A 52,088-nucleotide genomic window follows, 5' to 3' on the forward strand; every position below is an offset into this window, starting at 1 on the left:
CAGCCGGATCCCCTTGCGGCGGGCTCCGATGTAGACGCCGAGGGCGCCGAGCGCGATCGCGCCCCAGATCCCGAGTCCCCCGCGCCAGACGTAGAGCGCCTCGATCGGGTGCTTGCCCTCGCCGAAGTAGAGGGCGTGGTCGGTGAGCACGTGGTAGATCCGGCCGCCGACCAGCCCGAACGGCACCGCCCAGACCGCGAGGTCGCTGACCTCGCCGGCCCGGCCGCCGCGGGCCACCCAGCGGCGCTCGCCGATCCAGATCGCGGCGACGATGCCGAGGATGATCGCGAGGGCGTAGCCGCGGATCGGCACCGGCCCGAGGTACCAGACGCCCTGGGACGGGCTGGGGATCGAGAGCAGCGTGAGCATCATCGGTCAGTCCCCCTGGGCGAGCAGCGTGTGGATGTCGGCGGCGAACTGCGCCGAGGAGGTGTCCTGGGACCAGTAGACGGGTGCCTGGTCCTGGGCGTCGATGGCGGTCACCGTGGTGCCGTGGGTGACGTCGTAGCCGCCGGAGGGCAGCTTCTCCCCCTGGCTGACGCCGACGCCGAGCGGCTTGCCGAGGGCGACGATGTCCTCCAGGTCCCCGGTGAGGCCGATGAAGTCCGGGTCCACGTGCTCGAGGTAGTCGTGGAGCACGGAGGTGGTGTCCCGGGCCGGGTCGGTGGTCACGTAGACCACGTCCACCTTCGCGCGGTCGGCGTCGCTGAGGCGCGTCATCGCCGAGGCGAGGTTGGCCATCACGACCCCGCAGATGTCGGGGCAGTGGGTGTAGCCGAAGTAGACCAGGGTGAGCGGCTTGTCGGTGCTCCGGGTCAGCGAGTAGTCGTCGCCCGAGGTGTCGGTCAGCGGGGTGCCGACGACGGTGAACGGCGGGTCGAGCCGGTGGCCGGTCAGTCCGCCGCCGGCCGACTCCGCGTCACCCCCGCAGCCGCTCAGCAGCACCAGGCCCGCCGCCAGCGCTCCCGCGAGTGCCCTACGCACGGCGCACGCCCGCGGCCAGGTCCTCGGTGAGCGCGGTGAGCACCCGTAGGCCGGCGGCACGGTCGTCGGGGTGGTCGAGCAGGGCGCGCACGAACGCCGAGCCCACGATCACGCCGTCGGCGTACGAGGCCACCTCGGCGGCCTGGTCGCCGTTGCTGACGCCGAGCCCGACGCCGATCGGGAGGTCGGTGTGCGCGCGGGTGCGGGCCACCAGCGGGCCGGCGAGGTCGCTGGTGGTGGCCCGGGCGCCGGTGACGCCCATGACGGCGGTGGCGTAGACGAAGCCGCGGCAGGCGGCGGTCGTCATGGCGATCCGCTCGTCGGTCGAGGAGGGCGCCACCAGGAAGATCTTGTCGAGGTCGTGCGCGTCGGCGGCGGCGATCCACTCACCGCCGCTGTCGGGGGTCAGGTCGGGGGTGATGAGGCCGGATCCCCCGGCGCTCGCGAGGTCCGCCGCGAACCGCTCCACGCCGTAGCGTTCGACGGGGTTCCAGTAGGTCATCACGACGGTGGGCGTGCCCGTGGCCGCCACCGCCTCGACGGTGCGCAGCACGTCGGTGGTGCGCACACCGCCGTCGAGAGCCTGCTGCGCGGCGGCCTGGATGGTGGGCCCGTCCATGACCGGGTCGCTGTAGGGCAGCCCGACCTCGATGACGTCGCAGCCGGCGGCGACCATGGCGCGCAGCGCCTCGATGCCACCGTCGACGTCCGGGAAGCCGGCCGGCAGGTAGCCGACGAGCGCGGCCCGGCCGTCGGCCTTCGCCTTCTCGAACGCGGTGCTGGTGCTCATTCGTGGTCCCCCACGGGCTCCTCGGTGACCTGGTCGGGGTCGCCGAGCCCGAAGTACTCGATGGCGGTGCCCATGTCCTTGTCGCCGCGCCCGGACAGGTTGATGATCACGGTCGCCTCGGCCCCCTTCTCGGCGGCCAGGCGCTCCGCGACCCGGAGCGCGCCCGCGACCGCGTGGGCCGACTCGATGGCCGGGATGATGCCCTCGGTGCGGCTGAGCAGGGCCATCGCCTCCATCGCCTCGTCGTCGGTCACGGGCAGGTACGTCGCGCGTCCGGTCGCCGCGAGGTGGGCGTGCTGGGGCCCCACCCCGGGGTAGTCGAGGCCGGCGGAGATGGAGTGGGACTCGATGGTCTGGCCGTCCTCGTCCTGGAGGACGTAGGTGCGCGCGCCGTGCAGCACCCCGCGGGCGCCGGCGTGGATCGTGGCCGCGTGCCGCGGGGTGTCGACGCCCTCGCCACCGGGCTCGAAGCCGTAGATGGCGACCTCCGGGTCGTCGAGGAAGGCCGTGAACAGCCCGATCGCGTTCGACCCGCCCCCGACGCACGCGGCGACGGCGTCCGGCAGCCGTCCGAAGCGGTCCAGGCACTGCTGGCGCGCCTCGTCGCCGATACCGCGGGTGAAGTCGCGGACCATGCTGGGGAACGGGTGCGGGCCGGCCGCCGTCCCGAAGAGGTACGCCGTGTGGTCGACGGTGGCGACCCAGTCCCGGAGCGCCTCGTTGATGGCGTCCTTGAGCGTGGCGCTCCCCGACTCGACCGGCACCACCTTGGCGCCGAGCAGGTGCATCCGGGCGACGTTGAGGGCCTGCCGACGGGTGTCGACCGCGCCCATGTAGACCGTGCAGTCGAGCCCGAAGTAGGCCGCCGCGGTGGCGCTCGCGACGCCGTGCTGGCCGGCGCCGGTCTCGGCGATCACCCGGGTCTTGCCCATCCGCCTGGTCAGCAGGGCCTGGCCGAGGACGTTGCGGATCTTGTGCGCACCGGTGTGGTTGAGGTCCTCGCGCTTGAGCAGGATCCGGGCGCCGACCTTCGTCGAGAGCCGCTCGGCGAGGTAGAGCGGGCTCGGCAGCCCGGCGTACTCACGCAGGATGGCGTCGAACTCGGCGACGAAGGCCGGGTCGGCCATCGCGTCGTGCCAGGCGACGGTCAGCTCGTCGAGGGCGGCCACCAGCGCCTCGGGCATGAAGCGCCCGCCCCAGCCGTTCTCGGGGCCGCCGAACCAGCCCTGGTCGTCGGCGTCGTACCCGGTGGGCCGCTCGACGTTCGTGGTCATGCCCGCACTCCTGTCATCCCTCGGACGGCCCGCTCGGGGTCCCCGTCCTTCACCAGCGCCTCGCCCACGAGCACCGCGCGGGCGCCCTGGGACACGAAGCGCAGCACGTCGTCGCGGCCGAAGATGCCGGACTCGGCCACCTTGACCCGGTCGTCCGGGATCAGCGGCGCGAGCCGGCCGAAGGTGTCGCCGTCGACCGCGAGGGTCTTGAGGTTGCGGGCGTTGACGCCGATCAGCTCGGCGCCCAGCGCGACCGCGCGCTCGGTCTCGGCCTCGTCGTGGACCTCGACCAGGACGGTCAGGCCCAGCCCGCGGGCCTCGTCGTACAGCTCCTTCAGCTGGTCGTCGGTGAGCGCGGCGACGATCAGCAGCGCGAGGTCGGCGCCGGCGGCGCGGGCCTCGACCAGCTGGTAGGGGGTGACGATGAAGTCCTTGCGCAGCAGCGGCGTGCCCACCGCGGCCCGCACCGCGCGCAGGTCGTCGAGGCTGCCGCCGAAGCGGCGCTGCTCGGTCAGCACGCTGATCGCGGCGGCGCCGCCGGCGGCGTACCGCCGGGCGAGGGCCGCCGGGTCGGTGATGTCGGCCAGGTCGCCCTTGCTCGGGCTGCGCCGCTTGACCTCGGCGATCACGCTGGATCCCGGGGCCCGGAAGTGCGGCATCGGGTCGCGCGGCGGGTCGACGTCGGCGAGCGCGGCGCGCAGGTCGGCCAGGCCGGTCACGGACTCGCGGGCGGCGAGGTCGGTCCGCACGCCGGCGACGATGTCGTCGAGCACGGACATGGGACCTCCGATGGATCGTGACGGGGTGGGTGCAGGCACAAGCCTCTCACCCGAGCGGTGACGTCACCGCAGGGGCTCAGGGAGCGAGCCAGGCTCCCCAGGGCAGGTTACGGGCGGCCGTGAAGACCACCAGCAGCACCACGAGTCCCAGCCAGAGCGGGCGCGGCACCGCCAGCGGCGCCATCGCGGCTCCGCCGCGCCAGCAGGCGGTGACCCGGCGGGCCCAGAACGCCACCACCAGCGGCGCGGCGACCACCAGGAGCAGGTTGCTCGACGCCGCCGCGGCCAGGTCGAGGTGGGTCAGGTCGTTGACCGCCCGCAGGCTGCCGCAGAACGGACAGCTGAAGCCGAGCAGCGCCGTCGGGCAGTAGCCCCAGGAGCCCGACGCGTGCGGGTCCCGGACGTGCAGCGCCACGGTCCCGAGCGCGGCCACCGCACCGGCCGCGAGCGGCAGGGCCAGCCGCTGGAGGCGGCCCGGCTGTGTGAGCGGCGGAGGTGGCGCGGTGACGGTCACGGCATGATTAGTGGCTGGAGGCGTTGAAGCCCATCTTGGCCATCACCCCGTAGACGACGAGCGCGGCGGCGCAGAGCGCGACGCCCACCCAGAAGATCGTGTAGTTCACCGGGTCGAGCATGAGTCCGACCCCACCCACGACGAAGCCGAGCAGCGCGACCGCGACAGCACTCCAGGCTGCGGGTGTGTTGCCGTGGTTGTCAGACATGCAGGGCTCCTCGGGGGGCGTGGGTACGTCGTGCGGTCGTGCGAGGCACAGTCTATTCAGCCGGTCCGGCGGTGGGGTCGCGACCCTCGTCCATGGCCTTCCACAGGTCGAGGCTGGACTGCTGGGCGGGGTCGGCCGGCTCCGGCTCGGCCCGCTCGCCGGCGGGAGCGTCGTACCTGCTGCCCATCTCGGGCCAGGCGGGCGCCCAGCGCACCGCGAGGACCGTGGCCACCAGGGAGAGCACGGCGCCCGCCGCCGCGGCCCAGAACCACGCGGTGTGGTCGAGGGCGATGTCCGGGACGCCCACGTCGGCGTAGTCCGAGCGCAGCGAGTCCACCACCGAGGACCAGCCGGTCACCACGGTGACCAGCAGGCCGGCGGAGGTGACCGCGCCCAGCACGGCGACCGCGCGGCGTACCCGGCCCCGGGTGACCAGCACCACGCCCCAGCAGGCGAGCACCACCAGCGCCAGCGCGCCGGCGGCCGGCATCTCGCCGGGGTCGGCGGTCAGCGGCACGGCCGCGAGCCGCTCGGACCCGGCGCCCCGACCCTCGGCCCACGGCTTGTTGCCGGCCACGGCGGCCAGCCCCGCGCTCGCGAGGCCGAGCAGGGCGACCGGCGCGAAGGTGCGGCGTCCGCGCGGCTCAGGCATGGCGGGGCGCCGGCAGCAGGTCGGCGTCGAAGCAGGTGCGGTCCCCGGTGTGGCAGGCCACCCCCTCCTGGTCGACCTTGACCAGCAGCGTGTCCCCGTCGCAGTCGAGGCGGACCTCCTTGACCCACTGCACGTGGCCGGAGGTCTCCCCCTTGATCCAGTACTCCTGGCGGCTCCGGCTCCAGTACGTCGCCCGGCCGGTCGTGAGCGTGCGGTTCAGGGCCTCGTCGTCCATCCAGCCCAGCATCAGCACCTCGCCGGTGTCGTGCTGCTGGACCACCGCAGGCACCAGCCCGTCCGCCGTCCGCTTCAGCCGGCCGGCGATGTCAGGGTCCAGGGAAGTGGTCACCGTTCGATTGTCCCTCACCAGATCTCGAGACGTGTCGCCCGCCCGTCGCTGCCGCTGCGGCCGGGCCGAGCCCTCCTCGATCTGCGGCCCTGATCGGTGACCGGGCTCGCTAGCTCGCCCCGTCCCCGGGGCCTTGCTGCGCCACCCACGACTCGTGCAGGCCCGCGTAGACCCCGTCCTGGTCCACCAGCTCGCGGTGCGGACCGCGCTGGACGATGCGGCCCTTGTCGACGACGACCACCTCGTCGGCGTTCTCCGCGGTGGACATGCGGTGGGCGATGGTGACCGACGTGCGGCCGCTCATCAGCCGCTCCAGCGCCCGGCCGATCCGCATCTCCAGCGCGGGGTCGACCGCGCTGGTGGCCTCGTCGAGGACCAGCAGGTCGGGGTCGGCCAGGTGCGCGCGGAGCAGCGCGACCAGCTGCCGCTCCCCCGCCGACAGCGACTCGCCGCGCTGGCCGACCCGGGTCGCGAGCCCGGCCGGCAGCCCGGCCAGCCAGTCCCCCAGGCCGAGCGCGTCGGCGCTGGCGCGGGCGTCGGCCTCCGAGGCGTCCAGCCGTCCGTAGCGGACGTTGGCGAGCAGGGTGTCGTCGAAGAGGAAGCCCTCCTGCGGCACCAGCACCACCCCGCGCCGCAGCGAGGCGTGCGCGATCGTGCTCACGTCGACGCCGTCGAGGAGCACCCGCCCCTCGGAGGGGTCCATCAGCCGGGTGAGCAGCTTGGCGAAGGTGGACTTGCCCGAGCCGGTCTCGCCCACGATCGCGACGCGGGTGCCGGCGGCGATGTCGAGCGTGACGTCACGCAGCACAGGAGGCCCGCCCGGGTAGGCGAACGTGACGTCCTCGAAGCGGACGTCGATCGGCCCCCGCGGCAGCGACGCCCCCTCCGGGCCGGGGTCGACCAGGTCGGCGGGGGTGTCCAGGATCCCGATCACGCGCCGCCAGCCCGCGATGGCGTTCTGGGCGTCGGTGAGGATCTGGGTGCCCATCTGCACCGGCCCGACGAACAGCGAGACCAGGAACGCGAAGGCGAGCACCTTGCCGGCGGTGATGTCGTCGGCGAAACCGAGCCAGATGCCGACGATCAGCACCCCGGCGTTGGCCAGCCCGGCCGAGACCCCGCCGAGCGAGAACGAAAACGCCGTGAAGCCCTGGGCGCGGGTGCTCGCCGCCTTGTGCGCGTCGATCGCGTCGTCGATCCGGCGCTGCGTGCGGTCCTCGACGGCGTACGAGCGGACCACCGCGGCGCCCACCACCGGCTCGGAGACGGCCGAGAGCAGGATGCCGACCTGGCGCCGGACGGTGCCGTAGGCGTCGGACAGCTTGCGCTGGAAGAAGCGCAGCGACAGGAACAGCGGCGCGAAGCAGACCCAGACGACGATCGCGAGCTGCCAGCTGTAGATCAGCATGATGATCGTCGCGACCAGCATCTGGCCGACGCTGACCACGAAGATCAGGCCGCCGAAGACGAGGAACTGGCTGACCTGGTCGACGTCGCTGGTGACCCGGGCCACCAGCGCACCGCGGCGCTCGGTGTTCTGGGTGAGCAGCGGCAGGTCGTGGACGTGGCGGAAGGCCTTGATCCGCAGCGTGGCCAGGCCCTTCTCCGAGGCGGTGAAGAGCCGGCTGGTCATGGCGTACGACGCCCAGCTGGTCACGCCGACGGCGACCGCGGCGGCCAGCCCCATCAGCACCGTGAAGCGCACGTCGGGACCGCCCGGGCCGTTCAGCCCGCGGTCGAGGGTCTGCTGCACGGCGATCGGCACGATCACCTGGCCGACCGAGGCCAGCACCGCCAGCACCAGCGTCCAGCCGATGCCCTCCTTGAGCTCCGGGGAGAAGCGGACCCCGCGCCGGATCGTCTCCAGCGCGGCGATCTCCTCGCCGGTGTCCATGCGGGTGCCGCTGGTGCGCTCCGCCGCCGTGGTGGTCACTGGGCCTCTCCCGCCAGCTCGCCGGACAGGTCGGAGGGATGGCCCTCGGCGTGCTCGTAGGCGTTCACGAGCCGGGAGTACGACGGGCTGCGTCCCAGCAGCTCCCGGTGGGTGCCCCGATCCGCGATCCGGCCGTCCTCGAGGTGGACCACCTCGTCGGCGAGGCCGATGGTGGCCTTGCGGTAGGCCACGACCACCAGGGTCGAGCCGGAGTCGCCCGAGCGGAGCGCCTCGAGGATGCGTGCCTCCACCTCGGGGTCGACCGCGGACGTGGCGTCGTCGAGGATCAGCAGCCGGGGCCGGCGCACCAGCGCCCGGGCCAGCGAGATCCGCTGTCGCTGGCCGCCGGAGAGCGAGGTGCCGCGCTCCCCCAGCCGGGTGTCGAGGCCGTGGGACAGGGCGGCCACGAAGCCGTCGGCCTGCGCGGCCCGCAGCGCGGCCCACACCTCCTCGTCGGAGACGTCGGCGCCGAGCGTGACGTTGCCGCGGACGGTGTCGTCGAAGAGGAACGCGATCTGCTGCACGATCGCGACGGAGCCGGCCAGCTCGCCGCGGGCCAGGTCGCGCAGGTCGGTGCCGTCGAGCAGGATCCGGCCGCCGTCGGGGTCGACCAGCCGGGTCATCAGCGTGGTGAGCGTGCTCTTGCCGGACGCGGTGGCCCCCACCACGGCGACGGTGCGGCCCGGCCCGACCTCGAAGCTGACGTCGTCGAGCAGCCGCTGCTCCGGGTCGTGGGAGTAGGACAGCCCGTCGACCACGAGGTGGGCGCCGCCGACGTCCCGCGACAGGAACCGGTCGCCGTACTGCATCTCCCCGGTCGCCTCGAGCACCGCGGTGACCCGGCGGAACCCGACCACGCTGCGCGGGAACTCACCGAGCAGCCAGCCGATCGAGCGGATCGGGAACGAGACGATCGTGAGCAGGTACGCCACGGTGACCACGTCGCCGGCGTCGGTCGCGCCGGAGAGCACCCGCGACACCCCGACCGCGAGGACGATGAGCACGCCGAGGCTCGGCAGCGCCGCCAGCACCGGGTCGAACGCCGCCCGCACCCGGCCCGCGCGGATGTTGACGTCGCGCAGCTCGTGGGCCGTCGCGGCGAACCGCCGCATCTCCTCCTCCTCGCGCCCGAGCGTCTTGACGACGAGCGCGCCGTCGAAGGACTCGTGCGCGATCTCGCTGACCTCGGCGCGCAGCTGCTGCGCGCGCGTCATCAGCGGCGACGCGAGCCGCTGGTAGGCGAGGTTGGCGGCGATCACGGCGGGGAAGACCAGCAGCCCGACCACGGCCAGGACCAGGTCGGCGAAGAACATCTGGGCGATCGCGATCACCATCATCGCGAGCGTGCCGACCGCCATCGGCAGCGGCGCGATCGGGCCCCAGGCGGCCTCCACGTCGGCGTTGGCGTTGGAGAGCAGCTGGCCGGTGGGGTGGCGCTGGTGCCACTCCATCGGCAGGGAGAGGTACTGCCGGGTCACGGCCCGGCGGGTGTGCGCCTGCATGCGGTACTGCATGACGCCCGCACCGAGACGTCGGGCCACGATGCCCACGGCGCGCAGGATCGCCACGCCGAGGAAGAGCGCGAGCACCGCCCACAGCAGCTTGCTGTCGATGGTGCCGTTGTCGAAGGCCGGGAGCACGACGTGGTCGGTCGACCAGCCGAGCACCCAGGCGTCGGCGACGGTCAGCGCACCGAAGAGCAGGCTGCCGATGGTGGAGACGGTGAAGATCCACGGCTCCCGCCGGATCGCGACCCCGAGGACGGCGAACCCCTCGCGCGTCGTCGATCTGCCCCTGCGCCCCCGGTCGCCCTTCACCGGCTCAGGGTATTCCGGGCGACGGACACCGGCCGAATCGCGCGGGTCACCGTGGCCGCGACACCTATGCTCGCGGCATGGGCAACCCCTCGCTCGCCCGGCGCGAGCGCCGTGACCTCTGCGACACCGCGCTGGCCCTCGGTGAGGACGCCCCCACCCTGTGCGGGGACTGGACCGCCAAGGACCTGGTGACCCACCTGCTGGTGCGGGAGAACCGCCCGCTCGGCGCCGCCGGGATCGCCGTCCCCGTGCTGTCCGGCCTGACCGAGCGCGACATGGCGCAGGTCGGCAGGCACGACTTCGGGGTGCTCGTCGAGAGGCTGCGCCGCCCGCGGTTCACGCCGTACGCCCTGCCGCCGGTGGACCGGCTGCTGAACACCCTGGAGTACTTCGTCCATCACGAGGACCTGCGTCGCGCGCAGCCGGACTGGGAGCCGCGCGCGCTCGACCAGCGGGACCAGTCGCGGCTCTGGTCGGCGATCAGGGTCGCCGGGCGTGGGCTGGTGCGTCCCGCCGGGGTGCCGGTGCAGATCCGGCGCAGCGACACGGGCGCCACGGCCGTGCTGCGCCGCGGTGACGACCCGGTCGTGGTGACCGGTCTCCCCTCCGAGCTGGTGATGTTCCTCTTCGGGCGTGACCGGTTCCGGAGTCTCGACTTCTCCGGTCCGGCCGACCGGATCGCCGCCCTCAAGCGGTCCGAGCTGGGGATCTGACGCGGGTCAGCGCACCGGGTGACCGGCCGCGGCCAGCGAGGCCTTCACGTCGGCGATCCGCAGCGTGCCGAAGTGGAACACCGTGGCCGCGAGCACCGCGTCCGCGCCGGCCTCCACCGCCGGCGGGAAGTGCTCCACGCGGCCGGCGCCGCCCGAGGCGATCACCGGGATGGTGACCTCACGTCGTACGGCGCGAATCAGGTCGAGGTCGAAGCCGTCCTGGGTGCCGTCGGCGTCCATGGCGTTGAGCAGGATCTCGCCGGCGCCGAGCCCGGTCGCCCGGGCCGCCCACTCGATCGCGTCGAGCCCGGCGGACTTCCGGCCACCGTGCGTCGTCACCTCGAAGCCCGACGGGGTGCCGGGCGCCCGGCGCGCGTCGACCGACAGGACCAGCACCTGGTTGCCGAAGCGGTCCGCGATCTCGGCGACCAGCTCGGGCCGCTTGATCGCCGCGGTGTTGACCGCCACCTTGTCGGCGCCCGCCCGCAGCAGCCGGTCGACGTCGTCGACGCTGGAGACTCCCCCACCGACGGTCAGCGGGATGAAGACCTGCTCGGCGGTCCGCGACACGATGTCCAACGTGGTCGCGCGGCCCTCGTGGGAGGCGGAGATGTCGAGGAAGGTCAGCTCGTCGGCGCCCTCGACGTCGTAGGTGCGGGCCAGCTCGACGGGGTCCCCGGCGTCACGGAGCTCCTTGAAGTTGATCCCCTTGACCACGCGCCCGGCGTCGACGTCGAGGCACGGGATGACCCGGACGGCCAGACTCATCGCTGCTCCGGCTTCGTCATCGCGAGGGCGTCCTCGAGGGTGAACCGGCCCTCGTAGAGCGCGGTGCCGATGATCGCGCCCTCGACCCCGTTGGCGACGAGGCCCTGGAGGGCCTCGAGGTCCGCGAGCTCGGTGATGCCGCCGGACGCGACGACCGGGCGGTCGGTGGCGGCGCAGACGTCCTCGAGGAGCTGCAGGTTCGGGCCCTGGAGCATCCCGTCCTTGTTGACGTCGGTGACGACGTAGCGGGCGCAGCCCTCGCCGTCGAGCCGGGCGAGCACCTCGTAGAGGTCGCCACCCTCGCGGGTCCAGCCGCGCGCGGCGAGGGTCCGGCCGCGGACGTCGAGGCCCACGGCGACCCGGTCGCCGTACTCCGCGATCGCCCGGGCGCACCACTCCGGCTGCTCGAGCGCCGCGGTGCCGATGTTCACGCGGCGGCAGCCGGTGGCCATCGCGGCCGCCAGCGACTCGTCGTCGCGGATGCCGCCGCTCATCTCGACCTGGATGTCCAGGGCGCCGACGATCTTCGCCTGCAGTTCGCGGTTGTGGCCGCGGCCGAAGGCGGCGTCGAGGTCGACGAGGTGGAGCCACTCGGCGCCCGCCTGCTGCCAGCGCAGCGCGGCCTCGATCGGGTCGCCGAACCGCTTCTCCGAGCCCGCGACGCCCTGGACCAGCTGGACGGCCTGTCCCCCGGCGATGTCGACGGCGGGCAGCAGCTCGAGATAGTCAGGCATGTCGCAAATCCTAGGTTCGAGGACGGGGACGGCCGGACCGGGTCTCACCGGCGGCGGAACAGCAGGGTGTGGATCACGGGCGCGACCAGCAGGCTGACCATCGCGGCCAGGATCCGCAGGCCCCACTCCGGGCGCACCACCCACACCAGCACGTTGAGCGCGAGCAGCAGGCAGACGGTGACGGTCAGCTCGCGACGCCGGCGCCGGGCCAGCAGCCCCGGCGTACGACGGGGCCGCGGCAGCCAGCCGGTCAGCGCCCGACGGCGCGCCAGGGCGCGTTGCCGGCGCTCCTCCTCACGGGCCCGGGCGGCGGCCCGGATCGCGGCCTCCCGCTCGCGCTCGGCGCGGCGGACCTGCCGTTCCTTGCTCACGCGACCGTCCGGACCCAGTTGCGCAGCAGCGCGGCGCCCGCGTCGCCGGACTTCTCCGGGTGGAACTGGGTGGCACTGAGCGGGCCGTTCTCGACCGCGGCCACGAACCGGTCACCACCGTGCTCGGCCCAGGTCACCAGCGGGGCGCGGGTGCGGTCGTTGGTCTCCAGCGTCCAGTCGCGCACGGCGTACGAGTGCACGAAGTAGAACCGCTCGTCCTCGATCCCCGAGAACAGCGTGGAGCCGGACTGCACCTCGACGGTGTTCCAGCCCATGTGCGGCACGACCGGTGCCTGGATCCGCTCCACGACGCCGGGCCACTCGTCACAGCCCGCGGTCTCGACACCGTGCTCGACACCGCGCTCGAAGAGCACCTGCATGCCCACGCAGATGCCCAGCACCGGCCGGCCACCCGCGAGGCGGCGGCCGATGATCCGGTCGCCCTTGATCGCGCGCAGGCCCGCCATGCAGGCCGCGAACGCGCCCACGCCGGGGACCACGAGCCCGTCGGCCCCCATCGCGGCGTCGAAGTCGCCGGTCAGCGTCACCTCCGCGCCGGCGCGCTCGACGGCGCGCACGGCGGAGCGGAGGTTTCCCGAGCCGTAGTCGAGGACGACGACCCGGGGGCTCAGAGCGTGCCCTTGGTGCTGGGCACCCCGGTCTCCCGCGGGTCCAGGGCCACCGCGTCGCGGAACGCCCGGGCGAACGCCTTGAACTGGGTCTCCACGAGGTGGTGCGGGTCGCGGCCGGCCAGCACCCGCACGTGCAGCGCGAGGTGGGCGTGGAACGCGATCGTCTCGAACACGTGGCGGGTCAGCGAGCCCTGGTACGCCGGGCCGGTGGCGCCGCCGATGGCGACGTAGGCCTGCGCGTCCGGCTCCCCGGTGTGCACGCAGTAGGGGCGGCCGGAGACGTCGACCACGGCCTGGACCAGCGCCTCGTCGAGCGGGACGGTCGCGTCACCGAAGCGGCGGATGCCCTTCTTGTCCCCGAGCGCCTCGCGCAGCGCCTGTCCGAGCACGATCGCGGTGTCCTCGACCGTGTGGTGGGCGTCGATGTGGGTGTCGCCCTCGGTCTGGACGGTCAGGTCGACCAGCGCGTGCCGCGCGAAGGCGGTGAGCATGTGGTCGTAGAAGCCGACGCCGGTCGAGATGTCGTGGCGCCCGGAGCCGTCGAGGTCGACCTCGACGAGCACCTTGGACTCGCTGGTCTGCCGCTCGATGCGGGCTGTCCTGCTCATGACTGACTCGCTTCCTGTGCCAGCACCTCGGTGAGTGCCTGCCTGAACGTTGCCATCTCCTCCGCGGTGCCGATCGACACGCGCAGCCACCCGTCGGGGCCGACCTCCCGGATCAGCACCCCCCGGTCGAGCAGCCGCTGCCAGACAGCATGCCGGTCGGCGAAGGTTCCGAACAGCGCGAAGTTGGCGTCGCTGTCGGCCACGGTCAGCCCCTGCCCGCGCAGCCAGGAGACCGTCGCGTCCCGCTCGGCGCGCAGCTCGTCGACCCGGCCGAGCAGCTCGGGCGCGTGGCGCAGGGCCGCGAGCGCGACCGCCTGGGTGACCGCGGAGAGGTGGTAGGGCAGGCGTACGACGCGGATCGCGTCGCAGATCTCCGGCGCGGCGGCGAGGTACCCGACCCGGGCCCCGGCCAGCGCGAAGGCCTTGCTCATGGTGCGGCTGACGACGAGGTTGCGGTGCTGCGGCAGCAGCTCGAGGGCGCTGGGCGTGCCGCTGCGCCGGAACTCGCCGTACGCCTCGTCGACGACGACGATGCCGCCCCGCTCGCTCTCGGCCGCGGTCTCGCAGAGCGTCGTGACCGCCTCCGGTGGCAGCGCGGTGCCGGTCGGGTTGTTCGGCGAGGGCAGCAGCACGACGCTCGGCTGCCGCTCCTTGATCAGGTCACGGGCGTGGTCGAGGTCGAGCGAGAAGTCGCCCTCGCGGTGCCCCTGGACCCACTCGGTCATCGTGTCGCGGGCGTACTCGGGATACATCGAGTACGTCGGTGCGAAGCTCAGCGCCACCCGGCCCGGCCCCCCGAAGGCCTGGAGCAGCTGGAGCATCACCTCGTTGGAGCCGTTGGCCGCCCACACCTGCGCGGCGTCGATGTCGTGGGGGGTGTCACGTGCGAGGTAGCCGGCCAGGGCGGCCCGGAGCTCGACGAACTCTCGGTCCGGGTACCGGTTCAGCGAGCCGGCCGCCTCGGCCACCGCCGTCGCGATGTCGGCCACGCACTCCGCCGAGGGCCCGTAGGGGTTCTCGTTGACGTTGAGCTGGACGGGGACGTCGAGCTGAGGGGCGCCGTACGGCTCGAGGCCCCGCAGCTCCTCGCGGAGCGGGGGCCACCCGGTGGGCGCGCTCGCGGCCTCGCTGGAGGTCATCGCCGGCCTCAGCTCTCGAACCGGACGCGCACGGCCGCGCCGTGGCCCGGCAGGTCCTCGGCCTCGGCGAGGGTGACGACGTGGCCGGCCACCTCGGCCAGCGCCTCGCGGGAGTAGTCGACGACGTGCACCGACTTGGTGAAGGCGCGCACCGACAGGCCCGAGGAGTGGCAGGCGCAGCCACCGGTGGGCAGGACGTGGTTGGAGCCGGCGCAGTAGTCGCCGAGCGAGACCGGCGCGTAGGAGCCCACGAAGATCGCCCCGGCGTTGCGCACCCGGGCGGCCCAGGCCGCGGCGTCCGCGGTCTGGATCTCGAGGTGCTCGGCGGCGTAGCCGTCGACGACCTCGAGACCCTGCTCGAGGTCGTCGACCAGCACGATGCCCGACTGACGGCCGGACAGGCTGGTACGGATCCGCTCGGTGTGCTTGGTGGCGTCGACCTGCCTGTCGAGCTCGGCCTCGACCTCGTCGGCCAGCCGCTCCGAGGGGGTGACCAGCACCGCCGCGGCGAGCGGGTCGTGCTCGGCCTGGCTCACCAGGTCGGCCGCGACGTGCGCCGGGTGCGCGGTGTCGTCGGCCAGGATCGCGATCTCGGTCGGGCCCGCCTCCGAGTCGATCCCGACCTGGCCCTTGAGCAGGCGCTTGGCCGTGACCGTGTAGATGTTGCCCGGCCCGGTGACCAGGTCCACCTTCCGGCAGGGCCCGACACCGAGGGCGAGCATGGCGATCGCCTGCGCGCCGCCCACGGCGTACACCTCGTCGATCCCGAGCAGCGCGCACGCCGCCAGGATCGTGGGGTGCGGCAGCCCGCCGAACTCCTTCTGCGGGGGGCTGGTCAGGGCGATCGAGGTGACGCCGGCGGTCTGCGCGGGGACGACGTTCATGACCACGCTCGACACCAGCGGCGCCAGCCCGCCCGGGACGTAGAGGCCGACCCGGTCGACCGGCACCTTGCGGTGGGTCACCACGGCGCCGGCGGCGAGCTCGGTGGTGACGTCGTGCTCCAGCTCGGCGGCGCAGGTGGCACGGAGCCGGCGCACCGACTCCTCCAGGCCCGCCCGGACGTCGGGGTCGAGCCGGTCGAGCGCGTCCCGGAGGGCGGCCTGCGGCACCCGGATGTCGTCGACGGCCACACCGTCGAAACGCTCGGAGAGCTCGCGGATCGCGTCCACGCCCCGGTCCCGCACGGCGTCGATGATCGGACGGACGGCATGCGTCGCGGCCTCGACGTCGAGCTCCGCGCGCGGCACGGCCGTGCGGTAGTTGACGGGAGCCGCGCCCTCGGCGGCGGCTCCACGCAGGTCGATCCGGCGAATCCGGAGGGTGGAACTTGTCGAGACCATGGGCCCGATTCTACGAGGGCGCCACGCCGCGGCCGAACCCGCGACGGTGGCTGGACCCTGCCCGCCGATGGCCTAGGTTGGCGGGTGTGAGCGCTCCCCTGCCGATGTTCCCGCTCAACGCGGTGCTCTTCCCCGGCGTGAGCGTGCCGCTGACGATCTTCGAGGACCGCTACCGGGCCCTGGTGCACCACCTGCTGCGCGTGACGGACCCGGCCGAGCGGCTGTTCGGGTCGGTGGGGATCCGCGAGGGCTACGAGGTCGGCGACCACGGGGCCCAGTCGCTCTACCGGGTCGGCTGCCGGGTCCAGCTCACCGAGGTCGAGCCGCACCCCGACGGCACGTTCGACATCGTGGCCGTGGGCCTCGAGAGGATCGAGCTGGAGCGGCTGGACACGACCGGCAACTTCCCCGTCGGCCACGTCGTCGACCGGCCCGAGCCCGCGGGGCTGGTGCCCGACGAGGTGCTCGAGCGTGCCCGCGCGACCTTCTCCGCCTACCGGATGGCCCTGACCGACATCCGCGACGATCCCTACACCGGCAGCCTGCCGAAGGACGCGTCGTACCTGTCCTGGACGCTGGCCGCGGTGGCCCCGCTGCCGATGCACGAGCGCCAGGCGCTGCTCGAGGCCCAGGACGCCACCGAGCGACTGGTCATGGTCACCGACCTGCTGCGCACCGAGCTCCGCGCGATGAACGTCATCCCCTCGCTCCCGGCCACCGAGGTCGCGCGCACCCGCTGGTCGCCGAACTGACCTCCCGATGGCGAAGAGGACTCCCGGCGGTACGCCGGCCACGGTCGCGCTGACCTGCGCCGGGATCGACTTCGCGCTGCACGCCTACGACCACGACCCCCGGGCCGACTCCTACGGCCTGGAGGCCGCCGATGCCCTCGGCCTGGACCCGGCCCGGGTGTTCAAGACGCTCATGGTCGAGGTCGACGGAGGGCTCGCGGTCGCCGTCGTCCCGGTTTCGGGCCAGCTCGACCTCAAGGCCCTGGCCCGCGCGCTGGGAGGCAGCAGGGCGGCCATGGCGGAGCGTGGCGCGGCCGAGCGGGTCACCGGGTACGTCGCCGGCGGCATCTCCCCGGTCGGCCAGAAGCGCCGTTCACCCACCGTCGTCGACGACTCCGCCGTGACCCACCCCACGATCTTCGTCTCGGCCGGCCGCCGCGGGCTGGACCTGGAGATCGCACCCGCCGACCTGGTCCGGATCACCGGGGCGGTCACCGCGCCGGTCGGACGCCGCTGACATCTCCTCAGGTCGTGCCGGCAGGCTCCAGCGCCCGGCGTCGGAGCCTGCGCCCCGGGCCACGACCTGGCCGGCTGGGGATCCTGGCGGTCGTGCGCCGGCCCGGCCGAGTTCCGAACGGAGGCAGTTGAACCCCGCGTCACGGGTGCCAGGCGGGGATCGGCGCGGGCTCGAGGTGAACTGCCCGGCGTTCGTGAACAAGACGTCGGGCGGGCCGGCCCCGGCTACTCACCTCAGGGCGTGCCGGCAGGCTCCAGCGCCCGGTGACCGGGTGGTGGAGCCTGCCGGACTCGGTGCTTGCTCAGTTGGGGTGGATCTCGAGGGTGCCGAGTGGGGTGACCAGGTAGCTGCGGCCGTGGGGGCCGTGCCATTCGTAGCTGCCGTCGGGTCTGCGTCGGTAGCGCCAGCGGCCGCTGGTCTTGCAGCGGTGATGTCGCCGGCACAGGCAGGCCAGGTTGTGCGGGTTGGTCTGCCCGGGTGGCCCGCCCTCGTCGATCGGGACGTAGGGCTCGATGTGGTCGAGGTCGGTGTGGCGGGCGTCGACGGCGCACCAGGGGAAGACGCAGTGGCCGTCGCGGAGGATGACGATCTCGCGGATCTCCTCGGTCGGGTCGTGCCCGTCCACGGCGGGGCAGCGATTCAGGTCGAGCACGGGCCGGATGACGACGTCCTCGGAACGGTTCAGCCAGTCGCGGATCTTGGCCAGGGTGGCGGGGCCGAGCTTCTCGACCCCGCCGACCGCGGCATCCCCCTCAGGAGAGCCGTTGAGGTGCAGCAGGTCGGTGAGGGAGGCGTGGACGTGGAGGATGGTCTGCCGCCGGCGCACCGGGACGACCGCCGGCGACCGGTCACTGTCGTCGCCGGTGAGCGAGCCGAGGTCGAGGGTGGCCTGCTGGGCGGCGATCACGCCGAGGGCTTTGGCCTTTCGGATCTCCAGGTCGTCGGTGTCGCCGAGGGCCTTGAGGGCGGCGGCCTGGTCGCAGACCAGGTCGTGGAACGCGGTCAGGTCCAGGGTGTCGCCGGCCACGTCGAGGTAGCTGGTGCCGTCGACGTCGCCGGGGGCGGGGTGGCGCAGCGTGACGTGCCAGCCCTTCTTGCCGGTCTTCTCGCGCTGCTCGAGCAGCTCGGGATGGTACTTGGCGATCGCCATCGCCACCGCGGTCTGGATCGCGGCGAACCCGCACGAGGCCAGCCTCGGGGCGAGCTGCTCGTCCACGTACCCGGCGGCGGCCTGGGAGAGGGGATGGGTGGCCTGGGCGACCTGGCGGGCCTTCCACGGATCCACCCTCAGGTCTTCGACGAGCCGCCAGATCCGCGGCAGCCGGTGCTGGAGGTCGAGGGCGTCGGCGATCAGCCTCATCCCGGTCATCGTGGAGACCCCGAGCGCGGCGGCGACCGGCTCGGGCGCGAACGCGGACACCGCGGGGGTGCCCTCCCCACCCAGGGACTCATCCTGATTGAGCACGCCCGGGAGGGAGTCGCCGGCCCAGGTGGCCACGCCGGTGTCGGTGGTGGCGGGGTGCCGCACGCACCACTGCGCGGCCAGCCGGAGCTTGGATCGCTCGGCGACCCGGGCGGCGTACTTGGCGTCGTCGAGCAGGGCGAGGAGCCAGTCGGGGTCGAGGTCCTCGACCATCACCGGCTGTCCCATCGCGTCCACCTCGAGCATGGATCAATCCAAGCATCGGGAACCGACAGTGCGGCCCCGAAAACCGCGTGGTTGAGCGGGTCTGGGGAAACCGGAAAGTAAAACTTCTCGGACCCGGGTGGTGGCGTGGTCTCGACAAGCTCGACCACCGGGGGGCCGACCGGGGTGGCGTGGTCTCGACAAGCCCGACCACCGAGCAATGCCCGACCACCGAGCAATGCTCGACCACCGGGGCCGAAATCCAGCAAGGCGGTGACCTCACGGTCACCGCCTTGCCAAGGCCCGATCGGGTCAGTTCGTGGTCAGCCGGACCACCGCGTGCGCGGCGTCGTCCTCCTGCCAGAGGCTGATGCCGAAGCCCTCGAGCGGCTCGAGGTTGTCGACGGCCTCCTGGTCGTCCTGCGCCAGGTTCGTGAGCCAGTCGCCGGCGTCGAAGTTGACGTAGACGAGCGCGCTCGACTTGTCGGCCTCCCGCACGACGTCCTGGAAGACGTTGGAGCCGCCGAGGTTGCCGTCATCGAGGACCTGGGAGCGGTAGCCGGGGTTGGGGCCGATCGCGAGCATGGCACCGTCGGAGTCGGTCTCGAGCGTGCTCGCGTCCTCCGTGCTCATGTCGGCGCGCAGCTTGTCGAGCACCCCCGTCATGGCGTCCGGGTCGCCCTTGAGCTTGCCGGCGATCGGGAAGCCGCTGGCGTCGCCGGAGTTGAAGAACGTCTCGATGTCGAAGTCGCTGCCGAGCGACAGCGCCATCGAGTCCCCCATCAGCGTCTCGGCGTCGTCCGGAAGGTCGAGACCCGACTCCTGGGCCATGTCGTCCATCAGCTGCGAGGCGCTCTGCTCCCCGTCGTACGACGCCACCTGCTCGACGAAGTCGGTGAACCAGCCGTCCTGGAAGCCGACGCCGATGGCGGCGGCGGTGTCCGCGGGCAGGGTCGCGACCACGTCGTCGCCCCCCTCGGTGCCGTAGAGCCCGGTCCGGCTGACACCCGGGTCACCGGCCATCTCGAGCTCCAGCGCACCGTCGTCGAAGCGGACGGTCGCGGCCGCGCCCTGGAACTCCTCGAGCGCGTCGACCATCTCACTCGGCATGGGGTTGTTGCTCTCGTAGGTCTCGGTGTCGCTGCAGAACGGGTCGGCCATGGTGCCGTCCGAGTTCGTTGCGCACGAGGCAGCCGAGCCGGACCCACCGAACATCCCGGTGAGGTCGGCGAGGTTCTTCGCGAGGTACTTGCCCGCTGCGGGCGCGGCGTACAGGTTGACGACGCCGGGGTCTCCGACCTCGTCGGTCCACTTCTGGAAGTCGTCGTCGTCACTGAGCGAGGACTCCGCGGCGTCGTCGGCCACCTGCTTGGCGATCGCGTCGGTCTCGGCGATCACCACCCAGTCGCCGTCGATCGCCCAGCCGCCGGTGGTGTCGCTGCCACCGTCGGTGGTGCCGGGCTCGCTCGCCTGACCGCAGTCGCGGAGCTTGGCCAGGCCGGCGTCGGCCTTGTCCTCGTCCTTGACCTGGACCACGACGACCGGGCTCGGCTGGTCCTCGCCCGTGTCGACGGCCGCCACGGCGGCCCTGTCGCCCAGCCACGGCTCGATGTCGTCGCCGTAGTCGAGGTCCGCGCAGTCGCCGCTCTTCTGGATCTCCTCGAAGAGGCGCTTGCGGATGTCGTCCTGGGCGTCGAGACCGATCTGGTCCTTGATCGCCGGGAACTTGTTCAGCATCCTCACGGCCTCGATCTTCTGAGCGCCGCTGGGGTCGAGGTCGATCGACATGTAACCGAGGGTCGAGTCGGGCAGGGCCTGCGCAGGCTGTGCCCCCGTGGAGAAGTACCAGGTGGCGGCCCACACGCCGCCGCCGACGACCAGGAGCCCGGCGATGACGCCGCTGGCGATCAGGGCCGGCTTGCGGCCGCCGGAGCGGCGGGGTTCGGAGGCCCGCGGGAGCGGCGCCCCGCCTCCCTGCTCGAGGTACTCGGGACCCTGCGAGCCGCCGGGCGGGAAGTTGCTGGACACGGATACCCCCTGTTGTACGACGGGCTGCTGCGCCCGCGCGGTGTGCCTACCGGCGGTGAGCCTACCGCCAGCGGGCCCCGCTCAGGGCCGAGTTGCGCGGTGTCGCGAGAGCCCCAGGAAGATCACGGTCAGCCCGATCAGGGCCCCGCCCGGGAAGGCTCGCAGCGTGCTGTCGCCGGAGACGACGAGCTTGCCGGGGATCTCGGTCAGGTCCTTCGCCGAGGCAGCCAGGGGGTGCGGGTCGGGCGGCCCGAGGGCCGTGCCGACGCGGTGCATCAGCCAGCCGGCCAGCAGCGACCCGCCCAGCACCGCGACCAGCGTGACGAGCTCGGACCGGCGCACGAGCAGGGCCACACCCGCGCCGACGACGAACCCGGCGACCACCGCGACGAGCACGTAGGTCCCGGTGCCGGAGAAGTTGGCGCGCAGCCCGCCCTCGTCCTGGATCCACTGGTGGTGGACGGCCAACCCCACGGGAGGCGTCCACAGCCACTCCCACACCACGCCCGCGAGGACCCCCGCGACGGCGAACACCGCCACGATGCCGGCCGCCTGGACGGCGTACGGCAGCAGCAGCCGCCACCCGCCACGCGGTTCCTCGGCGCGCGGGGAGGGCGCCGGTGGGGCGATCAGTTGCTCAGGCATCCAGGTCCCAGGAGGTGCTTCAGGTCGGCGAAGAGCGCGGAGCTCGGGGTGACCCGGAGCCTATCGTCGAGGCGCATGACGGTCGTCGAGGCGCGGGTCATCAGGCGCAGCTGGACCTCGGTCATGCCCGGGTGGGAGCCGAGCACGTCACGCAGCTGCTCCACCACCGGCGCCGTGCACCGGGTGGAGGGCAGGCTGATCACGACGGGCCCGGACGGTCCCTCGGAGAGGTCGGGCATGCTGACCTCCTGCCCCATGATCTCGGGCTGGTCCTTGCTGCGCGAGAGCCTGCCCTTGACGGTGAGGATCGCGTCCTCCGCCACCATGTGGCCCGAGAGCTGCCAGGCGCTCGGAAACAGCAGCACGTCGATGGCGCCGTCGAGGTCCTCGAGCGTCACCATCGCCCAGGCGTCGCCGCGCTTGGTCACCTTCCGCTGGACCGAGGTCACCAGGCCGCTGATCGTGATCGGCGAGCCGTCGGCGCGCTCCTCGTCGAGCATCAGCTGGCCGATGGTGCAGTCGGTGCCGGTGGAGAGCACGTGCTCGAGGCCGAGCAGCGGGTGGTCGGAGACGTAGAGCCCGAGCATCTCCCGCTCGTGGCCCAGCAGCGTCATCTTGTCCCACTCGTCGATCTCGGGGATCGTCACCGAGATGCCGAAGCCGCCGCCCGCGTCCTCGTCGAGGCCGCCGAACAGCGAGTCCTGACCGATTGCCTCGTTGCGCTTGATGTCGACGTACTGGTCGACCGCCGTCTCGTGGATCGCCACCAGGGCACGCCGCTTGTGCTTCATGTCGTCGAAGGCGCCGGCCTTGACCAGCGACTCGATGACCCGCTTGTTGCAGACGTGGGCGGGGACCTTCTCCATGAAGTCGTTGAAGTCGACGTAGCGGCCCTTCTCCTCGCGGGCGGCCACGATGCCGTCCACGACGTTGCCGCCGACGTTGCGGACCGCGGTGAGGCCGAAGCGGATGTCGTTGCCGACCGGGGTGAAGTTGGACGCCGACTCGTTGACGTCGGGCGGGAGCACCTGGATCTTCATCCGGCGGCACTCGTTGAGGTAGATCGCCATCTTGTCCTTGTCGTCCTTGACGGACGTCAGCAGCGCGGCCATGTACTCCGGCGCGTAGTGCTGCTTGAGGTAGGCGGTCCAGTAGGAGATGAGGCCGTACGCCGCGGTGTGCGCCTTGTTGAAGGCGTAGTCGGAGAACGGCACCAGGACGTCCCACAACGCCTGGACCGCCGCCGGCGAGTAGCCGTTGGCCTTCATGCCGTCGGAGAAGGGGACGTACTCGGCGTCGAGCACCTCCTTCTTCTTCTTGCCCATCGCGCGGCGCAGCAGGTCCGCCTGGCCCAGCGTGTAGCCGGCCAGCTTCTGCGCGACCGCCATCACCTGCTCCTGGTAGACGATCAGGCCGTACGTCGTGCCGAGGATCTCCTTGAGGGGCTCCTCGAGCTCGGGGTGGATCGGCGTGATCTCCTGCCGGCCGTTCTTGCGCAGCGCGTAGTTGGTGTGCGAGTCGACGCCCATCGGACCCGGCCGGTAGAGCGCCAGCACGGCCGAGATGTCCTCGAAGTTGTCGGGGCGCATCAGGCGCAGCAGGCCGCGCATCGGGCCGCCGTCGAGCTGGAAGACCCCGAGCGTGTTGCCGGTGCCGAGCAGGCGGTAGGAGTCCTGGTCGTCCAGCGTGAGGTCCTCGAGGACCAGGTCGAAGTCCCGGTTGGCCTTGATGTTCTTGACCGCGTCGTCGAGGACCGTGAGGTTGCGCAGCCCCAGGAAGTCCATCTTGATCAGGCCGAGGTTCTCGCAGGTCGGGTAGTCGAACTGCGTGATCATCGCGCCGTCGGAGGGCCGCTTCAGCAGCGGGATGACGTCGACCAGGGGCTCGCTCGACATGATGACGCCGGCCGCGTGCACGCCCCACTGGCGCTTGAGGCCCTCGATGCCGATCGCCGTGTCGACGACCCGCTTCACGTCGTTGTCGCCGTCGTAGAGCGACCGGAACTCGCCGCCCTCGCCGTACCGCTTGTGGTTGCTGTCGAAGATGTCCTGGAGCGGGACGTCCTTGCCCATCACCGCGGCCGGCATGGCCTTGGTGATCCGGTCCCCCATCGCGAACGGGTAGCCGAGGATCCGGCTGGAGTCCTTCACGGCCTGCTTGGCCTTGATGGTGCCGTAGGTGACGATGTAGGAGACCCGGTCGTCGCCGTACTTCTCGGTGACGTACTTGATGACCTCACCGCGCCGGCGCTCGTCGAAGTCGATGTCGAAGTCGGGCATCGAGACGCGGTCGGGGTTGAGGAAGCGCTCGAAGATCAGTCCGTGCTCGAGCGGGTCGAGGTCGGTGATCCGCATCGCGTAGGCGACCATCGAGCCCGCACCGGAGCCGCGGCCGGGTCCGACGCGGATGCCGTTGTCCTTGGCCCAGTTGATGAAGTCGGCGACCACGAGGAAGTAGCCCGGGAAGCCCATCTGGGTGATGACGCCGAGCTCGAACTCGGCCTGCTTGCGGACGTGGTCGGGGATGCCGCCGGGGTAGCGGAACTGCAGCCCCTTCTCGACCTCCTTGACCAGCCAGGAGTCCTCGTTCTCCCCCGCCGGGCAGGGGAACTTGGGCATGTACTTGCCGACGGCCTCGGAGAACTGGACGTCGCAGCGCTCGGCGATGAGCAGGGTGTTGTCGCAGGCCTCGCGCAGGTTGTACTTGTCCGCCCACAGCGCGCGCATCTCCTGCGCGGACTTGATGTAGTAGCCGTCACCGCTGAACGCGAAACGCTGCCCCGGCCCGTCGCCGGCGGGGATGTCCATGGTGCTGCCGGAGTTGATGCAGAGCAGGTGCTCCTGGGACTTGGCGTCCTCCCGGTTGACGTAGTGGGAGTCGTTGGTCGCCAGCAGCGGGATCTGGAGGTCCTGGGCGAGGCGGAGCAGGCCGTCGCGGACGCGGTTCTCGATGTCGAGCCCGTGGTCCATCAGCTCGAGGAAGTAGTTCTCCCGGCCGAGGATGTCCTGGAAGTCGCCGGCGGCCTTGCGGGCGGCGTCGTAGTTGCCGTAGCGCAGGTGGACCTGCACCTCGCCGGACGGGCACCCGGTGGTCCCGATGATGCCCTTGCTGTGCTGCGCGAGCAGCTCGCGGTCCATGCGCGGGTGCTTGAAGAAGCCGTCGCGCCAGGCGCCGGTCGAGAGCCGGAACAGGTTGTGCATGCCCTCGGTGCTCTCCGAGAGCAGGGTCATGTGCGTGTAGGCACCGCGCGCGGAGACGTCGTCGGAGCCGCCGTCGTAGAAGTTGACGCCCTTGCGCTCGAACCGGGAGATGTTGGGCGCGAAGTAGGCCTCGATCCCGATGATCGGCTTGACCCCGGCCGCCTTGGCCTTCTTGTAGAACTCATAGGCCCCGAACACGTTGCCGTGGTCGGTCATCGCCACCGCCGGCATCCCGAGCTCGGCGGCGCGCTCGGTCAGCGCTCCCAGCCGCGCCGCACCGTCGAGCATGGAGTACTCGGTGTGGACGTGGAGGTGGACGAAGGAGTCCTGTGAACCTGTCGCCATCGTCGCGGGGCGCTCCTCGAGATCAATCGTTCGGGCGTGCAGCATCGACCACGGCCTGTGGCATGGCGGCGATCCTGGGGGAAGGACGCCAGCCTACGCGAACCGTCGGACCCATGGTGGCAGGGCGCACCGACAGCCCCTCCGGTCAGGGAGCGGGAGCCGCCGGCAGCGCCGCGAGGGCCCTGGTCAGGGCGGCCCGGCGCGCCGTGAGGTCGGCCAGCTGGTCGTCGACGTCGGTCAGGAGACGGCCGAAGAACGCCTGCGGGTCGCACCCCGGCCAGGCCATCCGGATGTCGGGGGCGCGCTCCTCGTTGGCCGCACCGTCGGTGCGCTCGAGCTCCACGAGCCCGCGCCGGGCGTAGAAGCGCCGGGCCCCCGAGTTCGACTCGAAGACCCACAGCGAGAAGCCGTCGGGCCGCAGCGACTTCACGAGGTCGAGCAGCACCCCGCCGACGCCCTGGCCGGTCATGTCGGCACGCACGAAGAGGTGGTCGAGCCACACCGCGTCCATCAGGGCGTACCCGAGCAGCAGGCCGTCGCGCTCGGCCACCCAGGCCTCGTGGGTCGGGCGGGCCAGCCGGGTCGCGAACCAGGCGCGGTCCTCGGCGTTGGTGTGCAGGGCCGGCGGCATCATCGGGACCGCGGCGACCCGGGCCTGCGTGTAGAGGTCGGCCAGCGGGGTGGCGTCGTCGGGCTCCGCCCGGCGCAGGGACAGGTCGAGCCCGTCAGTGGGCGTCACGGATGACCTCGAGGGCGTGCGCGAGGTCGTCGGGGTAGGTCGACTCGTACTCGACGTGCTCCCCCGTGTCCGGGTGCTCGAAGCCCAGGCGTACGGCGTGCAGCCACTGGCGCTCCAGCCCCACGCGTCGCGCCAGCACCGGGTCCGCGCCGTAGGTCAGGTCGCCGACGCACGGGTGCTTCAGCGCGGCCATGTGTACCCGGATCTGGTGGGTCCGCCCGGTCTCGAGGTGGATCTCGAGGAGGCTCGCGAAGCGGTGCGCCTCGAGGGTCTCGTAGTGGGTCACGCTGTTGCGGCCGTCGGCCATCACCGCGAACTTGTAGTCGGCTCGCGGGTGCCGGCCGATCGGGGCGTCGACGGTGCCCTCCAGCGGGTCGGGGTGGCCCTGGACCAGCGCGTGGTAGGTCTTGTCGACCGTCCGCTGGCGGAAGGCGTTCTTCAGCAGCGAGTAGGCGTGCTCGGACTTGCAGATCACCATCACGCCCGAGGTGCCGACGTCGAGTCGTTGGACGATGCCCTGCCGCTCCGAGGCGCCGCTGGTGGCGATCCGGAAGCCGGCGCCGACGAGGTGGCCCACCACGGTCGGGCCCGACCACCCGGGCGACGGGTGCACGGCCACGCCCACGGGCTTGTCGATGACCACGATCGAGTCGTCGTCGTGGATGATCTTGATCCCCTCGACGATCCCGGGGACCACCGCGAGCGGGTCCCGCGTGACCGGGATCGTCACGTCGAGCATCGAGCCGGGCAGCACCCGGTCGCTCTTGCCCACGCCCGCCCCGTCGACGAGCACGTGGCCCTCGGCGATCAGCTCGGCGGCCCTCGTGCGGGACAGGCCGAACATGCGGGCCAGCGCCGCGTCCACCCGCTCCCCCGCCAGCCCATCCGGCACCGCCAGCAGACGGTGGTCGGCGGCGGCCGTCACGCGGACTCCTCGCGCCGGTCGGAGGTGGGCATCCCGTTGATCCGGATCCCGCGCGAGGCCTGGACCAGGATGATCACCGCCGCCGCGTTGATGCACATGTCGGCGACGTTGAAGACCGGCCAGTGCGGCAGCATCAGGAAGTCGATGACGTGACCACGGAACGGTCCCGGCTCGCGGAAGAGCCGGTCGGTCAGGTTGCCGGCGACCCCGGCCAGCAGCAGCCCGAGCGCGACCGCCCAGCCGACGCTGCCGAGCCGGCGGCTGAGGTGGACCACCACGACCACGGCCACGAGGGCGACGCAGGTCAGGGCCACGGTGTACTCCGTGCCGGTGCTGAACGCGGCCCCCGGGTTGCGGGTCAGGTGCAGCACCAGCAGCTCCCCGACGACGCTGACGTCGGGACGCCCGCTCAGCCGGGACACGGCGAGGAGCTTGGTGCCGAGGTCGACGGCGTACGCCGCGAGCGCGACGACCGCGAAGAGTGCGGTCAGTCGCGCTCGTCGAGAGCTCGTGGGGCCGGCCGGGTGGGAGTTGGTGGCGTCGCTCAGCGACGTTCCTCGCGCTGCTTGCATGTCATGCACAGTGTGGCACGCGGGAAGGCCATGAGCCTCATCTTGCCGATGGCGTTGCCGCAGGACTCGCACACCCCGTAGGTGCCGTCGTCGATCCGGCCCAGGGCGCGCTCGATCTGGGCCAGCTTGTCGCGCTCGTTGCTGAGCACGGTCAGCTCGTGGTCGCGCTCGAAGCTGGTGGCGCCCAGGTCGGCCTGGTCGTGCCCCGCGCCGTCGCCGGCGTCCCGCATCAACCCGGACAGCTCGATCTCCTGCTCGGCAACGATCCGGGCGCTGTGCTCACGCTGCTCGTGGAGCTCGGCGAGCACCTCGGCGAGCTCCGCCTTGGTCCACGCCTCCTCGCCCTCCTTCACCACCAGGGCGCTGGCGGGTGCCTTCTTCGTGGGGGTCGTCTTCTTCACCGCCTTCGCGGGTGTCGTCTTCTTCGCGTGAGCCGCCTTCTTGGCCGGCGGGGACTTCTTCGCTGCAGTGCTCCGGGTCGGCGCGGCCTTCTTGGCGGGCGCGGCCTTCTTCTCCGCCACCGCCTTCTTGGCCGGCGCCGCCTTCTTGACCGGCGCGGTCTTGGCGGTCGAAGCCGCCTTCTTGGCCGGCGTGGCCTTGCCGGCGGGTGCCTTCTTGGCCGGCGTGGTCTTCGCGGGGGACGCCTTCTTGGCCGCCTTCTTGGCGGGCGCGGACTTGGCCGCGGGCGCCGCGCTGCGAGCGCTGGCGGTCTTGGTGGCGGTCTTGGTGGCGGTGGCGGACGTCGCCACCTCGTCGGCCGACCGGGTCGAGCGTCGACCGACGACCTTCCGGGCGGCCGAGGCTGCCTGTCCAGCGAGCGACTTGCGAGTACTGCGAGCCATGAGCCGTGGCCTCCCTCGAGCCGGGGCACATGTGGCGGGAGCCACAGTGTTGACGGAGGGTAGCCGCTCCGCACAAACGTTCAAAGGCGGCACACCGAGAAATGGGTAACGGCCGGCCCCTCAGGGGGCCGGCCGTCGCCGCGGTACTCAGGTGGCGCCGGTCTCTCGGCGCCGGTGATCAGCCGTCGTCCTCGCCGAGGATCGAGCGCAGCCGCTTGGGCGCACGCTGCTCGTCGGAGGGCGCCGCGGTCTCGGAAGAGCCGTTGAGCGCCTCGAGCTGCTGGCTGAAGTAGCTCTTCAGGCGGGAGCGGTACTCGCGCTCGAAGGAGCGGAGGTTCTCCACCTCGCCGTTGAGCTTGTCGCGCTCCTTCTCCAGGTCGCCGAACATCTGCTGGCGGCGCTCGGCGGTCTCGGAGTCGAGCATCTGCGCACGGGTGCGCGCGTCGGCCTCGAGCCGGTCGGCCTTGCCCTTGGACTCCGACTCGAGACGCTCGGCCTTGGTGCGGGCCTCTCCGACGATGCGGTCGGCCTCGTTCTTGGCCTCCTCGACGAGCTCGTCAGCGTTGCGGGTCGCGATCTCGAGCAGGCGCGCGGCGGCGTTGGAGGCCTCGGGAACGGTCTCGACGCGGATCGTCTCGACCGGGCTCGCCGCCACCATCGGAGCGGGGGCAGGAGCAGGCGCGGGAGTCGGCTCGGGCGCCTTCTCCTCCACCTTGGGACGCTCGGGAGCCTTCTCGGCCACGGGTGCCCCCTGGGCCGAGGACAACTTCGACCGGAGGTCGTCGTTCTCCTTCGTGAGCCGCGCGAGCTCGGCCTCCACCTCGTCGAGGAACTGGTCGACCTCCCCCATGTCGTAGCCCTCGCGGAGCCGGACGGGAGTAAAGCGCTTGTTGCTCACGTCCTCAGGCGTCAGCGGCATGACCTCACCCATTCATTGATCGCAGTAAATAGAACTCTTCGTCGAACAATAGCGCTTGCGGGATCAGAAGAAGATCCCACGGTTGATGCGCAGTAATACGTAGGCACTGATCATCACGATCAGAAAACTCAGGTCCAGCGCAATACTTCCCAGTCGCAGCGGTGGGATGACCCGCCGCAGCGCCCGGATCGGCGGGTCGGTGATGGAGTAGACCACCTCCAGCAGCACCAGCAGCGGCCCGCGGGGGCTCCACGACCGGGCGAAGACCTGGACCCAGTCCACCACGAACCGGATCCAGAGCAGCGCGATGAAGAACCACAGCAGGCCCTCGATGACCTGTCCGGCAATGTGCACGTGGGGAAGACCTAGCTCTGGTTGAAGAAACCGCCCTCGGCGATCCGCTGCTTGTCCTCGGCGGCGACCGTGACGTTGGGCGGCGAGAGCAGGAAGACCTTGTTGGTCACCCGCTCGATCGTGCCACGGGTCGCAAACACCAGTCCGGCGGCGAAGTCGACGAGGCGCTTGGCGTCGTTGTCGTCCATCTCCGAGAGGTTCATGATCACCGGCGTGCCGTCGCGGAAGTTCTCACCGACGGTGCGCGCCTCGTTGTAGGTGCGCGGGTGCAGGGTGGTGATCCGGGACAGCTCGGCCACCACTCCGGTGGGTCCGGGCGCCGGCGGCCGCCGACGCTCGGCGAGGTCGGACACGGGGGCCGGGCGGGGCTCACGCGCCTTGGGGGCGCGGGCGGGTGCCACGGCCGGCTGGTCCTGGGTCTCGTACTCGCCGTCGTAGTCGTCGTACCGGCCGGTGTCCTCGACCAAGCCGAGGTACTCGCCGATCCTGCGCATCGCGCCGCTCATGACTGTTGTCCTCCGGTGATCACGAGCCCCCGGGTCCCGGGCGCTGTCTTGGTGGTTTTGACCCTACTTGACACGTGGCCTCGATCCGAGGATCGCACTGCCGACACGCACGTGTGTCGCTCCCGTGCGAACCGCCTGCTCGAGGTCCCCGCTCATCCCCGCCGAGAGCCAGCTCGCAGCGGGATGTCCGGTGAGGAAGTCCTGCCTGATCCGGCCCAGCCTGCCGAACGCCGCCACCGGGTCCTCGCCCAGCGGCGCCACGGCCATCAGGCCGCGCAGCCGCAGCGCCCCCGCCTCGGCGACCGCAGCCGCCAGCTCGTCGAGCTGCTCGGGGTCGGCGCCGGCCCGGCCTCGCGCCTGCGGTGGATCCAGGCTGACCTGGAGCAGGCAGTCCAGGGGCGTCGCGCGCTCCCGGGCCCCCCGCGCCAGCGGGGCGACGAGCTTGACCCGGTCCACGGCCTCCACGACCTGGGAGTACGACGCGACCGCGGCGGCCTTGTTGCTCTGGAGCGCACCGATGAAGTGCCAGGTCAGCGGCAGGTCGGCGCACTCGGCGACCTTGGCCTGCGCCTCCTGGTGCCGGTTCTCCCCCACGTCCGTGACGCCGAGGTCGGCGAGGAGCCGGACGTCGGAGACGGGGAAGAACTTGGTGACGACGACCAGGCGGACCTCGCCCGGGTCACGCCTCACGTCGGAGCAGGCACCCGCGATCCGGGAGCGCACCGTGGCGAGGTTGTCGGCGATCTCGTCGCGACGGCTCACTCGCCCTCCGCCCCGTCGTGCAGTCGGACCAGGCCGGCCAGTCTCCCTGCGGCCTGTCCGTCGCGGCGGTAGGAGTAGAGGTCCGGTGACTCCCGGGTGCACCGGGAGGCGTCGACGACCGCGACCCCGGCCCGCTCGAGCTGCGCGCGGACACCGGCGCCGATGTCGAGGGCCGGCGTGCCCCACGAGGTGGTGGCGGCGCTGGCCGGCTCGATCGCGGCGACCTCGGCGCGCATCGCCTCGGGCACCTCGTAGCAGGCTCCGCACACGTGGGGGCCCACCCACGCGGTGATGCGGGCCGCGCCGAGCTCGTGCATCCGCTCGACCGTGCGGACCACGACCCCGGCGGCCAGCCCGGGGCGGCCGGCGTGGGCGGCGCCGATGACCCCGGCCTCGGGGTCCGCGAGCAGCACCGGCACGCAGTCGGCGGCGCGCACCACCAGCACGACGTCGGGACGGTCGGTCACGATGCCGTCGGCCTCCGGCCGGGGGCCGGGGGCCTCCTCGACGACGTGGACGCTCGCCCCGTGCACCTGGTGGAGGTCGGCGACCGTCGCCCCCGGGGCGAAGTCGGCCAGCACCAGGCGGAGGTTCTCGGCGCGGGCAGCCGCGTCGTCCTCACCGGTGATGGCGAGGTTGAGGGAGTCGAAGGGCGCGCCACTGACCCCGTCGTACCTGTCCGTGAAGGCCAGGTCGACGGGGCCGAGGGCGTCGCGGTGGGAGTACACCCGTCACTTCAGGAAGTCGGGCACGTCCAGGTCGTCGTCGTCGAACTGGACCTGACGGGGCTGCTTCGCGGGCGCGGGCGTCGGCGCGGGGGCGGGCTGCGGCGCCTGCCGGGCCGGAGCCGGCGACTGCTCGAGCCGCTCGGCGGACGGGGCGGGGTCGGAGGACCGGAAGGTGACTCCCGCGGACACCTTCTCGTCGGGCCGCCGCGTGGCCACCTGGGCGGCCGCGGCGCGCGTCTCCTGCTGCGTCTGCTGGGGGCGGGACTCGCGTCGCAGCACCGTGCCCTCGTCGCGCTTCTTGGGCTGGCCACCGTCGAAGCCGGCGGCGATGACGGTCACCCGGACCTCGTCGCCGAGGGCGTCGTCGATCGTGGCACCGAAGATGATGTTGGCCTCGGCGTGGGCGGCCTGGGCGACCAGCGCCGCGGCCTCGTTGATCTCGAACAGGCCGAGGTCGGAGCCGCCGGCGATGGAGAGCAGCACGCCGTACGCACCGTCGATGGAGGCCTCGAGCAGCGGGCTGGAGACCGCCATCTCCGCGGCGGCGACCGCACGGTCCTCGCCTCGGGCCGAGCCGATGCCCATCAGCGCCGAGCCCGCGTCGGCCATGACCGACTTCACGTCCGCGAAGTCGAGGTTGATCAAGCCCGGCGTGGTGATCAGGTCGGTGATGCCGGAGACACCCTGCAGGAGCACCTGGTCGGCCTGCTTGAAGGCGTCGAGCACCGAGACGTTGCGGTCGCTGATCGACAGCAGCCGGTCGTTCGGGATGACGATGAGGGTGTCGACCTCCTCGCGGAGCCGCGAGATGCCCTCCTCGGCGGAGTTGGCGCGGCGGCGGCCCTCGAACGCGAAGGGCCGGGTCACGACGCCGATGGTCAGCGCGCCCAGGGAGCGGGCGATCCGGGCCACGACGGGGGCGCCGCCGGTTCCGGTGCCGCCACCCTCGCCGGCGGTCACGAAGACCATGTCGGCGCCCTTGATGACCTCTTCGATCTCGTCGGCGTGGTCCTCGGCGGCCCGGGCGCCCACGTCGGGGTTGGCGCCGGCACCGAGGCCGCGGGTCAGCTCGCGGCCGATGTCGAGCTTGACGTCGGCGTCGCTCATGAGGAGGGCCTGCGCGTCGGTGTTGATCGCGATGAACTCGACGCCCTTGAGGCCGACCTCGATCATCCGGTTGACGGCGTTGACCCCACCACCACCGATGCCCACGACCTTGATGATGGCCAGGTAGTTCTGCGCTGCTGCCACGGCGGATTCGCCTCTCGCTGATCGTGTCCGGTACCTCGGACGTACGGTTTCGTGCCCTGGTGGGGAATCGACTCGGTCGGGCAAACCCTGACCCTCAGGCTGAGGGTTATAGTTATGTCAACCTCGTCGTGGTGACGACAGTAGGCACGGATCGACAAGGAATCGCGCAGACACGCGGGGCGCGCGTCGATCCGCGCCGCCTTTCGTGCGGTGGGGCCGCCGATCAGCGGGTCGTGGGCTGCCCGGGCACGCTGACGTCGTACTCCTGGGCCCGCTTGGCGACCAGCAGCGCGGCGATGACCTCGGCCTTCTGGTCGGACTCCTCCGCGCTCCCCCACATGACCTTGCGGCCGTCACCCAGCACCAGCGAGATCTGGTCGACGCTCTCGACCTCGACGTGGTCGACGCGCTGGGCGAGGTCGGCGGGCAGCGCCGAGACCACCCGGGCCGCCTCCTGGAGAGCCTCGCTGCGGGTGTCGGTGGAGGTGAGCACGTGCGGCAGCCCGGGAGGGGCCTGCCGGTAGTCGCGGAACACCACGCCGTCGGCGTCCATGCCGCGCAGCCGTCCGCCGATCTCGACCACGGCGACGGCCTCGCGTTCCTCGACCCGGATCAGCACCTGGTCGGGCCACTGGCGGGTGACGTCGGCGGACCTGACGAGGGCGAGCGCCTCGACCCGGGCCCGGACCTGGTCGAGGTCGAGGGTGGCCAGCGGCTCCCCCGTCGGCACCGCCGCCGCCGACCGGACCCGGGCCGAGCCGACGGTGGTCGCCCCGGTCACCGCCACGCCCTGGACGGCGAGCAGCGAGGAGAAGTACACCGCCCAGACCCCCGCCGCCACGACGGCGACCAGCAGGAAGAGGGCGACGACGAACTTCCAGGCGAGCCAGCGGCGGGCCCACTGGCGCCGGGCGAACCGGCGCCGGCTCTGCAGGGCGGTCCGGTCGGCCGGGGGGTCGGCCCGGGTGGCGGAGCCCCGCAGCGGGCTAGGCATCGGCGGCCCCGCCCAGCAGGTCGAGCACCCGCGGGCCCAGCTCGGTGACGCTGCCGGCGCCCAGGGTCAGGACCAGGTCGCCCGGGCGGGCCCGGGACACGAGCTCGGCCGGGACGGCGTCGAGGTCGGGGACGAACACGACCCGCTCGGGCGGCAGCGGCACCGCGCCGGCCACGAGCGCGCCGGTCACCTCGGGGTCGGCGTCCTCGCGCGCGAGGTACACGTCGAGCACGACCACCTCGTCGGCCGCGCCGAGGGCCTCGCCCATCGCGGTGCCGAAGATGCGCGTGCGGGAGACGAGGTGCGGCTGGTAGGCGACGACGACGCGGCCCTCCCCCGCGACCGCGCGGGCGGCCTGGAGGTCGCCGGCGATCTCGACGGGGTGGTGGGCGTAGCTGTCGTAGACCCGGACCCCGCCGGCCTCCCCCTTGCGCTCCATGCGACGCCCCGTGCCGGTGAACTCGCCCAGGCCGCGGGCCAGGTCCTCGAACGCGAAGCCGAGCCGCAGGCCGAGGACGAGCGCCCCGGCCGCGTCCAGCGCGTAGTGGCGGCCGGGGACGCACAGGGTCACCCGGCCGAGGGTCCGACCGCCCTCCTCGACGTCGAAGGACGCCTCGGCGCCGGGGAGCTCCAACCCGGTCAGCCGGACGTCGCACGCGGCGGACTCGCCCACGGTGACGACCTCGAGGCCACGGGCACGGCCGACCTCGGCCAGTGCGGCCGCACCGGGGTCGTCGGCGCACAGCACGAGCAGGCCCTGGTCCTCGATCGTGCCGACGAAGTCGGTGAAGGCCCCGCGGTAGGCCTCCTCGCTCCCCCACACGTCGAGGTGGTCGGCGTCGACGTTGGTGACCAGGGCCGCGCGCGGCCCGTAGACCAGGAAGGCGCCGTCGCTCTCGTCCGCCTCGGCGACGAACAGGTCGCCGGTGCCGGCGTCGGCGTTGCGACCGGTGGCCGCCAGCACGCCGCCGATGGCGTACGTCGGGTCCGCGCCGGCCGCTCGCAGCGCCATCGTGAGCAGGGACGTGGTCGTGGTCTTGCCGTGCGTGCCGGCCACCGCGAGCACCCGGTGCCCCTCCATCACGGACTTCAGCCCGGCCGACCGCGGCAGGATCCGCAGGCCGCGCTCGAGGCCCGCGACCACCTCGGGGTTCGTCTCCCGTGCGGCCGTCGTCACGACGAGCGTCTCGGCGTCACCGAGGTGGTCGGCGGCGTAGGACCGGTGCAGCGGGACCCCGAGCTCGCGCAGCGAGGGCAGGAACGGCGTGTCGTGGTCGTCGCTACCGGTGACCGGCACACTCTGGCGGGCCATGATCCGGGCGATGCCGGACAGCGCGGCACCGCCCACCCCCACGAAGTGGACCCGGCCGAGCTGCGAGGCGGGCGGGATGACGTCAGGAACCGGGATCCTCATCGCGCGGCCTCCACCACGATCCGTGCGAGCTTGTCGTCGGCGTCGCGCGGGATCAGGCGCGAGGCAGCCGCACCCATCGCGGCGAGACGCTCGGGGTCGGTGGCCAGGCCGGGGACGGTGGCCGCGACCCACTCGGGAGTCATCGCGGCATCCGCGACGAGGAGGGCGCCGCCGGCGTCCACGACAGGACGCGCGTTGTGCTCCTGCTCGCCGTTTCCGATCGGCAGCGGCACGAAGATCGCCGGCAGGCCGGTCGCCGCGGCCTCGGTCACGCTGGAGGCGCCGGCCCGGCCGATGAACAGGTCGGCGGCGGCCAGCGCGAGGTCCATGCGGTCGACGAAGTGGAGCACGACGTAGGGCACCCCGGTCGTGGCGGGTGTCGCCTCGCCGTTCGGGCCGATGACGTGGAGGACCTGCACGCCCGCGTCCGCCAGGGCCGGCGCCGCCGCGGAGACCGACTGGTTGAGCCGGCGGGCGCCCTGCGACCCACCGGTCACCAGCAGCGTGGGCCGGTCCGGGTCGAGGCCGAAGGCCGCACGCGCCTCGGCACGCATCGCGGCCCGGTCGAGCCGGGAGATGAGCGGCCGGATCGGGAGCCCGACGTACTCGGCGTGCGGGAGCAACGTGTCGGGGAAGGACACCGCGACCCGCGCCGCGAGCCGGGCGCCGACCTTGTTGGCCAGTCCGGGCAGGGCGTTCTGCTCGTGGACCACCAGCGGCACCTTGCGGCGGCGGGCGGCGACGTACGCCGGCATCGACACGTAGCCGCCGTAGCCGACGACGACGTCGGGGCGGACCCGGTCGAGGATCGCCAGGGTCTCCTTCACCGCGCCGCGCAGCCGCGCCGGCACCTTGGCCAGGTCGGCACCAGGCCGCCGGGGCAGCGGCACCGGCGGGATCAGCTCGAGGGGGTAGCCGGCCTCGGGAACGACCCGGTTCTCCAGGCCCCGAGGGGTGCCCAGGCAGGTGATCTCGACGTCGGGGACCAGCCGGCGCAGGGCGTCCGCGGTCGCGAGCAGGGGCGAGGTGTGGCCGGCGGTGCCGCCGCCGGCGAGGAGTACGCGCATCGACGCAAACCTAGCCGTTCGGCTACAGGCCCCGCCGGGTGACCCGGCCGGCCGAGAGCCCGGCCGAACGGGCCCGCCGACGCTGGGCCAGGGCCCGGGCCGCGTCGGGCTCGCGGCGCGCGAAGCCGATCAGCAGGCCGAGGGCGACCAGGGTGGGCACGAGCGAGGAGCCGCCGTAGGAGACCAGCGGCAGCGGGATGCCGATGACCGGCAGCAGCGCCAGCACCATGCCGACGTTGATGATCATCTGGCCGAGCAGCCACACGATGACGCCGAAGGTCGTGTAGCGGACGAACGGGTCCTTGGTGTCACGGGCGACCCGGAGCGCGGCGAACGTGATGGTGAGGAAGAGCGCGATCACCAGGAGCGTGCCGACGAGCCCGAGCTCCTCTCCCAGCACCGCGAAGATGAAGTCGGTGTGGGCCTCGGGCAGATCGCCCCACTTCTGCTGGCTGGCCCCGATCCCCTGCCCGAACCACCGGCCGCTCGACAGGGCGTAGAGACCGTGCGCGGGCTGCCAGCCGGTGTCGTGGAAGTCCTTGAACGGGTCGGTGAAGTTGGTGATGCGCGCCAGCCGCTCGGGGCTGGTCGAGGCCAGGAAGATCGCCACCACGCTCACGACCGAGAGCGACAGGACGAAGAGCCGGGCCGGGGCGCCGACCACCCAGAGCATGCCGAGCATGATCGCGAAGAGGACCAGGGCCGTGCCGAGGTCGTGGCCGATCACGACCAGCCCGGTCGCCAGCAGCATGCCCGGCACCACCGGCATCAGGACCTGGTGCAGGTCGCCCAGACGGCGGTCCTTGTGGGCGTAGACGTGGGCCGCCCACAGGATCAGCGCCAGCTTCGCGATCTCCGCGGGCTGGATGACGATCGGGCCGAGGGGCAGCCAGTTCCGGTTGCCGTTGATCACCACACCGAACTTGGCGGTGAGGAGCAGCAGCGTCAGCGACACGCCGTAGCCCAGCCACACCATGCGGCGGATGAAGCGCTGGGACAGCCGGCTGGCGAGCCACGCGGCCGGCAGCCCGATCGCCACCCACATCAGCTGGCGCTTGACGATCGCGTAGGAGTCGCCGTCGTTCTGCTGGAAGGAGTAGACGCTCGAGGCGCTCAGCACCATGATCAGGCCGATGGTGAGGAGGAGGGCCGAGGCGCCGAGCAGCAGGTAGTAGGAGGTCAGCGGCCGGTCCAGCGCCTCGCGGAGCGCGGCGTACCAGCTGACCGGGCCGTACTGGCCACGACGGCGGGACTGCTCGGGGTTCACGGTGGTCATCGCGTCGCCTGCCCTCCCCCGGATCGCCGCCTACGGTTGCTGCCGCCTGCGCACCGCTTCGGCGAAGGCATCGCCGCGGGCGGCGTAGTTCGAGAACATGTCCATCGAGGCACATCCCGGAGCCAGCAGGACCGTGTCGCCGGGTCGGGCCAGCGCGGCTGCCGCCTCCACGACGCGCTCCATGGAGCCACGCTTCGCTTCAGCACTGTCGGGACCAGTCTCGTCGTCGCCGACGACGATGACCGGCACATCGGGCGCGTGTCGCGAAAGCGCCGCGGCGATGAGATCGCGGTCACGCCCGAGGAGCACGACGCCCCGCAGCCGGTTGCGCACCGCGAGCACCAGCTCGTCGAACCGGGCGCCCTTCGCCAGGCCCCCGGCGACCCAGACCACGGGCTCGTAGGCCTGGAGCGAGGACTGGGCGGCGTGCGGGTTGGTGGCCTTGGAGTCGTCGACCCAGGTGACCCCGTCGATCTCGGCCACGGTCGCGATCCGGTGCCCGTCGGGCCGGAACGACCGCAGCCCGTCGCGGACCGCGGACTGGGAGACCCCGTGGGCCCGGGCCAGCGCCGCCGCGGCGAGCGCGTTGGCGATGAAGTGCGGCGCCGGCGAGGCGAGGTCGGAGAGCGTGCACAGCTCGGCGGCGCTGGTGTCGCGCTGCTCGATGAAGGCGCGGTCGGCCAGGATGTCCTCGACCACGCCGAGCATCCCCACTCCGGGCATGCCGAGGGTGAACCCGATCGCCCGGGCGCCCTCGAGGACGTCGGCCTCCCGCACCAGCCGCTCGGTCTCCGGGTCGGCGACGTTGTAGACGCAGGCGCGCTGCACGCGCTCGTAGATGCGGCCCTTGTCGGCGGCGTACTCGGCCATCGAGGAGTACCAGTCGAGGTGGTCCTCGGCGACGTTCAGGACGGCGGCCGACTCCGCGCTCATGGAGTCGGTGTAGTGCAGCTGGAAGCTGGACAGCTCGACCGCGAACACGTCGTACGGCGCGGGGTCCATCACCGCCTCGACGATCGGCAGGCCGACGTTGCCGACCGCAACGCTGTGCAGGCCGGCGGCCCGCAGGATCGCGTCGAGCATCTGCACGGTGGTGGTCTTGCCGTTGGTGCCGGTCACGCAGAGCCAGGGGGCCTGGTGGTTCGGGTCGCGCAGCCGCCAGGCCAGCTCGACCTCGCCCCAGACCGGGATCCCGCGGGCGCGGGCCTGGGCGAGCAGCGGGGCGGACGGCTTCCAGCCGGGCGAGGTGACCACCAGGTCGACGTCGTCGGGCAGGGCCGCGGTCGCACCCTCACCCAGGCGGACGGTCGCGCCGAGCACCTCGAGGAGCTCGGCCTTCTCGCGCCGCTCGCTGTCGGGGCCGCCGTCGGACTCGTCGAGCGCGGTGACGCCGGCTCCGAGGTGGTTGAGGTTGTCGGCCGCGGCGAAGCCGGAGACACCGAACCCGGCGACGACGGCGCGGACGCCGTCCCAGGAGTCGTGGCGGCCGAGCGCCGAGACGTCGGGCCGGGTGCTCAACTGCCCGCCACCCACTCGGCGTAGAAGACGCCCAGGCCGGTCGCGACGCACAGGCCGGTGATGATCCAGAACCGGATCACGACCGTGATCTGCTCCCAGCCGAGCATCTCGAAGTGGTGGTGCAGCGGGGTCATCCGGAAGACCCGCTTGCCGGTCCCGGTCAGCCGTCGCGTGACCTTGAAGGTGGTCACCTGGATCATCACCGACAGCGTGACCGCGACGAACAGGCCGCCCAGGATGATCAGCAGCATCTCGGTACGGGTCAGGATCGCGAAGCCGGCCAGGGCCGCGCCCAGCGAGAGCGAGCCCGTGTCGCCCATGAAGATGGACGCCGGGGAGGCGTTCCACCACAGGAAGCCGAAGCAGGCGCCGGTGATCGCCGCCGCCACCACGGCGAGGTCGAGCGGGTCGCGCACCTCGTAGCAGCTCGGCCCGGGGCTGAGCTCGCAGGACTGGTTGTTCTGCCAGATGTTCACGAACGTGTAGGCGCCGAAGACCATCACGCTGGCCCCCGTGGCGAGCCCGTCGAGGCCGTCGGTGAGGTTCACCGCGTTGCTGGTGCCGGTGATGATCACCCAGAACAGCAGGATCGCCACGATCATGGGCAGGGCGAAGGCGCCGTAGTCGCGGATGAACGAGATGTGGTCCGACGCCGGTGTCTTGCCGCGGGAGTCCTCGAGCGCCGGCGAGAGCGCCAGGACGCCGAACACCACGCCGATGATGGTCTGGCCGACCATCTTCGCCTTGCTCCGCAGACCCAGGCTGCGCTGCTTGGAGATCTTGATGAAGTCGTCGAGGAACCCGACGAGACCCATGCCGACGAACAGGAACAGCAGCAGCAGGGCGGAGGCCGAGGGCATGCTCTGGGTGATCAGCTTGGCGGCGAAGTAGGCGATGACGGCGGCCAGGATGATGACCACCCCGCCCATGGTGGGCGTGCCGCGCTTGGTGTGGTGGCTGGTGGGTCCGTCGTCGCGGATCTCCTGGCCGTAGCCCCAGTTCGTGAACAGGTTGATCGCGACCCGGGTGCCCAGCAGGGAGATCAGGAGGGCCAGGCCGCCGCCCAACAGGATGGCTCTCATGGCTGCTGCACCTCGTTGTTCACCTCAGGGGTCACGGGCGTGGGTCCCTCTTCCTCGAGCAGTCCGTCGGCGATGACTTCGAGCGCGGCGCCCCGGGACGCCTTGACCAGGACCACGTCCTGGGCCGAGACATTCTCCCGCACCCACGACAGCGCCTCGGCACGCCCCGCCGTGTGGACGGCGACGCCCGACCATCCGGGCGTCACCTCGGCACCCTCGCCGATCCCCCGGGCCGGGTCGCCCACGGCGACGACCACGTCCACCCCGGCGGCGGCAGCGGCGCGGCCGACCGAGCGGTGGTCCTCGAGCGCCCCCGCCCCGAGCTCCTTCATCTCGCCCAGGACGGCGACGGTACGGCGACCACGGCGGCCACCGATGGCGACGAGCGCGTCGATGGCGGCGGTCATGGACGCCGGGTTGGCGTTGTAGGAGTCGTTGACGACGACCAGCCCGTCGGGCCGCTCGTGGATCTCCATCCGCCAGCGCGACAGGGGCTGCGCGGCGGTGAGCGCGTCGGCCACCGGGCGGAGCGACAGGCCGGCGGCGAGCGCCATCGCGGCGGCAGCAGCGGCGTTGAGGACCTGGTGGGCCCCGGACTGGGTCAGCCGGACCGGGCACCACTCGCCGGCGTACCCGAGCTCGAAGGACGGGCGGCCGAGGTCGTCGAGCTCGACGCCACGCCAGCTGACGTCACCGGCGACGCCGAACATGAGCGGGCGGGCCGCGGTCCTCCCGGCCATCGGGGCGGTGAGCTCGTCGTCTGCGTTGAGGACCGCGACGCCGTCGCCGGGCAGCGACTCCACGATCTCGCCCTTGGCGACCGCGATCGCCTCCCGGCTGCCGAACTCGCCCAGGTGGGCGGTGCCGACGTTGATCACCGCGGCCACCCGCGGCGGCGCGATCTGGCACAGGTAGGCGATGTGGCCCAGGCCCCGCGCCCCCATCTCGACGGCGAGGTACGCCGTGTCGCGGTCGGCCCGCAGCACGGTGAGCGGGACCCCGAGCTCGTTGTTGAAGTTGCCGGCGGTGGCCACGGTCGGACCCGCGGTGGCCAGCACCTGGGCGAGGTAGTCCTTGGTGCCGGTCTTGCCCTGCGACCCGGTCAGCGCCAGCACCGTCACGTCGAGGGCCTCCAGGACGTGCCGGGCCAGGCGCCCGAGGGCCGCGACCGGGTCGTCGGCCAGGACGGCCGGCACCCCGGTGGGCCGGGCGGCCAGCACGGCGGCCGCCCCGCCGTGGTGCGCACGCTCGGCGTAGTCGTGACCGTCGACCCGCTCCCCCGACACCGCGACGAAGAGGCCGCCCGGGACGGGGCTGCGGCTGTCGAGGAACGCCTCGCCGGTGACAGCGGTCGTCGGGTCCCCGTCCACGGAGCCACCGACGACGGCGGCGATCTCCTCCAGGGTCATGGCGATCATCGGGTGTCCAGCTCCTCGCGGATGCTCGTGGCGGCGACCTCGCGGTCGTCGAACGGGTGGACCACGCCGGCGACCTCCTGGCCGGCCTCGTGGCCCTTGCCGGCGACCAGCACGATGTCGCCGGGGCGAGCCCGGCGCACCGCCTCGCGGATCGCAGCCCGGCGGTCGCCGATCTCGAGGACCTCGGCGGACCCCGCGTCGGTGCCGGCGAGCACCGCCGCCCGGATCGCAGCCGGGTCCTCGGTGCGCGGGTTGTCGTCGGTGACCACGAGGACGTCGGCGAGCCGGGCCGCGATCTCCCCCATGATCGGACGCTTGCCCGGGTCCCGGTCGCCACCGGCGCCGAGCACCACGAGCACCCGACCGGACGTGAGCGGTCGCAGCGTGCGCAGCGCCGCCTCGACCGCGTCGGGCTTGTGCGCGTAGTCGACGACGACGGCGAAGTCCTGGCCGGCGTCCACCCGCTCGAAGCGGCCCGGGACGCCCCCGCCGCGGGCCAGGCCGGTCGCGACGCGGGCGGTGTCGAAGCCGACCTCCGCGCAGGCGGCCACCGCGGCCAGCGCGTTCGCCACGTTGAAGTCGCCGGGCAGCGGCACCGCGGCGTCGACGGCGAGGCCGTCGGGTCCGAGGATCGTGAAGCGCGACCCGGTGGCCTCGAGCTCCACGTCGACGGCCTGCCAGTGCGCCTCACGCCCGGTGGGCGAGAAGGTGCGGACCGGGACCGTGGCCTCCTCGACCAGCCGGCGGCCGTGCTCGTCGTCGACGTTCACGAGCCCGAGCCGGGCCCGCTCGGGGGTGAAGAGGGACGCCTTGGCGGCGAAGTAGTCCTCGACGTCGGCGTGGAAGTCGAGGTGGTCCCGTCCGAGGTTGGTGAAGACCGCGACGTCGAAGACGACCCCGTCGACCCGGCCCATCACCAGCGCGTGGCTGGAGACCTCCATCGCGCAGGCGGCCACGTGCCGCTCCCGCATCATCGCGAACAGGCCGTGCAGGTCCGGCGCCTCGGGGGTCGTGAGCGCGGTCTTCAGGTCGCTCCCCGCGACGCGGGTGCCCACGGTGCCGATCACCGCGGCCGGCACGCCGGCCTGCAGCAGGCCACCCTCGGCCAGCCGGGTGGTGGTGGTCTTGCCCTGGGTGCCGGTCACGCCGATCATCCGCAGGCCGGTCGCGGGGTCGCCGTACACACGTGCGGCCAGCCGGCCGAGCACGGCGCGGGGCTGGTCGACGACCAGGAGGGGTACGCCGCAGCGCGCGGCGTCGCTCTCGGCGCCGGCGGGGTCGGTGAGCACCGCCACCGCACCGGCGGCCACCGCCGCTGCGGCGAACTCGATGCCGTGGACGCGGGCGCCCGGCAGCGCGGCGTACAGGTCTCCGGGGCGGATCCGCTGCGAGCTCAGCGAGACGCCGGTGACCTCCGTCGACCCGAGGTCGCCGCGGGTCCGGGTCGCCGCCCCGGCCTCCAGCCAGGCGGCGAGATCGGCGAGTGGGGTCTGCAGGGGATGCTGCGGGCGCGTCGCCGCCACCAGGTCGTCGCTCAGCACGACGCGAGGTTACCGTCCGGGCGCCGACCACCTGCGAGCCCCTGCGGGCTCGTGGTGACCGTCACCACTCGACGGGCAGCCGGGACGGGTGGGTGCCGGTCGGCGGCACCGCGTAGCGGCGCAGCGCGTAGCTCATGATCTTCGAGAACGCCGGCCCCGCGACCGAGCCGCCGCCGCCGCCGTTGCCGGGGTTCTGGACCACCACGTAGACGGTGAAGCGCGGGTCGTCGGCCGGCGCGAAGCCGGCGAACGACACCGTGAACGTGCCGTCGTAGCAGCCGCACTCCTCGCCGACGCGCTGCGCGGTACCCGTCTTGCCGGCGACCCGGTATCCGGGCACGGCGGCCGCGGGGGCGACACCGACGTCGGGATCGACCACGCGCTCCATCATGTGCGCGGTGTCGCGGGCGGCCTTCTCGCTCACCACGCGGCGGGTGGTGGTGTGGTCGCTGCCGACCACGGTGCCGTCGTCGGTGATCGCCGATCCCTGGATCAGGCTGGGCGAGACCCGGACCCCGCCGTTGGCGATGGTGTTGACGGCGGCCGCCATCTGCACGGCGTTGACCGAGAGCGACTGGCCGAAGGCGATGCGGTCCTGCACCTGGTGGGTCCACTGGCTGGGGCCGGGCAGGATGCCCTTGGTCTCGCCGCGCACCCCGATGTCGGTGCGCTGGCCCAGGCCGAACCTCGTGAGGTACGAGCGGAGCTCGCCACTGTCGAACTTGTCGGCGGCCAGGACGGTGCCGATGTTGGAGGACTTGGCGATCACGCCGGCCAGGGTCAGGTGGATCAGGCCGTGCGGGAACCAGTCGTGGATCGGGCGGTCCTCGCGGTCCAGCTCGCCCGGCACCTCCAGCCGGGTACGCGGAGTGACCTTGCCGGCGTCGATGAGGGCACTCAGCGTGAGCACCTTCTCCACCGAGCCCGGTTCGTAGACGCCGCTCATCGAGCGGGCGCCGCGGTCCTCGTCGGGCGACTCCAGCGGGTGGTTCGCGTCGAACGTCGGGTCGTCGGCCTCCGCGAGGATCTCGCCGGTGCGGGTGTCCATCACGACGGCGAAGCCCGACTCGGCGCGGGAGTCCTGCACGGTCTGGGCCAGGACCCGCTGGGTGTACCACTGCAGGTCGAGGTCGATCGTGGTGCGCAGGTCGCGGCCGTCGACCGCCCTCTCGATGGTGCTCTCGCCCAGCGGGATCCGGTTGCCGCCGCCGACCTCGTAGCGCGCCGACCCGTCCTTGCCGGCCAGCTGCGCGTCGAAGGTGCGCTCCAGGCCGCCCAGGGCCTCGTCGGTGCCCATGAAACCGACGAGGTTGGCGGCCACGTCGGCCGCCGGGTAGTCGCGGATCGGGTCCGGCCGGGTGGCGATGCCCTCGAAGCCGGCCTCCTCGGCCGCGTTGACCACGTCGGTGGCCACGGTCGAGGGCACCCGGCGGGCGAGGTACTCGAAGCGGCTGTCGGTCTCACGCAGCTTCTTCAGGGTCGCGAAGTAGTCGATGTCGAGCCGGCTGGACAGGAACTTCGCCAGCTCCGGCGCATCGTCGGAGGTCATGTAGGGGTCGGCGACCACCATCTCCCCGTCGACGGAGTCGGCGAGGGGCTTGCCGTTGCGGTCCAGGATGTCGCCGCGCTCGGCCTTGAGGGCCACCTGCACCATGCCCTCGGCGGCCGCCATCGCGGCGTACGAGTTGGGGTCGATGCCCTGCAGCTGCACGAGCCGGCCCGCGAAGACCGACAGCACCATCGCGATGACCAGGAAGCCCAGCCTCAGCCGCACGTGCGCAGCGCCGCGCAGGCTGCCGCGGGGGCGGCGCAGGCCGGCGCGCTGCGGGCGGGTGGGGGGCACGGGACTCTCCGGTCTCAGCGGTGCTGGGGCAGGTGGGGCTGGTTGTTCTGGTGCTTGTGGTTCTGGTGGTTCTCGTGTGACGCTGTGTTATTTCTACCGCTCCCGTGGCCGCGGGACGCCGAGGACGCGCCGTGACCGTGGCCGTGGCCGTTTCCGAGGCCCTGGTCCGGGGCGTCGACGAACGTCGGTGCGGGGTTGAGCACGGCGGGCATCGGCGGGGCCGGCGGGAGGATCCGGACGTTCTGCGCCGGGTCCGGCGGCGTCGCGTCGCCGAGGACCTTGCCGTCGGCGAGGCTGAGGAAGGCGGGGCTGCCTGCGGTGACCATGCCCATCTTCCGGGCCTGCTCGGCCACGTGCTGGGGGTTGCGGAGCACGTCGAGCTCCATCCGCAGCGTCTGCTCCCGGGCCGAGAGCGTGCTGGCCTGGCTCTCCAGCGAGGTGGCCGCGAACGAGGCCTGTTGCATGGAGGTGTTGAACAGCAGCAGGCCGATCACCCCGCCGAGCAGGACGAGCGACACCAGGCTCACGAACGGCACCCGGGCCGCCCTGACCCGACGGCGCGGGACGACCGTGAGGCGCGCCCGCTCGACCGCCGCCTCGGCGATGCGCGGCATGCGTGAGCGGAACTGGACGGCAGGGCTGCTCATGATGCGGCTCCTCGGCTGGTGGGTGCGACTCGTTCGACGGCGCGCAGGCGGACCGACGCGGCGCGGGGGTTCTCGGCGATCTCCTCGGGCGAGGCCTTCTCCGACCCGCGGGTGACGAGCCGGAACGCCGGCTCGGAGCCCTCGGGGATGAACGGCAGGTCCTCGGGGACCTCGCTGCGGGTGGCGGCGGTGAAGGCCTGCTTGACCAGGCGGTCCTCCAGCGAGTGGTAGGACTCGACGACCACCCGGCCGCCGGTGCCGATCGCGTCGATGGCCGCGGGAAGTGCCCGGCGCAGCACCGCGAGCTCGTCGTTGACCTCCATCCGCAGCGCCTGGAAGGTGCGCTTGGCGGGGTGCCCGCCGGTACGACGCGCGGGCGCCGGGATCTCGGCGTACAGCAGCTCCACGAGGCGGGCCGAGTCGGTGAACGGCTCGACCTCGCGCTCCCGGACGATCGCGGCGGCGATCTTGCGGGCGAACTTCTCCTCGCCGTACTCCCTGAGGATCCGGGTGAGATCGGCGGCGGAGTAGGTGTTGAGGACGTCGGCGGCGGTTCGGCCGGTGGTCTTGTCCATCCGCATGTCCAGGGGCGCGTCCTCGGCGTAGGCGAACCCGCGCTCGCGGACGTCGAGCTGCATCGAGGAGACACCCAGGTCGAAGAGCACGGCGTCGACGTGCTCGAGCCCGAGCTCGGCGAGGACCTCGGGCAGCTCGTCGTAGACCGCGTGGACGCCGGTGAACCGGTCACCGAAGGGCTCCAGCCGGCGACCCGCCAGCTCGAGCGCGGCCGGGTCGCGGTCGATGCCGATGACGCGGGTCCGGGGGCTGCGGGTGAGAACCGCCTCGGAGTGGCCGCCCAGGCCGAGCGTGGCGTCGACCATGACGGCGCCCTCGTGCTCGATCGCGGGAGCCAGAAGAGCGACGACCCGGTCGAGGAGGACCGGGACGTGGCGCGGGGTGCTCATGGTCGGGGCCTACCGACCCAGGCTCGTGACGAGGAGGAGGGCGATGGCCAGGCCGACCGACGTGGCGGCCGAGAACGCCATCACGGCGGCCGCCTCCCGAGCCTGGTGACGCACCCGGCGAACCGGTGCCACTGGTGCGATGCTCATGATCTCGACCCCCCTCAAGGCAAGACGTGGTGCTCTGGTGTTCCGGCGCCCAGGAGGGCGCCGAACCGGCGATCCGCAGGACCAGGTCCCTGCCCGCTCCCCGATGGGAAGTCGTCCTCTGGAACCGGGGAAGGTGCCCCAGATGACGAAGGAAGAAGGGAGCGGGCCCGAGACCTCGCCCTGCGGATCGCCCTGTGAAGTTGTGCTCGGTGCTGGATTCGGTGGCGCTGCTGGTGCCGGCCGGGGTCAGACCCCGGGGAAGACCTCTTCACTGAGCTCGGAGAACTTCTCCTCCTGCTCCGCGGAGTACTGCTGCCAGCGCGCCGGGTCCCAGATCTCGATCCGGTTCATCACGCCGATGACCACCACGTCCCGGTCGAGCGAGGCGTACTCGCGCAACATCGGGGTGATCGTGATCCGGCCCTGCTTGTCGGGGGTCTCCTCCGAGGCACCGGCGAACAGGAAGCGCGTGTAGTCGCGCGCCCCCTTCACCGTGACCGGCGCCTCCTGGGCCCGACGGGTGAGCTCGACGAAGTCGGCCATCGGCCACACCGTCAGACAGCGCTCCTGCCCTCGAGTCACCACGAGCCCCTCCGCGAGCTGGTCCCTGAACTTGGCCGGGAGGAACAGCCGCCCCTTGTCGTCGAGCTTGGGGGTGTAGGTGCCCATGAAGAACATCGAGCACCTCCACTCCCCGTCCTTCTGTGGGCGGTCCCTCCACTTCGCACCACTTTACTCCACTTCCCCCCACGGTCAACCATGACTCGCGTGTTTCGCCGCCTGAATCCCGCGGTTCCGGGCGGGGCCTCTCCCCCGCCGGCAGCCCGTCGTACGGCGTCGGGGTTGCGGCATCTGCGCAGGTCAGCGGCGTGCGCGGCGCCGGAGCCGGTCGAAGTGGAGCGCCGGTGGGGAGAAGGGGCGCCCGTGGTGGGGGGAAGTGGAGCGGGTGGTGGAGGACGTGGGGCGCCGCGACCCGCACGAGCCTCGGGCGTCGATCTGCAACCGAACCGGGAGGCGCGTCGTCCGAACCATCAAAGAACGCGACGCGTATCTTTCCCGGACGCCCTACGGTTGGGCTTGGGGACGTCGCCGCCTGGGCGCGACGCGCAGGAACAGGGAAGGACCGCACGTGGGAACTCCGAGCACGGGAGGAGCCGACCTCGAGACCCTGGCACGGGTCGTCGGTCGGGTGCGCGCGAACATCGAGCGGGTCATCGAGGGCAAGCCGGACGTGGTGTCCTCGACCCTGGTGGTCCTGCTGGCCGAGGGGCACCTGCTGATCGAGGACGTGCCCGGCGTCGGCAAGACGATGCTGAGCAAGGCGCTGGCCCGGAGCATCGACTGCTCGGTACGGCGCATCCAGTTCACGCCGGACCTGCTGCCCTCCGACGTCACCGGCGTCTCGGTGTTCAACCAGAACACCCGCGAGTTCGAGTTCCGGCCCGGCGGGGTGTTCGCGAACATCGTCGTCGGCGACGAGATCAACCGCGCCTCGCCGAAGACGCAGTCCGCGCTCCTGGAGTGCATGGAGGAGCGGCAGGTCACCGTCGACAACACGACGTACGGGCTCGAGTCGCCGTTCATGGTGATCGCGACCCAGAACCCGATCGAGATGGAGGGCACCTACGCCCTGCCCGAGGCGCAGCGCGACCGCTTCATGGCCCGGGTCTCGGTCGGCTACCCGGTGGAGGCCGCCGAGCTCGCGATGCTCGACTCGCACACCGGGAGCAACCCGCTCGACGACCTCGAGCCCGTGACCGACGCCGCCGAGGTCCAGAAGCTGACCGGCATCGTGGGCCAGGTCTACGTCTCCGAGGCCGTGCAGCGCTACACCGTCGCCCTCACCGCGGCCACCCGGCGTTCGGAGGAGCTCACCCTGGGCGCCTCGCCCCGGGCGACGCTGCACCTGGTGCGCGCGGCGAAGGCGATGGCCGCCATCCACGGCCGCGACTACGTGCTCCCCGACGACGTGCACACCCTGGCCCGCCCGGTGCTGGCCCACCGGCTGCTGCCGAGCGTCGAGGCGGCGATGAGCGGACGGTCGACCAGTGCCATCCTGGACGGCGTCGTCGCGAGCGTGCCGGTTCCCGAGGGGAACCGTGCGTGAGGCGCTCGCCGGCCTGACCGTCCGCGGACGGGCGTTCCTGGCCGCGGGTGTCACCGCGATCGTCTGCGCGATCCTCCTCGGCCAGCCCGGGCTGACCCGGGTCGGCGTGCTCGTCCTGGCGCTGCCGCTCGTGACCGCGGCGCTGCTCGCCCGCGGCCGCTACCGGCTGGCGCTGGTCCGCACCGTCAACCCGCAGCTCGTGGCGGCCGGGCAGCCGGCGCGGGTCAGCCTGACCCTGACCAACGAGGGCCGCACCCCCAGCGGCGTGCTGCTGCTGGAGGACCACGTCCCCTACGTGCTCGGCACCCGCCCCCGCTTCGTGCTGGAGGGGATCGGCCAGGGCTGGCGCCGGCACGTGACCTACCAGGTGCGCTCCGACGTCCGCGGCCGCTTCGAGATCGGCCCGATGACCGTGCGGGTCAGCGACCCGTTCGGCCTGATCGAGCTCGGCCGCTCGTTCCGCACCACGGTCCCGCTCACCGTCACCCCCCGCACCGTCCCACTGCCCGGCATCCCGCTCGGCGGCGCCTGGACCGGCTCGGGCGACAACCGGCCGCGCGCCTTCGCGACCGGCAGCGCCGAGGACGTCACGGTGCGCGAGTACCGCCGGGGCGACGACCTGCGCCGCGTGCACTGGCGCAGCTCGGCCCGGGTCGGCGAGCTGATGGTGCGCCGCGAGGAGCAGCCCTGGCAGTCCCGGGCGACGCTCTTCCTCGACAACCGGCTGCGCGCGCACCGCGGCCAGGGCATCGCCTCCTCGCTGGAGGCGGCGGTCGCCGCCGCCGCGTCGGTGGCGGTGCACCTGAGCCACCGCGGGTTCACGGTGCGGCTGGTGACCGCCACCGGCGAGGACCCCAACAGCTCCTGGCACTACCGCGACGCGGACCTCAACACCGGCCCCCTGCTCGAGGCGCTGGCGGTCGTCCAGGCCGTGCACCACCCGCACCTCGACACCAGCTGGCTCACCGAGGGCGGGCACGGCGGGCTCACCGTGGCCGTCTTCGGCAGCATCGAGGCCATGGACGTCCCCGTGCTGCGACGGATGCAGCTGCACGCCGGCTCGGCACTGGCGATCGCGCTCGACGTCGATGCCTGGGTCTCCCCCGCGTCCGGCGCCGGCGGCTCCACCCCGGTGCTGACCCAGCAGGGCTGGCGCGCGGTGCCGCTGCGTCCCCGGGACCGGCTCGACAACGTCTGGCAGGAGCTGGGCCGCAGCGGCGCCCAGCTGTCCCGGTCCGGCGGACCGGCAGGACCCCGGGTGGTCCGGTGAGCAGCCGCCGCCGCAGCGGCCCCGGCGCGGAGGTCGTCCTCGCCGGCACCGCCGCCGCCACCACCTGGGTGGCGATGTGGTCGTGGAGCGGCTTCACGACGGTGCCGGGCCGGTTCCTCGGGCCCCTGTTCGCGCTCGGCCTCGTCGTCGCCGTCACCGGTGTGCTGGCCCGCTGGTGGCGGGTGCCGGGCCCGGCCGTGGTCGGCCTCCAGGTCGTCGTCTCCGGGCTGGTCTGCAGCACGATGCTCAGCGGCTCCCCCCTCCCTGTGGGACCCGCCTGGTCGCGCCTCGCCACGTCGTACGCCGACGCGATGGACACGGCGAGCCGGTACGCCGCGCCGGTGCCCGCCCACGTCCCCGGCGTCCACCCGCTGCTGATCCCCGGCGGCCTGGTCTGCCTGCTGCTGGTCGACGTGCTCGCCTGCACGGCGCGCCGGGTGCCGCTGGCGGGCCTGCCGCTGCTGACCATCTACAGCGTCCCGGTCAGCCTCGTGGGCGGCGGGGTCTCCTGGTGGGTCTTCGTGCTCACCGCCGCCGGCTTCATGGCCATGCTCTTCCTCCAGGAGAGCGAGCAGGTCACCCGGTGGGGACGGCCTCTTGGCCAGGATCCCGCCGAGGCCGACCCGTCGGCGTTCGGGGTGTCGACCGGCGCGGTGCGCACCAGCGCAGGGGCCATCGGCTCCGTGGCCACCGTCATCGCGCTCTTCGTGCCGCTGCTGATCCCCACCCTCGAGCTCCACCTGCTCGACGGGGGCCGGGGACCCGGCGGCGGCTCCGACATCACCATCAAGAACCCGATGGCGGACCTGCGCCGCGACCTCACCCAGGGCGAGGACATCCCGCTGCTGCGCGTCACCACCGACGACCCGAGCCCGGACTACCTGCGGATCTCGGTCCTCAACATGTTCAACGACAACGAGTGGACCTCCGGGGACCGCGACGTACCGACGAACAACCTGGCGGACGGCCCGATGCCCGGTCTCGTGGGGGTCGCCTCGACGGTGAAGCGCACCGAGTACCACTACGACGTGTCCGTGTCGTCCGACTTCTCCTCGACGTGGCTGCCCACCCAGGCGCCGATCAGCCAGATCGCGGCCGACGGCGACTGGCGCTACGACACCTCCACGATGGACTTCCTCGCCGGTGACCGGGACCTGTCCACGTCGGGGATCAGCTACTCCATGACCGGGGTGAGCCTGGACTACTCGGCCGCCGACATGGCCCGGGCGCCGTCGTCGGCCGGAATGGTGGGCAAGGACTACGTCCAGCTGCCTCCCGGCCTGCCGACGATCGTGCGGACCCTCGCCAACGACGTGACCCGGGACGCCCCCAGCCGCTACGAGAAGGCCGTCGCCCTCCAGAACTGGTTCAGCACGACCGGCGGGTTCACCTACGACCTGCACTCCTCGCCGGGCAACGGCGTCGACGACCTGGTCGCGTTCCTGACCGACGGCGACGGCGGCCGGACGGGCTACTGCGAGCAGTTCGCCGCCGCCATGACCGTGATGGCCCGGATCCTCGGCATCCCGTCCCGGGTGGCGGTCGGCTTCCTCGAGCCGCAGCAGGTCGGGCCCCACACCTTTGAGTACAGCTCGCACGACCTGCACGCGTGGCCCGAGCTGTTCTTCCCCGGATCCGGGTGGGTGCGTTTCGAGCCGACCCCGGCCGGCGCCGGCACCAGCATCCCGGACTACACCAAGCAGGACGTGCCGGTGGGCAACCCGACCCTGCGACCCGAGCAGCCGCAGCCCAGCGACGAGCTGCCGGACCGCGGGGCCAGCGAGAGCGCCAGCCCGAGCGAGTCCCCGGCAGCCGGGTCGCACTCCGACTCCGGATCCGGCTTCCCGTGGCTCCCGGTCGGCGGCGGCCTCGCCGTCGTCGCGCTGCTGGGGGTCGTGGCCCTGCTGCCGCGGGCGGTACGGCGTACCCGACGGGAGCGCCGGCTGTCTGGCGGGCCCGAGGACGCGTGGGCCGAGCTGCGCGCCACGGCGCTGGACCTCGGCGTGCCCTGGCCGGAGGGGCGCTCGCCGCGCGAGACCCGCCGACGCCTGGTGCGCTTCTTCGGCGCGCCGGTCGACGACCGGACCGCCGAGCGACCCCGGCACGGCGCCGACGTGGCACCGGAGGCCGTGGCGGCGCTGGAGCGGATCGTCCGGACCCTCGAGCTCTCGCGCTACGCGCGTGACCCGGCCACGCCCGGGCCGCTGCGTCCCGACGTCGAGACCTGCCTCGCCGCGCTGCACGGTGGCGCGTCCCGCGGGGCGCGCCGGAGGGCGGAGTGGTGGCCGCGGTCGGTGGTGGTCCGCCCCGGTCGCCCCCGTCGGGCCGCGGCCGAGGTCCCGGTCCAGGCGAGGTACGGCGGCGTCGTCGACCACGTCGGCTGATATGTAGGGATCTCCTGTCAAGGGGCAGGGTGAGGCGCCGTCGCGACTGGTTGTCGTGGCGGCGCCTCTGTTCTGGCGTGGGGTCGGTGCGGGTTCAGCGTGTCTGCGACGCGCGG

General features: G+C 72.6%; 51 protein-coding genes (1 of these 51 only partly in view). 6 read left to right on the plus strand and 45 right to left on the minus strand.

Going from position 1 to position 52,088, the window contains the following annotated elements:
* The 11 genes from lgt to ABD268_RS18750 all read right to left on the minus strand — a co-directional run.
* Window positions 1-372, minus strand: partial view of a prolipoprotein diacylglyceryl transferase gene (gene lgt / locus ABD268_RS18700; RefSeq protein WP_344155888.1) — the beginning only. Its footprint begins 537 nt before the window's first position; only the first 372 of its 909 coding nucleotides appear in the window; the start codon lies at window positions 370-372; its stop codon lies beyond the left edge, outside the window.
* 3 nt (window positions 373-375) lie between these two features.
* Window positions 376-984, minus strand: coding sequence for an SCO family protein (locus ABD268_RS18705; protein ID WP_344155891.1), 609 nt, complete (start codon window positions 982-984; stop codon window positions 376-378).
* On the minus strand, window positions 977-1,774 hold the full coding sequence (trpA, locus tag ABD268_RS18710) for a tryptophan synthase subunit alpha (RefSeq protein ID WP_344155894.1): 798 nt from the start codon (window positions 1,772-1,774) through the stop codon (window positions 977-979). Before trpA ends, ABD268_RS18705 begins: the two co-directional genes overlap by 8 nt.
* Window positions 1,771-3,048, minus strand: coding sequence for a tryptophan synthase subunit beta (gene trpB / locus ABD268_RS18715; RefSeq protein ID WP_344155897.1), 1,278 nt, complete (start codon window positions 3,046-3,048; stop codon window positions 1,771-1,773). The genes trpA and trpB overlap by 4 nt, the downstream gene beginning before the upstream one ends.
* The gene (trpC, locus tag ABD268_RS18720; protein ID WP_344155901.1) at window positions 3,045-3,827 is read right to left on the minus strand and encodes an indole-3-glycerol phosphate synthase TrpC; all 783 of its coding nucleotides are present in this window, start codon (window positions 3,825-3,827) and stop codon (window positions 3,045-3,047) included. The genes trpB and trpC overlap by 4 nt, the downstream gene beginning before the upstream one ends.
* 76 nt (window positions 3,828-3,903) lie before the next feature.
* Complete coding sequence (locus ABD268_RS18725; protein WP_344155904.1) at window positions 3,904-4,341, minus strand: DUF2752 domain-containing protein; 438 nt, start codon at window positions 4,339-4,341, stop codon at window positions 3,904-3,906.
* 7 nt (window positions 4,342-4,348) lie between these two features.
* The gene (locus ABD268_RS18730) at window positions 4,349-4,549 is read right to left on the minus strand and encodes an HGxxPAAW family protein (RefSeq protein ID WP_344155907.1); all 201 of its coding nucleotides are present in this window, start codon (window positions 4,547-4,549) and stop codon (window positions 4,349-4,351) included.
* A 52-nt stretch (window positions 4,550-4,601) separates the two neighbouring features.
* Entirely contained in the window at window positions 4,602-5,201 is a 600-nt protein-coding gene (locus ABD268_RS18735) for a Trp biosynthesis-associated membrane protein (protein WP_344155910.1), read from the minus strand.
* Window positions 5,194-5,550, minus strand: coding sequence for a phosphoribosyl-AMP cyclohydrolase (gene hisI / locus ABD268_RS18740; RefSeq protein WP_344155913.1), 357 nt, complete (start codon window positions 5,548-5,550; stop codon window positions 5,194-5,196). The genes ABD268_RS18735 and hisI overlap by 8 nt, the downstream gene beginning before the upstream one ends.
* 109 nt (window positions 5,551-5,659) lie before the next feature.
* Window positions 5,660-7,483, minus strand: a complete 1,824-nt coding sequence (locus ABD268_RS18745) for an ABC transporter ATP-binding protein (RefSeq protein ID WP_344155916.1) — start codon at window positions 7,481-7,483, stop codon at window positions 5,660-5,662.
* Complete coding sequence (locus ABD268_RS18750; RefSeq protein ID WP_344155919.1) at window positions 7,480-9,300, minus strand: ABC transporter ATP-binding protein; 1,821 nt, start codon at window positions 9,298-9,300, stop codon at window positions 7,480-7,482. The genes ABD268_RS18745 and ABD268_RS18750 overlap by 4 nt, the downstream gene beginning before the upstream one ends.
* A gap of 77 nt (window positions 9,301-9,377) precedes the next feature.
* Here ABD268_RS18750 and ABD268_RS18755 point away from each other — a divergent pair, with 77 nt between their 5' ends.
* Window positions 9,378-10,013 carry a TIGR03085 family metal-binding protein gene (locus tag ABD268_RS18755; RefSeq protein WP_344155922.1) on the plus strand — a complete coding sequence of 212 codons (636 nt, stop codon included), beginning with the start codon at window positions 9,378-9,380 and terminating at the stop codon, window positions 10,011-10,013.
* A gap of 6 nt (window positions 10,014-10,019) precedes the next feature.
* On the opposite strand, the gene hisF is transcribed toward ABD268_RS18755, so the two are convergent.
* Genes hisF through hisD form a run of 7 tightly spaced genes read right to left on the minus strand, consistent with a single transcriptional unit; the run spans window position 10,020 to window position 15,608 of the window.
* Window positions 10,020-10,781: an imidazole glycerol phosphate synthase subunit HisF gene (gene hisF / locus ABD268_RS18760; protein WP_344155925.1), complete on the minus strand. Its 762-nt coding sequence runs from the start codon at window positions 10,779-10,781 to the stop codon at window positions 10,020-10,022.
* Complete coding sequence (priA, locus tag ABD268_RS18765) at window positions 10,778-11,515, minus strand: bifunctional 1-(5-phosphoribosyl)-5-((5-phosphoribosylamino)methylideneamino)imidazole-4-carboxamide isomerase/phosphoribosylanthranilate isomerase PriA (protein WP_344155928.1); 738 nt, start codon at window positions 11,513-11,515, stop codon at window positions 10,778-10,780. Before priA ends, hisF begins: the two co-directional genes overlap by 4 nt.
* A 44-nt stretch (window positions 11,516-11,559) precedes the next feature.
* Complete coding sequence (locus ABD268_RS18770; protein WP_344155931.1) at window positions 11,560-11,886, minus strand: hypothetical protein; 327 nt, start codon at window positions 11,884-11,886, stop codon at window positions 11,560-11,562.
* Window positions 11,883-12,518, minus strand: a complete 636-nt coding sequence (hisH, locus tag ABD268_RS18775) for an imidazole glycerol phosphate synthase subunit HisH (protein ID WP_344156042.1) — start codon at window positions 12,516-12,518, stop codon at window positions 11,883-11,885. Before hisH ends, ABD268_RS18770 begins: the two co-directional genes overlap by 4 nt.
* Window positions 12,515-13,126 carry an imidazoleglycerol-phosphate dehydratase HisB gene (gene hisB / locus ABD268_RS18780; RefSeq protein ID WP_344155934.1) on the minus strand — a complete coding sequence of 204 codons (612 nt, stop codon included), beginning with the start codon at window positions 13,124-13,126 and terminating at the stop codon, window positions 12,515-12,517. Before hisB ends, hisH begins: the two co-directional genes overlap by 4 nt.
* Window positions 13,123-14,265: a histidinol-phosphate transaminase gene (locus tag ABD268_RS18785; RefSeq protein ID WP_344155937.1), complete on the minus strand. Its 1,143-nt coding sequence runs from the start codon at window positions 14,263-14,265 to the stop codon at window positions 13,123-13,125. Before ABD268_RS18785 ends, hisB begins: the two co-directional genes overlap by 4 nt.
* An 8-nt stretch (window positions 14,266-14,273) precedes the next feature.
* Complete coding sequence (gene hisD / locus ABD268_RS18790; protein ID WP_344155940.1) at window positions 14,274-15,608, minus strand: histidinol dehydrogenase; 1,335 nt, start codon at window positions 15,606-15,608, stop codon at window positions 14,274-14,276.
* Window positions 15,609-15,694: 86 nt separating this feature from the next.
* On the opposite strand from hisD, the gene ABD268_RS18795 reads away from it, so the two are divergent.
* Entirely contained in the window at window positions 15,695-16,360 is a 666-nt protein-coding gene (locus ABD268_RS18795) for an LON peptidase substrate-binding domain-containing protein (protein WP_344155942.1), read from the plus strand.
* Window positions 16,361-16,367: 7 nt separating this feature from the next.
* Window positions 16,368-16,856 (plus strand): Cys-tRNA(Pro) deacylase, encoded by a 489-nt coding sequence (gene ybaK, locus ABD268_RS18800; protein WP_344155945.1) that lies wholly within the window; start codon window positions 16,368-16,370, stop codon window positions 16,854-16,856.
* 301 nt (window positions 16,857-17,157) lie between these two features.
* On the opposite strand, the gene ABD268_RS18805 is transcribed toward ybaK, so the two are convergent.
* The 27 genes from ABD268_RS18805 to mraZ all read right to left on the minus strand — a co-directional run bounded on the left by ABD268_RS18805 (window position 17,158) and on the right by mraZ (window position 46,889).
* Entirely contained in the window at window positions 17,158-18,525 is a 1,368-nt protein-coding gene (locus tag ABD268_RS18805; protein ID WP_344155948.1) for an HNH endonuclease signature motif containing protein, read from the minus strand.
* A 270-nt stretch (window positions 18,526-18,795) separates the two neighbouring features.
* A complete protein-coding gene (locus ABD268_RS18810; protein ID WP_344155951.1) occupies window positions 18,796-20,511 on the minus strand; it encodes a DUF3352 domain-containing protein in 1,716 nt (571 codons plus the stop codon).
* 81 nt (window positions 20,512-20,592) lie between these two features.
* Complete coding sequence (locus ABD268_RS18815; RefSeq protein ID WP_344155954.1) at window positions 20,593-21,156, minus strand: hypothetical protein; 564 nt, start codon at window positions 21,154-21,156, stop codon at window positions 20,593-20,595.
* Window positions 21,141-24,701: a DNA polymerase III subunit alpha gene (gene dnaE / locus ABD268_RS18820; protein ID WP_344155957.1), complete on the minus strand. Its 3,561-nt coding sequence runs from the start codon at window positions 24,699-24,701 to the stop codon at window positions 21,141-21,143. The genes ABD268_RS18815 and dnaE overlap by 16 nt, the downstream gene beginning before the upstream one ends.
* Before the next feature lie 145 nt (window positions 24,702-24,846).
* Entirely contained in the window at window positions 24,847-25,440 is a 594-nt protein-coding gene (locus ABD268_RS18825) for a GNAT family N-acetyltransferase (protein ID WP_344155960.1), read from the minus strand.
* Window positions 25,427-26,365, minus strand: a complete 939-nt coding sequence (locus tag ABD268_RS18830) for an RluA family pseudouridine synthase (RefSeq protein ID WP_344155963.1) — start codon at window positions 26,363-26,365, stop codon at window positions 25,427-25,429. The genes ABD268_RS18825 and ABD268_RS18830 overlap by 14 nt, the downstream gene beginning before the upstream one ends.
* A complete protein-coding gene (locus ABD268_RS18835; protein WP_344155966.1) occupies window positions 26,362-26,937 on the minus strand; it encodes a signal peptidase II in 576 nt (191 codons plus the stop codon). The genes ABD268_RS18830 and ABD268_RS18835 overlap by 4 nt, the downstream gene beginning before the upstream one ends.
* Entirely contained in the window at window positions 26,910-27,779 is an 870-nt protein-coding gene (locus tag ABD268_RS18840; RefSeq protein ID WP_344155969.1) for a TraR/DksA family transcriptional regulator, read from the minus strand. The genes ABD268_RS18835 and ABD268_RS18840 overlap by 28 nt, the downstream gene beginning before the upstream one ends.
* Window positions 27,780-27,957: 178 nt before the next feature.
* Window positions 27,958-28,698: a DivIVA domain-containing protein gene (locus tag ABD268_RS18845; protein WP_344155972.1), complete on the minus strand. Its 741-nt coding sequence runs from the start codon at window positions 28,696-28,698 to the stop codon at window positions 27,958-27,960.
* 63 nt (window positions 28,699-28,761) lie between these two features.
* Window positions 28,762-29,052 (minus strand): YggT family protein, encoded by a 291-nt coding sequence (locus ABD268_RS18850; protein ID WP_344155975.1) that lies wholly within the window; start codon window positions 29,050-29,052, stop codon window positions 28,762-28,764.
* Between the two features lie 11 nt (window positions 29,053-29,063).
* Entirely contained in the window at window positions 29,064-29,558 is a 495-nt protein-coding gene (locus tag ABD268_RS18855; protein ID WP_344155977.1) for a cell division protein SepF, read from the minus strand.
* A 63-nt stretch (window positions 29,559-29,621) separates the two neighbouring features.
* Window positions 29,622-30,320, minus strand: coding sequence for a YggS family pyridoxal phosphate-dependent enzyme (locus ABD268_RS18860; RefSeq protein WP_344155980.1), 699 nt, complete (start codon window positions 30,318-30,320; stop codon window positions 29,622-29,624).
* Complete coding sequence (gene pgeF / locus ABD268_RS18865; RefSeq protein WP_344155983.1) at window positions 30,317-31,048, minus strand: peptidoglycan editing factor PgeF; 732 nt, start codon at window positions 31,046-31,048, stop codon at window positions 30,317-30,319. Before pgeF ends, ABD268_RS18860 begins: the two co-directional genes overlap by 4 nt.
* Window positions 31,049-31,051: 3 nt before the next feature.
* Window positions 31,052-32,299 (minus strand): cell division protein FtsZ, encoded by a 1,248-nt coding sequence (gene ftsZ / locus ABD268_RS18870; RefSeq protein ID WP_344155986.1) that lies wholly within the window; start codon window positions 32,297-32,299, stop codon window positions 31,052-31,054.
* A 223-nt stretch (window positions 32,300-32,522) separates the two neighbouring features.
* Entirely contained in the window at window positions 32,523-33,293 is a 771-nt protein-coding gene (locus ABD268_RS18875) for a cell division protein FtsQ/DivIB (protein ID WP_344155989.1), read from the minus strand.
* Window positions 33,286-34,707: a UDP-N-acetylmuramate--L-alanine ligase gene (murC, locus tag ABD268_RS18880; protein ID WP_344155992.1), complete on the minus strand. Its 1,422-nt coding sequence runs from the start codon at window positions 34,705-34,707 to the stop codon at window positions 33,286-33,288. The genes ABD268_RS18875 and murC overlap by 8 nt, the downstream gene beginning before the upstream one ends.
* Entirely contained in the window at window positions 34,704-35,774 is a 1,071-nt protein-coding gene (gene murG / locus ABD268_RS18885) for an undecaprenyldiphospho-muramoylpentapeptide beta-N-acetylglucosaminyltransferase (protein ID WP_344155995.1), read from the minus strand. Before murG ends, murC begins: the two co-directional genes overlap by 4 nt.
* A 22-nt stretch (window positions 35,775-35,796) precedes the next feature.
* Window positions 35,797-37,050 carry a putative lipid II flippase FtsW gene (gene ftsW / locus ABD268_RS18890; RefSeq protein WP_344155998.1) on the minus strand — a complete coding sequence of 418 codons (1,254 nt, stop codon included), beginning with the start codon at window positions 37,048-37,050 and terminating at the stop codon, window positions 35,797-35,799.
* Window positions 37,051-37,080: 30 nt separating this feature from the next.
* Entirely contained in the window at window positions 37,081-38,568 is a 1,488-nt protein-coding gene (gene murD, locus ABD268_RS18895) for a UDP-N-acetylmuramoyl-L-alanine--D-glutamate ligase (RefSeq protein ID WP_344156001.1), read from the minus strand.
* Entirely contained in the window at window positions 38,565-39,650 is a 1,086-nt protein-coding gene (gene mraY, locus ABD268_RS18900; protein ID WP_344156004.1) for a phospho-N-acetylmuramoyl-pentapeptide-transferase, read from the minus strand. Before mraY ends, murD begins: the two co-directional genes overlap by 4 nt.
* Complete coding sequence (locus ABD268_RS18905; RefSeq protein WP_344156006.1) at window positions 39,647-41,068, minus strand: UDP-N-acetylmuramoyl-tripeptide--D-alanyl-D-alanine ligase; 1,422 nt, start codon at window positions 41,066-41,068, stop codon at window positions 39,647-39,649. The genes mraY and ABD268_RS18905 overlap by 4 nt, the downstream gene beginning before the upstream one ends.
* Window positions 41,065-42,609, minus strand: coding sequence for a UDP-N-acetylmuramoyl-L-alanyl-D-glutamate--2,6-diaminopimelate ligase (locus ABD268_RS18910; RefSeq protein WP_344156009.1), 1,545 nt, complete (start codon window positions 42,607-42,609; stop codon window positions 41,065-41,067). Before ABD268_RS18910 ends, ABD268_RS18905 begins: the two co-directional genes overlap by 4 nt.
* Window positions 42,610-42,670: 61 nt before the next feature.
* Window positions 42,671-44,452, minus strand: coding sequence for a peptidoglycan D,D-transpeptidase FtsI family protein (locus ABD268_RS18915; RefSeq protein ID WP_344156012.1), 1,782 nt, complete (start codon window positions 44,450-44,452; stop codon window positions 42,671-42,673).
* 14 nt (window positions 44,453-44,466) lie between these two features.
* Window positions 44,467-45,099 carry a cell division protein FtsL gene (ftsL, locus tag ABD268_RS18920; RefSeq protein WP_344156014.1) on the minus strand — a complete coding sequence of 211 codons (633 nt, stop codon included), beginning with the start codon at window positions 45,097-45,099 and terminating at the stop codon, window positions 44,467-44,469.
* Entirely contained in the window at window positions 45,096-46,064 is a 969-nt protein-coding gene (gene rsmH, locus ABD268_RS18925) for a 16S rRNA (cytosine(1402)-N(4))-methyltransferase RsmH (protein WP_344156016.1), read from the minus strand. Before rsmH ends, ftsL begins: the two co-directional genes overlap by 4 nt.
* Window positions 46,065-46,073: 9 nt before the next feature.
* On the minus strand, window positions 46,074-46,211 hold the full coding sequence (locus ABD268_RS18930) for a hypothetical protein (protein ID WP_344156019.1): 138 nt from the start codon (window positions 46,209-46,211) through the stop codon (window positions 46,074-46,076).
* 246 nt (window positions 46,212-46,457) lie between these two features.
* Entirely contained in the window at window positions 46,458-46,889 is a 432-nt protein-coding gene (gene mraZ, locus ABD268_RS18935) for a division/cell wall cluster transcriptional repressor MraZ (RefSeq protein ID WP_344156022.1), read from the minus strand.
* 451 nt (window positions 46,890-47,340) lie between these two features.
* On the opposite strand from mraZ, the gene ABD268_RS18940 reads away from it, so the two are divergent.
* Genes ABD268_RS18940 through ABD268_RS18950 form a run of 3 tightly spaced genes read left to right on the plus strand, consistent with a single transcriptional unit; the run spans window position 47,341 to window position 51,972 of the window.
* Window positions 47,341-48,318, plus strand: coding sequence for an AAA family ATPase (locus ABD268_RS18940; RefSeq protein ID WP_344156025.1), 978 nt, complete (start codon window positions 47,341-47,343; stop codon window positions 48,316-48,318).
* Window positions 48,311-49,588 carry a DUF58 domain-containing protein gene (locus tag ABD268_RS18945; RefSeq protein ID WP_344156028.1) on the plus strand — a complete coding sequence of 426 codons (1,278 nt, stop codon included), beginning with the start codon at window positions 48,311-48,313 and terminating at the stop codon, window positions 49,586-49,588. Before ABD268_RS18940 ends, ABD268_RS18945 begins: the two co-directional genes overlap by 8 nt.
* Window positions 49,585-51,972, plus strand: a complete 2,388-nt coding sequence (locus ABD268_RS18950; RefSeq protein ID WP_344156031.1) for a transglutaminase TgpA family protein — start codon at window positions 49,585-49,587, stop codon at window positions 51,970-51,972. Before ABD268_RS18945 ends, ABD268_RS18950 begins: the two co-directional genes overlap by 4 nt.
* Window positions 51,973-52,088: the final 116 nt, after the last annotated feature.

Origin of the sequence: Nocardioides koreensis (genome assembly GCF_039531775.1) — a bacterium.
In the GTDB taxonomy this organism is placed as follows: domain Bacteria; phylum Actinomycetota; class Actinomycetes; order Propionibacteriales; family Nocardioidaceae; genus Nocardioides; species Nocardioides koreensis.

Coding starts and splice junctions, on each gene's coding strand:
- ABD268_RS18905 (WP_344156006.1), bottom strand. CDS start 41,068: ATGATCGCCATGACCCTGGAGGAGATCGCCGCCGTCGTCGGTGGCTCC.
- hisF (WP_344155925.1), bottom strand. CDS start 10,781: ATGAGTCTGGCCGTCCGGGTCATCCCGTGCCTCGACGTCGACGCCGGG.
- ftsW (WP_344155998.1), bottom strand. CDS start 37,050: ATGACCACCGTGAACCCCGAGCAGTCCCGCCGTCGTGGCCAGTACGGC.
- trpA (WP_344155894.1), bottom strand. CDS start 1,774: ATGAGCACCAGCACCGCGTTCGAGAAGGCGAAGGCCGACGGCCGGGCC.
- mraZ (WP_344156022.1), bottom strand. CDS start 46,889: ATGTTCTTCATGGGCACCTACACCCCCAAGCTCGACGACAAGGGGCGG.
- trpC (WP_344155901.1), bottom strand. CDS start 3,827: ATGTCCGTGCTCGACGACATCGTCGCCGGCGTGCGGACCGACCTCGCC.
- hisD (WP_344155940.1), bottom strand. CDS start 15,608: ATGGTCTCGACAAGTTCCACCCTCCGGATTCGCCGGATCGACCTGCGT.
- ABD268_RS18875 (WP_344155989.1), bottom strand. CDS start 33,293: ATGCCTAGCCCGCTGCGGGGCTCCGCCACCCGGGCCGACCCCCCGGCC.
- murG (WP_344155995.1), bottom strand. CDS start 35,774: ATGCGCGTACTCCTCGCCGGCGGCGGCACCGCCGGCCACACCTCGCCC.
- mraY (WP_344156004.1), bottom strand. CDS start 39,650: ATGAGAGCCATCCTGTTGGGCGGCGGCCTGGCCCTCCTGATCTCCCTG.
- murC (WP_344155992.1), bottom strand. CDS start 34,707: ATGAGGATCCCGGTTCCTGACGTCATCCCGCCCGCCTCGCAGCTCGGC.
- hisB (WP_344155934.1), bottom strand. CDS start 13,126: ATGAGCAGGACAGCCCGCATCGAGCGGCAGACCAGCGAGTCCAAGGTG.
- ybaK (WP_344155945.1), top strand. CDS start 16,368: ATGGCGAAGAGGACTCCCGGCGGTACGCCGGCCACGGTCGCGCTGACC.
- ABD268_RS18805 (WP_344155948.1), bottom strand. CDS start 18,525: ATGCTCGAGGTGGACGCGATGGGACAGCCGGTGATGGTCGAGGACCTC.
- dnaE (WP_344155957.1), bottom strand. CDS start 24,701: ATGGCGACAGGTTCACAGGACTCCTTCGTCCACCTCCACGTCCACACC.
- ABD268_RS18815 (WP_344155954.1), bottom strand. CDS start 21,156: ATGCCTGAGCAACTGATCGCCCCACCGGCGCCCTCCCCGCGCGCCGAG.
- trpB (WP_344155897.1), bottom strand. CDS start 3,048: ATGACCACGAACGTCGAGCGGCCCACCGGGTACGACGCCGACGACCAG.
- ABD268_RS18730 (WP_344155907.1), bottom strand. CDS start 4,549: ATGTCTGACAACCACGGCAACACACCCGCAGCCTGGAGTGCTGTCGCG.
- ABD268_RS18785 (WP_344155937.1), bottom strand. CDS start 14,265: ATGACCTCCAGCGAGGCCGCGAGCGCGCCCACCGGGTGGCCCCCGCTC.
- ABD268_RS18855 (WP_344155977.1), bottom strand. CDS start 29,558: ATGAGCGGCGCGATGCGCAGGATCGGCGAGTACCTCGGCTTGGTCGAG.
- ABD268_RS18845 (WP_344155972.1), bottom strand. CDS start 28,698: ATGCCGCTGACGCCTGAGGACGTGAGCAACAAGCGCTTTACTCCCGTC.
- ABD268_RS18930 (WP_344156019.1), bottom strand. CDS start 46,211: ATGAGCATCGCACCAGTGGCACCGGTTCGCCGGGTGCGTCACCAGGCT.
- ABD268_RS18840 (WP_344155969.1), bottom strand. CDS start 27,779: ATGGCTCGCAGTACTCGCAAGTCGCTCGCTGGACAGGCAGCCTCGGCC.
- ABD268_RS18755 (WP_344155922.1), top strand. CDS start 9,378: ATGGGCAACCCCTCGCTCGCCCGGCGCGAGCGCCGTGACCTCTGCGAC.
- ABD268_RS18835 (WP_344155966.1), bottom strand. CDS start 26,937: ATGCAAGCAGCGCGAGGAACGTCGCTGAGCGACGCCACCAACTCCCAC.
- priA (WP_344155928.1), bottom strand. CDS start 11,515: ATGCCTGACTATCTCGAGCTGCTGCCCGCCGTCGACATCGCCGGGGGA.
- ABD268_RS18735 (WP_344155910.1), bottom strand. CDS start 5,201: ATGCCTGAGCCGCGCGGACGCCGCACCTTCGCGCCGGTCGCCCTGCTC.
- rsmH (WP_344156016.1), bottom strand. CDS start 46,064: ATGAGCACCCCGCGCCACGTCCCGGTCCTCCTCGACCGGGTCGTCGCT.
- ftsL (WP_344156014.1), bottom strand. CDS start 45,099: ATGAGCAGCCCTGCCGTCCAGTTCCGCTCACGCATGCCGCGCATCGCC.